The sequence below is a fragment of the Flavobacterium sp. FG68 genome (assembly GCF_057808895.1).
This window is the reverse complement of the sequence record NZ_JBMDIY010000026.1, coordinates 1-57,671: the sequence shown is the minus strand read 5'-3', so window position 1 is coordinate 57,671 and position 57,671 is coordinate 1. Positions and strand designations below refer to the sequence as shown.

45 protein-coding genes (1 of these 45 running past the window's edge) are annotated in these 57,671 nt (G+C 33.2%); 12 read left to right on the top strand and 33 right to left on the bottom strand.

What is annotated here, in order from left to right; genetic code table 11:
* The 6 genes from ACODSB_RS16470 to ACODSB_RS16445 form a co-directional block, all read right to left on the bottom strand.
* Nucleotides 1-1,808 carry the 5' portion of a beta-mannosidase gene (locus tag ACODSB_RS16470; protein ID WP_488937844.1) on the bottom strand. The gene continues 181 nt to the left of window position 1, outside the view, so the window shows 1,808 of its 1,989 coding nt (coding positions 1-1,808); it begins with the start codon at nucleotides 1,806-1,808; its stop codon lies off the left edge, out of view.
* Between the two features lie 447 nt (nucleotides 1,809-2,255).
* Nucleotides 2,256-3,770, bottom strand: a complete 1,515-nt coding sequence (locus tag ACODSB_RS16465) for a SusD/RagB family nutrient-binding outer membrane lipoprotein (protein WP_256635033.1) — start codon at nucleotides 3,768-3,770, stop codon at nucleotides 2,256-2,258.
* 11 nt (nucleotides 3,771-3,781) lie between these two features.
* Nucleotides 3,782-6,874: a SusC/RagA family TonB-linked outer membrane protein gene (locus ACODSB_RS16460; protein WP_488937843.1), complete on the bottom strand. Its 3,093-nt coding sequence runs from the start codon at nucleotides 6,872-6,874 to the stop codon at nucleotides 3,782-3,784.
* 284 nt (nucleotides 6,875-7,158) lie between these two features.
* Nucleotides 7,159-8,169, bottom strand: a complete 1,011-nt coding sequence (locus ACODSB_RS16455) for a LacI family DNA-binding transcriptional regulator (RefSeq protein WP_180860568.1) — start codon at nucleotides 8,167-8,169, stop codon at nucleotides 7,159-7,161.
* Between the two features lie 516 nt (nucleotides 8,170-8,685).
* Complete coding sequence (locus ACODSB_RS16450; RefSeq protein WP_488937842.1) at nucleotides 8,686-10,458, bottom strand: MutS-related protein; 1,773 nt, start codon at nucleotides 10,456-10,458, stop codon at nucleotides 8,686-8,688.
* A gap of 70 nt (nucleotides 10,459-10,528) precedes the next feature.
* Nucleotides 10,529-11,362 (bottom strand): universal stress protein, encoded by an 834-nt coding sequence (locus ACODSB_RS16445; RefSeq protein WP_053472669.1) that lies wholly within the window; start codon nucleotides 11,360-11,362, stop codon nucleotides 10,529-10,531.
* Nucleotides 11,363-11,545: 183 nt separating this feature from the next.
* Here ACODSB_RS16445 and mnmE point away from each other — a divergent pair, with 183 nt between their 5' ends.
* On the top strand, nucleotides 11,546-12,946 hold the full coding sequence (gene mnmE / locus ACODSB_RS16440) for a tRNA uridine-5-carboxymethylaminomethyl(34) synthesis GTPase MnmE (RefSeq protein ID WP_488937841.1): 1,401 nt from the start codon (nucleotides 11,546-11,548) through the stop codon (nucleotides 12,944-12,946).
* Nucleotides 12,947-13,114: 168 nt separating this feature from the next.
* Here the strand turns inward: mnmE and ACODSB_RS16435 are convergent, their stop codons facing one another.
* Nucleotides 13,115-13,507: a hypothetical protein gene (locus ACODSB_RS16435; RefSeq protein WP_488937840.1), complete on the bottom strand. Its 393-nt coding sequence runs from the start codon at nucleotides 13,505-13,507 to the stop codon at nucleotides 13,115-13,117.
* Nucleotides 13,449-14,009 (bottom strand): hypothetical protein, encoded by a 561-nt coding sequence (locus ACODSB_RS16430; RefSeq protein ID WP_488937839.1) that lies wholly within the window; start codon nucleotides 14,007-14,009, stop codon nucleotides 13,449-13,451. Before ACODSB_RS16430 ends, ACODSB_RS16435 begins: the two co-directional genes overlap by 59 nt.
* A 705-nt stretch (nucleotides 14,010-14,714) precedes the next feature.
* On the opposite strand from ACODSB_RS16430, the gene ACODSB_RS16425 reads away from it, so the two are divergent.
* The 4 genes from ACODSB_RS16425 (at nucleotide 14,715) to ACODSB_RS16410 (ending at nucleotide 18,731) form a co-directional block, all read left to right on the top strand.
* Nucleotides 14,715-16,400 carry a PAS domain-containing sensor histidine kinase gene (locus ACODSB_RS16425; RefSeq protein WP_488937838.1) on the top strand — a complete coding sequence of 562 codons (1,686 nt, stop codon included), beginning with the start codon at nucleotides 14,715-14,717 and terminating at the stop codon, nucleotides 16,398-16,400.
* 17 nt (nucleotides 16,401-16,417) lie between these two features.
* Nucleotides 16,418-16,858 (top strand): response regulator, encoded by a 441-nt coding sequence (locus tag ACODSB_RS16420; protein ID WP_488937837.1) that lies wholly within the window; start codon nucleotides 16,418-16,420, stop codon nucleotides 16,856-16,858.
* Between the two features lie 36 nt (nucleotides 16,859-16,894).
* The gene (locus tag ACODSB_RS16415; RefSeq protein ID WP_488937836.1) at nucleotides 16,895-18,142 is read left to right on the top strand and encodes an ATP-binding protein; all 1,248 of its coding nucleotides are present in this window, start codon (nucleotides 16,895-16,897) and stop codon (nucleotides 18,140-18,142) included.
* Between the two features lie 106 nt (nucleotides 18,143-18,248).
* The gene (locus ACODSB_RS16410; RefSeq protein ID WP_488937835.1) at nucleotides 18,249-18,731 is read left to right on the top strand and encodes a hypothetical protein; all 483 of its coding nucleotides are present in this window, start codon (nucleotides 18,249-18,251) and stop codon (nucleotides 18,729-18,731) included.
* 11 nt (nucleotides 18,732-18,742) lie between these two features.
* On the opposite strand, the gene ACODSB_RS16405 is transcribed toward ACODSB_RS16410, so the two are convergent.
* The 9 genes from ACODSB_RS16405 to ACODSB_RS16365 all read right to left on the bottom strand — a co-directional run bounded on the left by ACODSB_RS16405 (nucleotide 18,743) and on the right by ACODSB_RS16365 (nucleotide 32,824).
* Nucleotides 18,743-20,131 (bottom strand): MATE family efflux transporter, encoded by a 1,389-nt coding sequence (locus ACODSB_RS16405; protein WP_488937834.1) that lies wholly within the window; start codon nucleotides 20,129-20,131, stop codon nucleotides 18,743-18,745.
* Between the two features lie 242 nt (nucleotides 20,132-20,373).
* Entirely contained in the window at nucleotides 20,374-22,176 is a 1,803-nt protein-coding gene (locus ACODSB_RS16400; protein WP_488937833.1) for an IucA/IucC family protein, read from the bottom strand.
* A 10-nt stretch (nucleotides 22,177-22,186) separates the two neighbouring features.
* The gene (locus tag ACODSB_RS16395) at nucleotides 22,187-22,783 is read right to left on the bottom strand and encodes a GNAT family N-acetyltransferase (protein ID WP_488937832.1); all 597 of its coding nucleotides are present in this window, start codon (nucleotides 22,781-22,783) and stop codon (nucleotides 22,187-22,189) included.
* Nucleotides 22,784-22,793: 10 nt separating this feature from the next.
* Nucleotides 22,794-25,181 carry a GNAT family N-acetyltransferase gene (locus ACODSB_RS16390; RefSeq protein WP_488937831.1) on the bottom strand — a complete coding sequence of 796 codons (2,388 nt, stop codon included), beginning with the start codon at nucleotides 25,179-25,181 and terminating at the stop codon, nucleotides 22,794-22,796.
* 279 nt (nucleotides 25,182-25,460) lie between these two features.
* On the bottom strand, nucleotides 25,461-26,576 hold the full coding sequence (locus tag ACODSB_RS16385) for a heparan-alpha-glucosaminide N-acetyltransferase domain-containing protein (protein WP_488937830.1): 1,116 nt from the start codon (nucleotides 26,574-26,576) through the stop codon (nucleotides 25,461-25,463).
* A 2-nt stretch (nucleotides 26,577-26,578) separates the two neighbouring features.
* Nucleotides 26,579-27,910: a lysine N(6)-hydroxylase/L-ornithine N(5)-oxygenase family protein gene (locus ACODSB_RS16380; protein WP_488937829.1), complete on the bottom strand. Its 1,332-nt coding sequence runs from the start codon at nucleotides 27,908-27,910 to the stop codon at nucleotides 26,579-26,581.
* A gap of 6 nt (nucleotides 27,911-27,916) precedes the next feature.
* A complete protein-coding gene (locus ACODSB_RS16375; protein ID WP_488937828.1) occupies nucleotides 27,917-29,449 on the bottom strand; it encodes a pyridoxal phosphate-dependent decarboxylase family protein in 1,533 nt (510 codons plus the stop codon).
* Between the two features lie 171 nt (nucleotides 29,450-29,620).
* Nucleotides 29,621-30,247 carry a response regulator transcription factor gene (locus tag ACODSB_RS16370; protein WP_488937827.1) on the bottom strand — a complete coding sequence of 209 codons (627 nt, stop codon included), beginning with the start codon at nucleotides 30,245-30,247 and terminating at the stop codon, nucleotides 29,621-29,623.
* Between the two features lie 189 nt (nucleotides 30,248-30,436).
* On the bottom strand, nucleotides 30,437-32,824 hold the full coding sequence (locus ACODSB_RS16365) for a TonB-dependent siderophore receptor (protein WP_488937826.1): 2,388 nt from the start codon (nucleotides 32,822-32,824) through the stop codon (nucleotides 30,437-30,439).
* A gap of 561 nt (nucleotides 32,825-33,385) precedes the next feature.
* Between ACODSB_RS16365 and ACODSB_RS16360 the strand changes: the two genes are divergently transcribed.
* Complete coding sequence (locus ACODSB_RS16360; RefSeq protein ID WP_488937825.1) at nucleotides 33,386-34,171, top strand: hypothetical protein; 786 nt, start codon at nucleotides 33,386-33,388, stop codon at nucleotides 34,169-34,171.
* A gap of 26 nt (nucleotides 34,172-34,197) precedes the next feature.
* Entirely contained in the window at nucleotides 34,198-37,677 is a 3,480-nt protein-coding gene (locus tag ACODSB_RS16355; RefSeq protein ID WP_488937824.1) for an MFS transporter, read from the top strand.
* Between the two features lie 117 nt (nucleotides 37,678-37,794).
* Here ACODSB_RS16355 and ACODSB_RS16350 read toward each other — a convergent pair whose 3' ends face one another.
* A complete protein-coding gene (locus ACODSB_RS16350) occupies nucleotides 37,795-38,091 on the bottom strand; it encodes a hypothetical protein (RefSeq protein ID WP_053472685.1) in 297 nt (98 codons plus the stop codon).
* Nucleotides 38,092-38,337: 246 nt separating this feature from the next.
* On the opposite strand from ACODSB_RS16350, the gene ACODSB_RS16345 reads away from it, so the two are divergent.
* The 4 genes from ACODSB_RS16345 to ACODSB_RS16330 all read left to right on the top strand — a co-directional run bounded on the left by ACODSB_RS16345 (nucleotide 38,338) and on the right by ACODSB_RS16330 (nucleotide 40,088).
* Nucleotides 38,338-38,466, top strand: a complete 129-nt coding sequence (locus ACODSB_RS16345) for a hypothetical protein (RefSeq protein WP_256379806.1) — start codon at nucleotides 38,338-38,340, stop codon at nucleotides 38,464-38,466.
* Nucleotides 38,467-38,484: 18 nt separating this feature from the next.
* Nucleotides 38,485-38,877 carry a hypothetical protein gene (locus ACODSB_RS16340; protein WP_180860512.1) on the top strand — a complete coding sequence of 131 codons (393 nt, stop codon included), beginning with the start codon at nucleotides 38,485-38,487 and terminating at the stop codon, nucleotides 38,875-38,877.
* Nucleotides 38,878-39,008: 131 nt separating this feature from the next.
* Entirely contained in the window at nucleotides 39,009-39,629 is a 621-nt protein-coding gene (locus ACODSB_RS16335; RefSeq protein ID WP_488937823.1) for a DNA-3-methyladenine glycosylase, read from the top strand.
* Between the two features lie 99 nt (nucleotides 39,630-39,728).
* Nucleotides 39,729-40,088, top strand: a complete 360-nt coding sequence (locus tag ACODSB_RS16330) for a hypothetical protein (protein WP_488937822.1) — start codon at nucleotides 39,729-39,731, stop codon at nucleotides 40,086-40,088.
* On the opposite strand, the gene ACODSB_RS16325 is transcribed toward ACODSB_RS16330, so the two are convergent.
* From ACODSB_RS16325 to ACODSB_RS16295, 7 genes are all read right to left on the bottom strand, one after another.
* Nucleotides 40,069-41,121: an adenylate/guanylate cyclase domain-containing protein gene (locus ACODSB_RS16325; RefSeq protein ID WP_488937821.1), complete on the bottom strand. Its 1,053-nt coding sequence runs from the start codon at nucleotides 41,119-41,121 to the stop codon at nucleotides 40,069-40,071. The two genes, ACODSB_RS16330 and ACODSB_RS16325, sit on opposite strands and share 20 nt — an antisense overlap.
* 125 nt (nucleotides 41,122-41,246) lie before the next feature.
* Nucleotides 41,247-42,356: an alkene reductase gene (locus ACODSB_RS16320; protein ID WP_488937820.1), complete on the bottom strand. Its 1,110-nt coding sequence runs from the start codon at nucleotides 42,354-42,356 to the stop codon at nucleotides 41,247-41,249.
* Nucleotides 42,357-42,370: 14 nt separating this feature from the next.
* Nucleotides 42,371-43,195 (bottom strand): DJ-1/PfpI/YhbO family deglycase/protease, encoded by an 825-nt coding sequence (locus ACODSB_RS16315; RefSeq protein ID WP_488937819.1) that lies wholly within the window; start codon nucleotides 43,193-43,195, stop codon nucleotides 42,371-42,373.
* Nucleotides 43,196-43,247: 52 nt separating this feature from the next.
* A complete protein-coding gene (locus tag ACODSB_RS16310; RefSeq protein ID WP_488937818.1) occupies nucleotides 43,248-43,976 on the bottom strand; it encodes a putative quinol monooxygenase in 729 nt (242 codons plus the stop codon).
* 20 nt (nucleotides 43,977-43,996) lie between these two features.
* Nucleotides 43,997-44,218: a 2TM domain-containing protein gene (locus ACODSB_RS16305; RefSeq protein ID WP_256635060.1), complete on the bottom strand. Its 222-nt coding sequence runs from the start codon at nucleotides 44,216-44,218 to the stop codon at nucleotides 43,997-43,999.
* Nucleotides 44,219-44,245: 27 nt separating this feature from the next.
* Nucleotides 44,246-44,833, bottom strand: coding sequence for an NAD(P)H-dependent oxidoreductase (locus ACODSB_RS16300; RefSeq protein ID WP_488937817.1), 588 nt, complete (start codon nucleotides 44,831-44,833; stop codon nucleotides 44,246-44,248).
* Between the two features lie 75 nt (nucleotides 44,834-44,908).
* The gene (locus tag ACODSB_RS16295; protein ID WP_488937816.1) at nucleotides 44,909-45,502 is read right to left on the bottom strand and encodes a Crp/Fnr family transcriptional regulator; all 594 of its coding nucleotides are present in this window, start codon (nucleotides 45,500-45,502) and stop codon (nucleotides 44,909-44,911) included.
* Nucleotides 45,503-45,678: 176 nt separating this feature from the next.
* Here ACODSB_RS16295 and ACODSB_RS16290 point away from each other — a divergent pair, with 176 nt between their 5' ends.
* Nucleotides 45,679-46,293 (top strand): hypothetical protein, encoded by a 615-nt coding sequence (locus ACODSB_RS16290; RefSeq protein ID WP_488937815.1) that lies wholly within the window; start codon nucleotides 45,679-45,681, stop codon nucleotides 46,291-46,293.
* Nucleotides 46,294-46,302: 9 nt separating this feature from the next.
* Here the strand turns inward: ACODSB_RS16290 and ACODSB_RS16285 are convergent, their stop codons facing one another.
* The 8 genes from ACODSB_RS16285 to ACODSB_RS16250 all read right to left on the bottom strand — a co-directional run bounded on the left by ACODSB_RS16285 (nucleotide 46,303) and on the right by ACODSB_RS16250 (nucleotide 56,724).
* A complete protein-coding gene (locus ACODSB_RS16285; protein ID WP_488937814.1) occupies nucleotides 46,303-46,575 on the bottom strand; it encodes a hypothetical protein in 273 nt (90 codons plus the stop codon).
* A gap of 27 nt (nucleotides 46,576-46,602) precedes the next feature.
* The gene (locus ACODSB_RS16280) at nucleotides 46,603-47,958 is read right to left on the bottom strand and encodes a S41 family peptidase (protein WP_488937813.1); all 1,356 of its coding nucleotides are present in this window, start codon (nucleotides 47,956-47,958) and stop codon (nucleotides 46,603-46,605) included.
* Between the two features lie 25 nt (nucleotides 47,959-47,983).
* The gene (locus ACODSB_RS16275; protein ID WP_488937812.1) at nucleotides 47,984-48,766 is read right to left on the bottom strand and encodes a hypothetical protein; all 783 of its coding nucleotides are present in this window, start codon (nucleotides 48,764-48,766) and stop codon (nucleotides 47,984-47,986) included.
* A 46-nt stretch (nucleotides 48,767-48,812) separates the two neighbouring features.
* Nucleotides 48,813-49,661, bottom strand: a complete 849-nt coding sequence (locus ACODSB_RS16270; protein WP_488937811.1) for a T9SS type A sorting domain-containing protein — start codon at nucleotides 49,659-49,661, stop codon at nucleotides 48,813-48,815.
* 69 nt (nucleotides 49,662-49,730) lie between these two features.
* The gene (locus tag ACODSB_RS16265; RefSeq protein ID WP_053472699.1) at nucleotides 49,731-51,047 is read right to left on the bottom strand and encodes a hypothetical protein; all 1,317 of its coding nucleotides are present in this window, start codon (nucleotides 51,045-51,047) and stop codon (nucleotides 49,731-49,733) included.
* 523 nt (nucleotides 51,048-51,570) lie between these two features.
* Nucleotides 51,571-54,813 carry a TonB-dependent receptor gene (locus ACODSB_RS16260; RefSeq protein WP_488937810.1) on the bottom strand — a complete coding sequence of 1,081 codons (3,243 nt, stop codon included), beginning with the start codon at nucleotides 54,811-54,813 and terminating at the stop codon, nucleotides 51,571-51,573.
* Nucleotides 54,814-54,912: 99 nt separating this feature from the next.
* Complete coding sequence (locus tag ACODSB_RS16255) at nucleotides 54,913-55,764, bottom strand: FecR family protein (protein ID WP_488937809.1); 852 nt, start codon at nucleotides 55,762-55,764, stop codon at nucleotides 54,913-54,915.
* Between the two features lie 378 nt (nucleotides 55,765-56,142).
* Nucleotides 56,143-56,724, bottom strand: coding sequence for an RNA polymerase sigma factor (locus ACODSB_RS16250; RefSeq protein ID WP_053472702.1), 582 nt, complete (start codon nucleotides 56,722-56,724; stop codon nucleotides 56,143-56,145).
* Nucleotides 56,725-57,671 lie beyond the last annotated feature (947 nt).

Sequence of the window (57,671 nt, the reverse complement as noted above, 5' to 3'; positions counted from 1 at the left end):
ATAACTTTATTTCCTTTTATCTGCCAGCTTATTTTCGGGTCTTCTAATTTTAAATCTATTGGGCGTGTAAGATCGATTTCTGGCGTTTTATCATCTCTGTACGCTTCCCGAATGGCATACCAGGCCGCTCTTGGCTGTCGGTTATCATAATCCGTTATGCTCCAGCTTGCAACGGGCCAGCAGTCGTTTAACTGCCAGACTAAAGTTCCCATATTATAGGGCGCTTTAGACCGATGAATACCTACGATATTTTTTATTGTATAATACTGTAAACATTGTGTCAGGTACGTATAATCTTCCACATTCATCTTTTTTATTTTGGTTGAATCGATAAAATATCGGTTCAAATACGAATTCAGTTTTATAAATCCTTTGCCAGATTTTTGATGCGCTTTTATTACATCTGAATATAAACGTCGGTCTTCCGGCAATGTGAATTTTTCTGTAGAAGAATAATTCGGCATAGACAACATTCCGTATTCACTCACAAATCGTCCTGTTTTTTTCTGTGTCGCTTCAATATCTTCTAATCCCCACCATAAGCCCCAATAATGACTGTCGCCTTCGGTAATACTTTTTTGTTTCGACCAATGATGTAAAGGTGAAGAACTTAAGTACGGACGTTTATCATCGACTTCTTTGACCCATTTTGGAATACTATCATGAAATAAACGAACGTAATCGTGCCACAAACGGGTTGAATCTTGTTTTGACAATTTCATACTTCTCATCCATCCCCAGTTTTTAAAGGCTTCGTCAGATTCGTTATTGCCGCACCACAAAACGATACTTGGATGATGACGCAGACGTTTTACCTGATACTGCACTTCTTCTTTCACATTATCAAAAAATGCTTTATCGCCGGGAACCATTGTGCCGGCAAACATAAAATCCTGCCAGACATTAATACCGTATTTATCGCATAAATCATAAAAATAATCCTCTTCATAAATTCCGCCGCCCCAAACACGAAGCATATTCATATTGGCATCTTTGGCAGATAAAATTACTTTTTCGTATTCTTTTTTGGTTACGCGAGAAAGAAATGCATCTGACGGAATATAATTAGCACCTTTTATATAAACCGGTTTTCCGTCTATTTTAAAATAAAAAGATCGGCCAAGACTATCCGGTTCTTGTATTAATTCTATTTTACGATTAAGAACGTATGGTTTCTCTGGAGTTTTTTCGTCGTAAGCTTCAAGTCTTGGCGTTTTCCAAATTCCGGAAGTTGTAAATTTTGGTCCCCAATCCCATCCAAAATGGTACTGCGCTTTGCGAACATAAGCACGCGGACTGTCCGGAATTTTAAAAGGCAGATCTTTTTTAGCGAGTGAATCAACAACATTTTGTGCCGATTGAAATACTATAACTAAATTATTATCACCAGATTTGAGTACTTTTTTAACATCAACACGCCATTGACGAAACATATTATCGGCTTTTAAAACCAGCTGATTATTTAAATATACAGATGCATACGTATCTAATCCGTCAAAAACCAATTCTGTATTTTTCTTTTTCAGCATTGCTGCTGTTGCCTTAAATGTGGTTTTATATTCCCAGTTTTTACGTTCTATCCACAATAACTTTTTTTCGTTGTCCCTGTAAAATGGGTCCGGAATTAATTTATTGTTGAGTAAATCGGTATGGATTTCTCCCGGAACTGTCGCTGGAAACCACTTTTGTGTTTTTTCTTCCCGATAACTCCAATTGTTCTTCAAATCAACATTTTGAGCGAAAGCTGCCAATGAAAAATTTGAAAGACAAACGAAGATTATCCAAAGAAGTTTTGTTTGAAAATTCATTTTATTCTAATACTATTTATACCTTTTAAAAGTACTAAAAAAGGTATAACAATTTAATCATTTGGCAGCTTAGAGAAGGAATTGAACGTACTAAAGTTATTCCTTCTCCTCAGAATTTATTTTTCGTTATTAACTCAAAAAAACAACTGGAAATATTTTCTTTTACTACTGCCTTATGTATGCTTTTAATTTGATTTATGTTGTTTTTAATTCTGATTATCAATGAACTTTAAACATCTGTATTGTTGTGAGATTTTTTTATTTTTTGAAGATAATCCCATCTTTTTCAGCAGAGCACTCTTTGCTTTTGCGAAAAAAAAGGTATTTAAATCAATAAATCAAACTCATTTAATACGGATTGTTATGGGCACATTTATAAAGAGATTTAAAAATAAGCCGGGCATGCTCAGTACCCGACTTATTTTAACTAACCAACCAATTTAAAAATTATTTATCCCACCAGATTCTAGTGGTCATTAAATCTAAACCTTGACGTTGAATTGCTTCTCTATAATTAGCCGCGTTTGTTACAAGCTCTGACTGATCATAAATTAATCTTCTTGGAATAGTTCCCTTAGTATCTCCTGTTGGATCATTAACCGGAACTAATACTGGGTAACCAGTTCTTCTGTATTCTGAAAAAGCTTCAAAACCATTGAATAATAAAACAATCCATTTTTGTGTAATAATCTGCTCGATTTTTTGTGCATCTGTTCCAGCAGTTTTAAAAGGATACGTTGTGATATAAGTGTTGTATTCTGCTGGTGTAACTGCAGGTACTTTATCTCCAAAAATCGTTAAAATATTCATGGCAGCTCTTACTCCGTTTTCATAATAAGTCTGTGCAGATCCGCCAACATTCCATCCTTTTACTGAAGCTTCTGCCAATATAAATTGAACTTCTGCATAAGACATAATTAATGTAGGTGCGTCTAAACGTAATACTGTTGATGTATTAGGATCTGAGAAAAGTTTTTTGTCTCCTCCAGGAAATTCTTTTGCATCATTAGCCAAACCTTGCTGATTTGCAGGATTGTTATCTCCTGTTGCTTCAAGTTTTGCATAAATTCTTAAACGCGGATCGTTTGTATTTTTCAACAAATCGATGAATGTTTTACTGAATTTGATGTTTGATTCTCCTCCGTTTAAGTCATTTCTAACCCATGAAGAAGTTATTGGATTTGTTTTAACCCCTGCAGGACCTGCATCATGTTTCAAAACTAAACTATCATCATTTGAAGTAAAAACTCCTTTTGAGTATGCTTTTTCTACATATTCTTTTGCTTTCGCAGGATTTACTTTAGACAAACGCATTGCAACTCTCAGCATTAAAGAGTTTGCTAATTTTTTCCATCTTGCAACATCACTTTGGTAATACAAATCTGCATTGCCCACAAAAGGTTTTGTTGCATCAAGTGCAGTTCCGGCTTCATCTAATTCTTTTAAAAGATCATTGTAGATAGCTTCCTGCGTGTCGTATTTTGGAGAAAAAACGTTTCCGTTATATCCTTTTCCAGCTTCGAAATAAGGAACTTCACCATACGTATCTGTCAATTTTTGGAACAAGAAAACTTTCATGATTCTACAAGCCTGAATCATGTTTGAATTTTCAGGAGTATTATCTATTACAGATAATAACTGGAAAATCTGATTTAATCCTTTTCCGTATGTTTCTCCAAAAAGAGCCGCTGAATATTCCGAAGAATACGTGTATTTAGAACCTGGTCCTCCAAGGGAAGAAAACTGCTGTACAATTTGTGCTGCGTATAAGTTATTTCCTCTGGTATTAGAAAAATCCTGTCCGTCAACATAAATCTCTGCAAGTGTAAACATTGATTTTACAGCCGGATCTGTTAAAGCATTTGGATTCTTATTCATTTCTTCGAATCCTTTATCGCACGAAGCTAATGTCAATGCACTAACAATTGCGACACAAAATATTTTTATATATCTATTTTTCATTTTTATTAGTATTAGAATTTGACATTAAGAGAAAAACCATAATTTCTTGTCAATGGCATTGAAGCTCTCTCCATACCTTGTGCATTACTATTAGAATAGTTTGACTCTGGATCAATATTTGGCACTTTGTCATAAATTGTCCATAAATTATGAGCAGAAAATGCTAAACTAACAGACTGGAATGGTGTTTTTTGTAAAAACATTTTTGGGAAATTGTAAGCAAAAGAAATCGCTCTTAGTTTCACAAAGTCAGCATCGTATACAAAGTTTGATGTTACATCACTATAACTTCTCCAGTAATCGTATGCAGAAACCGTTGTGTTAACCGCATTTCCGTTTACGTCTCTTCCGCTTACTGCTACACCGCCTTCACGACCTGGAAGTGTGATTTCAGATAATCCGTAACGAGCTCCTAACTGGTTTGTAGCAGAATAGATTTCTCCACCAAATTTAGCATCAACAAAAACCGAAAGTGTAAAGTTTTTATAAGAGAAATCATTTGAAAGTCCCATGGAAGTTGGCGCAACACCTTGTCCGGCAATGATCAAATCTCCTCTCATAAATTTACCGTTTGTATCAAGTACAATATTTCCGCTTGCATCTCTTAAATAATCATACGCTTTAATAACTCCAAAAGGCTGTCCTTTTTCTAAAACTACGTTAGCTCTACCGTCTCTGTTTCCTTCTAATGATTTTGTTGTAATTTTATCAGAAAGGCTGATAACTTCACTATCATTATAAGCAAAATTATAACCTACACTCCAGGCAAAACTTGGTGTTTTTACTGCTTTTACATTAATAGCAAACTCCACCCCTTTGTTCAGGATTTCTCCAACGTTGATTTTAGTAGTTCTGTAACCAGAAGCCTGAGAAACGTCAGCATCTGTAATATCATTTGTTGTTTTCTTGTGGTAGAAAGTCAAATCTGTACTTACTCTGTTATTGAAGAATGTATTTTCAAAACCAAATTCGATTGTACTTACATTGTAAGGTTTCAAAGTTCTGTTTGGAATTGTTTCTCCGTTAACACCTAAAATTGGCTGTCCTAAAGAATCTGTTTGTCCATCTGGCGTAGTATAAGTCAATGCTAAAGCATAAGCTTCTGGCAATGCACCTCCAACGTTACCCCAGCCTGCTCTGAACTTACCATAAGAAATCCATTCAGGAAGACCTATAACTTCTGAGTAAATAAAACTTGAACTTACAGAAGGATAAAATGTACTGTTGTTTTTAGGATCTAAAGTTGAGAACCAATCCTCACGACCTGTTAAACTTACATATAAGAAATCTTTGTATCCAATATCAGCAGAGTAAAAAAGAGAGTTTACTTCACTTTCAGAGAATAATTTTTCAGTTTTGTCCGGCTGTGTATTTCCGTAGAAATATTCGAATGGAACAATAAAGTTGTTTCCTTTCATTTTAATACCGCTGTATCTGTTGTGTTGACGGTTTGCACCAATGAAAGCATCTAAAGAAAGGTTTTTAACAATATTACCTTTGTATCCTAAGAAACCTGAAGCATTTACCTCAGAACGGGTTTCGATTCTGTTTTCGATAGATCCGCCTGGACTGTAGTTAATTCCAGTTGGTTCAATTTCAGTGTATTCGTAGTTGATATCATCAATTCCAAGTACACCTTTCGCATAAATCTTATCCGTAATATTGTACGTTACTTTTGCAGAACCAATAAAACGTTTTCTAAGGTCATCATTTAATGGTGATTTTGTTGCAAAATAAGGGTTTGTATGGTATACGTTAGCTCCTAAGAAATCTTCTTCACCTCCGTTTGCATCATATGGATTGCTTAACCATCTAATATCAGAACCTGGGGTCATGAAAGTAGTTGGGAAAGACGGGTTTCTTGGTGAGTCATTCAAATAAGGTCTGTTATGACTTTTCTCAGAAATATATTGTGCATTGCTTTCAATGCTGATACTTTTATTTGGAGAAGAATTTAAACTCAAAGCCACGTTGTTTCTGCCAAAAGTAGTTCCCGGCATGATAGATTCATCTTTAGTATTTCCGAAAGACAATCTGAAATTAGTTGTTTCATTTCCTCCAGAAAGTGCTAAAGTATTACTGAAAGAATACCCGGTTCTGTAGAAATTTTCAACATTATCTTTCCCGTATGCCTGGTATGGTCTGGTTTTACCGTCTAAACCAAGAGAAGGTGTTCCGTCATATTTATCACCCCATGCAAAATAGTATGAGTCTCTAAGTTCCTGCAGATTTGTAAATCTTGTTGGAACGCCGCTTGCATTTGGAGCTCCAGCACCATATTGATCCTGCCAGTTTAAAAGACTTGCTGGTGTATTAAAAGTTGAGTTTGTATTGAAATCAACTCCAATTCCAGTTCCGTTTTTACCTTTTTTAGTAGTAATTAAGATAACACCATTTGATCCTCTGTACCCATAAAGAGCAGAAGCGGCACTACCTTTTAATACTGACATCGAAGCAATATCATCTGGATTGAAAGAAGACATACCATCACCCTTGTCGGCACCTCCCCACATTCCTGCATTTCCTTGCTGCGTATTGTCAATTGGAATTCCGTCTACAACATACAACGGCTGGTTAAGCCCAGATGCAGAAGTTGCTCCACGAATAACAACACGGCTTGAACCAGAAGGTCCTGTAACCGGAGCAGAAACGTTTACCCCTGCAATTTTACCTTGCAAAGCATTTCCTAAGTTAATTTCTTTATTTTTTGTCAGGTCTTCGCCTTTAAGTTCCCCTACGGCGTAACCCAGACTTTTCTTTTGTTTTTTCACTCCAAAAGAAGTAACTACAACATCCTTAAGTTCTTGTGTAGTTTCTGTTAAGGTAACAGCAGCTCTTGTTTCATTTTCCTGAAGTACTACTGACTTTGACTCAAATCCTATTGAAGATATGTTTAGGGTAACTTTACCTTCAGGAACATTCATTCTAAATCGCCCTTCGGCGTCTGTAATTGCACTAAATGGTTTTCCTTGAACCTCGATTGATGCGGCAACAATTCCTTTGTTCTCTGCATCTGTTACTATGCCTGTTATTAATCGGTTTTGAGCCGCAGCACTTAAGCTGCCCAACAATACGATTGCCAACACTGCTAATATTCGTTTCATAAGCATTTTTTTTGGTTTGGGTTTTGGATTTTGTTTTGTTCGTTTGTGTTTGTTTGTTTTGTGTTTGTTTAAATAATTAATAAAATTTTGAACTTAATTGTGGATATATAATCTTTCAGACAATACGGTGAATATTCAAAAAACGCGTTATCTTATGGTTTTTTCTTTAAAAAACAACTTCTTAAATATGGCGTTAATACCAGTAAATTCAAGGGATGTTTTAACTAAATCGATTTAGTGAAATGACTAAAAAAATAGTCTTCTTCTTATTTTTACTTTTTCTCTTAAACTGATTCCCTAATAATCAATTTTCCTTTTTTGAGAACTTTTTCTATTTTAAAATCTTCATAATTTGTCATTTGGCTCATCAGCAATTGTATTGATTTTACGGCTATTTCTTCAATAGGCTGAGCAATTACTGAAATCATTGGCGTATGGAGTTCGAAACTGTCATGATCATCAAAACTTATTACAGCAATATCTTCCGGAATTTTATAATTTAAAATTCTGCAGGCCTGAAGCCCGGCAAGTCCCAAATAGTTAGATAAAAACAATACAGCATCAATCTCAGGATTTTCTTTAAAAAATTTTGTAATAGAATCAATCCTGCTTTTTTCACTTACCTGATACTCTAAATGCAGCGTAAAATTTTCATTATAAATTCCTTCTTCTTTTAGAGCTTCTATATATCCTTTTTCGCGTAATTTCATCTGGATCATTCCAGTTTTAATATTTACAACGGCTATGTTTTTTCGGCCTTTTTCAATTAAATACTTAACAGCAGAATAAGAACCTTCATAATTATCCATTGCGACGTGACTTACTTTTTGATTGGCAAAATATCTGTCAATTAATACCACCGGTTTTTGCATTTTTAAAAGCATACCAATGGTTCGCTCTAAATTTTTTGTTGGTGTAATAATAAATCCTTCAACATTTGCCTGCAATAAACTCTGTACTAATTCTTCAGATCGATCATTATCATCACCTGTACTGCAATAAAAAACCCTGTAGTCTATATTTTTTGCTTCATCTTCAATTACTCTTGCTAAATCTGCAAAAAACTGGTTGGCTATATCTTCAACAATAAGTCCAATTGATCTTGTTTTTCCAGTTCGCAAACTGCTCGCAATCATGCTTGGTTTATACTGAAGTTTTTGAGCAACCTCCTGAACTTTTTTTATTACCGGCGGACTTATCGCCATTTTCTCTCCTTTACCATTGATAACAAAAGATACTGTAGAAATAGATACCTCTGCCTGTTTAGCAATATCTTTAATTGTAATCTTTTTCATCAGGTATTATTTATATTCTTGACTATTTTAGTACATGGCAAATATAGCAAACGAAACCAACAAAATCGTTTTAGTAAAATTTATTTTCAAAAAAATGATTTTTTTCTCCCAAAATAAAACAGAATTATCAGTAATCACGGTATTTTACTCACTTATTTCCATTTTGACTATAATAACATTTTTAATAGTAAATGTGATAATTTGATAAGCTTTTGATGTGTTTCTAAGTTATTTTTTGATCCTATTTTGAAAAAAAATCATCTTGGATTTATGTTAATTTAACTATTATTTCAAAATTTGAAACAAAAATTTAATGTCTAGTTTTAACGCAAAGCACGCTAAGTTTTTTGCATATAAAATTTTATAAAAAAAGTTCGCAAAGCTTGGTGAGTACAAACCTTTGCGAACTTTTCATATTGTAAATACAAACTATTGCAAAAAAAACTTAGCGTGCTTTGCGTTAAAAAACATTCAGCTCGAATCTAAAATCTAAAATCTATATTCTAAAATCTAAAATCATATAACTCCCATCTTCTGCATTAAAAAAGTCGCGCTTTTATTTTTACAGATTCCGCTGCGGAGTTTATAATCAAAATGAAGTTCATTATTTTGAATTTCGACTTCAAAACATTGATTCGTTAAAGTTTGAGGATATTCGTTAGTTGTTAAGCAGACTTCGATATCGTGTGTTGCTATGGCTCCAATTGCTTTTTTTGCAATTACTTTTTTAACCACTTCAATAGTTCCGTTACGTTTATCATCAGAGTTTGTTCCTCTTAAAATCTCATCTAATAAAACAAAAGCAGGGCCTTCTTCCAGGGCATCCATAATTTGTTTTAAACGCTTAATTTCTGCAAAGAAATATGATTCACTGTCCGCCAAAGAATCAGATAATCGCATTGAAACTAAAACTGGAAGTGGGTGAATGTTAGCTTTTGAGGCACAAACAACTGAACCAATTCCGCCAAGAACCATATTGATTCCTAAACTTCTTAAAAAAGTACTTTTTCCGGACATATTAGATCCGGTTAAAATCATAAAAGATTCCGGATAAAAATGAGTATCATTCCCTACTCTGGTCGCTGGATTTAATAACGGATGACCTAAATTTTCAAATCCAATTTTATATTCAGAATTGATTTCCGGAAAAACAAAATCTGCATTGTTGAACGCTAAATTTGCAAAACTATTTAAGGCTTCAAATTCTCCAATAATATTAATCCAGTTCTCCAGTTCATGCGCATAATCTTCTTTCCATTTTAAAAGCGCTTTTAAAACATGCAGATTAAATAAAAATGATCCGTTAAAAACAATCGCCGTAACAAAATTGCTTATCGTATCCATTCTCGAGAACAACTCTGATAATTGTTTTAAATGAGAACTCGCTGATGCATTTTTAGAAACCAATTGTTTTTGTAATGCAATTAGTTTTTTAGATTCAAATTTTTCTAATTCTATTTTTTGAACTAATAAACTATAATGTTTAATTGTTTTATCAATATTATCTGCTTTGGCAATTTCAGATTGAATTCGTTTTAATGATCTTCCTAAAACAATCAAATTGAAAATAAAAATATAAGTCGCGTAAGATAAAAGTATTGCTTTTGAAGTAATAAAATAAGCAATTACAAAACCAAAAAATAATGCCGGAAGGATAATTGAAAGTGAAATTAAAACTTTAGATAAAGAATTATTTTTAAATGAAATCCAATGAATTAATGAGTCATAAGCACTTTTACTGTCAGTACTGACAATGGCAAGAGCTTCAAAATCCTGACGCCAGTCTATCTTCGTTTTTAATTCATTTATTGCTTCCTGATTTTCAAGAATTATTTCATTCGATGATAAGCTTAACAACTTCTCTGCTAATGTCTTTTTACCAATAAAAACAGCCGTTCTGTTTAAATTTTGAAATAAGGAATGTTCTCCAAAAATATCCAGATCATAAGCATAAGGATGATGAAAATCGATGAATTCAATTCCGTTTTCAAAGGGAAGTTTTTCTCTTTTTAAATACGATATTTCATCTTCATTAATTTTTAAAATAGCTTTTGTCAATTCTCTTTTAAAAGACAATTTCGAATGAATTCGCATTAAAAAAAGAAAACCGGCAAAAGATAAAAAAGCAGTTACGGCATACCCTATTTCATTAGTTTTGATGTAATAAAATAACATAAACAAACAAAAAAATATGCTTAAAAGTCGCAGAAGACTTATGCTGTTGTACCTTTTGCTGGTTTGATTAAAGACTTTTGAATAATGTTCGACCTTGCTTAAATATATTTCCATTTTTAAAATTTAATGAAATACAAATATAGGTTTTACACTTACAAAAAAGCTATTCATTTAAAGTAGAATTTTAATTCTCATGCATTATCAATACTGGAATAGAAACTTCTTTTGTGATTTTCTGACTAAAACCTGAATCAAAAATAGATTCAAGGAAAGATCGTTTATGCTTAATTGTAGTTAGGATATCGATGTCTTTAAAAAGTACAAAATCAAGAATTGTTTCTTTTACTTCGTCGCTTGGCAACACCAGGAACTCTACATTTTCATTAGCAAATTCAGTCTGCCATTCTTTAATAGTCATATCAGTCACATCTGTACTTGAAGATCTAACATAAAGGCTTTTTACTTTTGCATCTGTTTTTTTAGCTATTTTAAGTACTTTTCTAAGTTCAGCTTTATCTTTTTCACGATATTTTGTCGTAAAACCAATAGTTTTAATTTTCTTGAATTTTGCATCAATAGGAACACATAAAACCGGAACTTTTACTTCCGAAATTACCGAATTTGTATTTGATCCGGTAAAGAATTTTGTCCAGTCAGAAACGCCTGTGGTTCCCATTATTACAAAATCAATTTCATCTTCTTCAACCGCATTTTTCAGGTTATAAACCAAGTCACCGTCCATCAGTCGGTGTTTAATTACAATGTTATCAAGATTACGTTCGGCTGCAATTGCACGAAGTTTTGGAATTTCATCCTTAAACATTTCAAATTTTGCCAATTCTATTGAACTGTATATCGATGCATAATTTTCTGGAAAAAACTGGCTGTCATAAACCGGAATCTCAAATGTATGCAATAAAATAAGTTCGGCTTTTACAACTTTTGCAAATTCTAAAGCATGTACAAACGCATTTGTAGCTGCTTCAGAAAAATCGGTAGGGAATAATATCTTTTTCATTTTATTTCAGATTATAGGTTTGTTACTCAAATTTAATCATTCTAAATCCAAAACAACCTGATAATTATCAGGAATTTAACAGTTAATGATTTCTTAAATAATTACCGTTTTCAACGTTTAAACAGGATAACTAACCTGTGATTAAGGCTTTAGAATTTTCTGCTTTTTTCTTACCTTTGTACCATGATAAATCAAGATTCTATAGTAGCATTAGCAACTCCATCCGGAGCCGGAGCTATTGCTATCATTCGTATTTCGGGCGCTGAAGCTATTTCAATAGGAAATTCTGTTTTTAAATCCATAAAAAACAAAGACTTAACAAAGCAAAAAACACATACGCTGCATTTGGGTCATATTATGGACAATGAAAAAACACTTGATGAAGTTTTAGTTTCTGTTTTTAAAGGACCAAACTCGTATACAGGCGAAGATACGATTGAAATTTCATGTCACGGATCTACTTATATTCAACAGCAAATTATTCAGTTATTATTGCGAAAAGGCTGCAGAATGGCTGATGCCGGAGAATTTACGTTAAGAGCTTTCTTAAACGGAAAACTGGATTTATCGCAGGCAGAAGCTGTTGCCGATTTAATTTCGTCTGATAATGAAGCTTCTCACCAAATTGCCATGCAGCAAATGCGCGGCGGTTTCAGCAATGAAATTGCCAAATTACGTGAAGAACTTTTGAATTTTGCTTCTTTAATTGAATTGGAATTAGACTTTGCTGAAGAAGATGTAGAATTTGCAGACAGAACGCAGTTTCATGAGTTATTAAATCGTATTGAATTTGTTTTAAAACGTTTAATTGATTCGTTTGCTGTTGGAAATGTTATTAAAAACGGAATCCCTGTTGCCATTGTGGGTGAACCAAATGTGGGTAAATCGACTTTATTGAATGCTTTATTAAACGAAGAACGCGCCATTGTTTCTGACATTGCCGGAACAACACGTGATACTATTGAAGATGAATTAGTTATTGGCGGAGTTGGTTTTAGATTTATCGATACGGCCGGAATCCGTGAAACTAAAGATGTTGTAGAAAGCATTGGAATCAAAAAAACTTTTGAAAAAATTGAACAGGCACAAGTTGTAATCTTCTTGTTTGATGGTTTCAAATTTCAGGTTTCAGGTTCTGACTATATTGTCGAAATTGAAAAAGTTAAAAATAAATATCCTCTAAAACCAATTTTGGTTGTTATAAATAAAGTTGACTTATTGACTGAAAATGAAATTGATTTGATCAATAAAAAACTGGAAACTCTGGAATTAACACTTTTAAAAATCTCTGCCAAAGAAAAAATTGGCGTTGAGGAATTGAAAGACAAATTACTATCTTTTGTAAATACCGGAGCTTTAAGAAACAACGAAACTATTGTCACAAATACAAGACATTACGATTCTTTATTAAAAGCTTTAGATGAAATCCAAAAAGTAAAATTTGGTCTTGAAACCAATCTTTCAAGTGACTTAATTGCGCTTGATATTCGTGAGGCTTTATATCAATTCGGGCTTATTACAGGTCAGGTTTCAAATGATGAATTGCTCGGGAATATTTTTGCTAATTTCTGCATCGGCAAATAGAGAAGCAAAATATCACAATATAAAAACAAAAAAAACGAGTTAAGTATTATTTATCAATAACTTAACTCGTTTTTTTTAATTCAATTTCCAGACTATTCTTTGAATAAATTTGTATCTCTTTTTCGTTATATTTATCGAGGAAATACTATATTTAATCACAGCTTTACATCAACTTTCAGCAATTCTTGAACTATAAAAATAGGATTTTAAATCATCTAAAATTTCTGTTCTGGATTTTGAAGCGTCTATCAATTTTAAGTTTGTGGTATCGTCAAAAAAAGAGATACAATCATGCAGGTATTTATTAGATAAAAAAAGCATCACATTTATTCCTTCTTTTTCCAATTTGAAAAAATCCATTAACTCTGTCTGGTTATAAACAACAAATATACATCGTTGATAATCGGTCAATTTACTTTCATTGCATAATGAAAAAGAGTCCTGATAAAATTCAAAATTATCTTTGAACTTTCTCTTAAACATTTTTAAAAATTCTTTTTTATTATCTTTTTCCTGGCGCTCCATTTCCTCCACTAATACCATCTTTACCGCTTTTACCATTAATTGGCGTCCATGTTCCAGTTGATGTCTGAACATACACAATTCCCGATGTTGTATCAGTATAAATATTGATATCATCACCAGGATATGTTGGTGTTCCTTTTACACCTGGAGGCACAGTACCTTCCTTAACACCAACTTTTCCATCTTTGCCAGTTCCTGAACCAGCTTCACCAGAAACTGCTAATCGCATCCATCTGTCAACATACCAGTAGTAATAACCTGGTGTAACATCATTCTGTTCCTTAATATTAAAAACCAGTAAACTATTACTTTTAGTTGGATCACCTTCTATCGGACCAAATTCCGTTGTTTTAACTAAAGTAACCCTAGGAATCAAAATACCTTTGGTACTTTTACCATATTTATCCTCATAGCTGCCATCTTTAGTCGTGACCTCTAATTGGGCTGATGTACTTGGTGTTTTAGTTCCAATACCAACCTGAGAACGGGCCGAAAAGGTAGCCAAAACAACAAATAAAGGGAGTAATCTATTTTTCATAACCTTTTAATTATTATATGTTTAATTATTTTCTTAAGTCTTTAAAATTCAAACATCTAGATTTGAAGGTGCAAAGTTCTCTTGAAAATCAATTTATTTTTGCCCGTAAAAGTTTTTAAACTTATAGATTAGGGTATATATGAAAAAGGCTGTTAAATTTTAAAGGAAGAATTCCTATATAGCGAAAGGCTGCTAGTAAAAAATGAATCTGATAAAAATAAATCAAATTCCTGAATATCAGAATATTAATACAAAAATACTAAAAAGAATTGGTCTTTTAAAAAAAAATGAAACACGAGGATTAATCCCGCAATCATTAAAATTCTTTAATTTAAATCATCTAATTTTAGAAAATTTGAATTTACTATTTATCCAAAATAGTCACGGCTCATTTATCAAAAGTATTGTTAACCTGCTGTAATTTTCTTTAGTATATATACTGACTAATTTATTATAAATGCTTATTTAATTTTTTTGTAAACTGAAGAAGTCAATGATTCTCAAAGTATTTCTACATTTTAATAACACCTTTTTATAGCTGTATATTAAGATAATTAATTGTATAACCGTTTTATTTACTTACATTCGTTTAATATCAAATTACTTCATTTATAATTCAAGACCACTAATCCAGATAATTATTAAAATATAGGTGCTTTTCCAGCAAATTACTGCCATTATTTTTCAAACAAAACATCGCTTTATATGAGCATTAAAGAAAAAAATGGTAATAAGGAAATTGTCCTTTCCCATAAAGAAGTCCTTCAAAAAGGAAACCATCCAGACAATAAAGACCATTTTACAGAAGAAAACCCGTTTCAGAAAATCAGGAAGTCAAAAAAAACAATCCATACTGCTATTGACAGGGGGGAAACTGCATTTCAAAAAAAACAAATAGAAACTCAAATCTTTGAGCTTAAAGAACAGCTTCATGCAAAAGAGCAGTATTTACTAAATTTAACCAATGCTATTAACACCACAAATGCAGCTGTAGAATTTGATATGGAGGGCAATATTTTGACTGCCAATAAAAATTTCCTGAAAATTATGGGATACACTGCAAAAGATTTACTGGGAAAACACCACAGTCTTTTAGTTGATTCCTCCTATTCAAAATCAAATGCATATCAGTTTTTCTGGAACGATCTAAAAAAGGGTATTTACCAAAAGGACGAATTTATCCTGACGGCGAAAAATGGCCGGCTAATATGGTTTTTAGGCAGTTATAATCCTATTTTTAATACAGAGTCAAAACCGTATAAAATCCTTAAAATAGCGACCGATATAACACTTGCAAAAACGCAGTTTTTACAATTGGCCGTTCAGGCAGAGGAAAAAGAAAAAAGATCATCTGAATTAATTATTGCTAATAAAGAACTTGCTTTTCAAAATAAAGAGAAAGAAAATCGGGCTGCAGAATTAATTATCGCAAATAAAGAATTAAAATTTCAGAATGAACAAAAAGAAAAACGGGCAAATGAGTTAATTGATGCTAATAAAGAACTGGCTATTCAAAGCAGAGAAAAAGAAAAACGTGCTGCTGAACTTATAATAGCCAATCAGAAACTTGCTTCTGAAAAGATTCTGAAAGAAAAAAGAAAATTGGAAAAGTTAAAAAGGGCGGCAGAATTGATTGTTAAAAACAAGGAACTTGCTTATCAGGAAAAACGAAGCAGTGAACTTACACTGGCTAATGACGAGCTAAGAAAAGCTCAGGAAGAACTGGGATCATTCTCTTATTCTGTTTCGCATGATTTACGTGCTCCAATCCGGGCGATAAATGGTTATACACAAATCCTGATAGAGGATCATGCTGATTCAATAGATGATGATGGAAAAAAAATCATACAAGCTATAATTAATAATTCTAATAAGATGGGAATATTAATAGACGATTTACTTGCTTTTAGCAAATTAGGCCGTAAAGAAGTGTCTTCTGCCAATATAAATATGCTGGCACTTGTAAACGCAGTTATAAGTGAAATAACTGTTGAAAAAGGTGAAAATATCCCCATATTTGAAATTGAAGAGCTTGCTCATTCAAATGGAGATCCGTCGTTAATTAAACAAGTTTGGATCAACTTAATCTCTAATGCCATTAAATATTCCAAATATAAACCAGAAATCAGGATTAAAATTACATCAACCTTTGAAAAGGATAAAATTATTTACAGTGTAAAAGACTGGGGCGCAGGATTCGACATGGCCTATTACGATAAATTGTTTGGCGTTTTCCAGCGTCTGCATTCACAAGATGAATTTGCAGGAACGGGTATTGGACTGGCTATCGTACAAAAAATAGTCAACCGCCATTCGGGAACAGTGTGGGCAGAATCAAAACTTGATGCAGGTGCCAATTTTTACTTTAGCCTGCCAAATATTAAATATTAAACATTAAAAATATAAAAATGGATTACGAAGATATTGAAATTTTATTTGCCGAAGATAGTATAGAAGATGCCTTGCTGACAGTACGTGCCCTTAATAAAAGCGGCTTTACCAACAAACTCCTGCATGTTAAAGATGGTGCTGAAGCACTTGATTTTTTATACTGCAGAGGAATTTATTCTGAAAGGAATCCAAAATTGCATCCAAAACTTCTTCTTTTGGATTTAAAAATGCCAAAGATGTCCGGAATGCAGGTGCTTGAAAAGGTTAAAACCGATGATATGCTTAAATCTATACCGGTTGTCATTCTTACCTCTTCTCAAGAAGATCCTGATATTGCAAAATGCTACAGTCTTGGTGCCAACAGCTACATTGTAAAACCGGTAGACAGTAATAATTTCTTTAATGCAATAAAAGAACTTGGAATGTATTGGATGATATTGAGCCAGCCAGCCAATTAGGGATTTAAGTACTATACCCAGCAACGATTCTCACAAATGAAAAAAGATATTAGAGCATTGATATTAGAAGACAATACATCTGATGCAGATTTATTAGTCCGCCACCTGACAAAATCAGGACTCACATTTGTTTCAAAAATCGTTGATTCAAAAAAAGTTTTTGAAGAATCTCTTGGCACATTTTTACCGGATATTATATTATCAGATTATTCACTTCCTTCATTTGATGCTGTTTCTGCATTTAAAATGATAAAAAACAATAACCTTAATATACCTTTTATAATAATTTCGGGCACAATTGGGGAAGAGAATGCAGTCATGCTTATAAAACAAGGTGTAACGGATTATGTTTCTAAAAGTAATTTTTCATCCCTGATTCAAAAAATAATTCGTGCCTTGAAAGAAGCCGAAGAATTAATTCAGAAAGAAGAGCTTGTTGAAAAACTAAAAATACAGACTGCAGCATTGCTTAAAGCAAATAAGGAACTGGAACTTCAAAATGCGGAAAAGGAAAAAAGAGCAGTTGAGTTATTGAATGTAAATAAAGAGCTGCTTGCCTTTAATTTTATATCCAGTCATGATTTGCAGGAACCACTGCGAAAAATTCAGACCTTCATTTCTATTATTATGGAAAAAGAGATGGAAACGATGACTGAAGCGGGAAAAAACAATTTAAAACGAATACATGTCTCCGCAACAAGAATGAGGCAGCTTATAGAAGATTTACTGAATTTTTCAAGAGTAAGTATTGTGGAACATCCCTATGAAATGAGTGATCTGAGTACTATTATAGAAGATGTAAAATCAGAACTTTCAGATACCTTATATCAAAAAAATGCTGTTTTTAATGTAAAGCAATTAATACCTGTATGTATAAGACCATTTCAATTTAGACAGCTTCTTTTTAATTTAATCAGCAACTCATTAAAATTCGCGATCCCAAATAGTGAACTACATATAACTATAGAATCCACTATTCTTAAATATAAGGAATTCAGCCTGCTTAATCTGCCCAATAGTCCACAAGTATGTGATTATTGGAATTTCACTTTTAAAGATAACGGAATTGGCTTTGAACCACAATACAACCAGATTGTCTTTATTATATTTCAAAGACTCCATCATATTGAAGAATATTCAGGAACAGGAATTGGTCTTGCTATTGTAAAGAAAATTGTAGATAACCATAATGGAATTATTACAGCAGACGGTAATTTAAATGAGGGAGTTACATTTAATATCTATATTCCCATAATTAAGCAAAATCTTCAGTATCTTAATTAATTATTCCAATTATGATATCAAGATTTTATAAAATTACAAATGCTATTATGTAATATCCCAACTTTAAAATAAACTAAATTTGAGAGGAATATTAAAAGATAAACTAATGAAAAATATATCCATACTCTTATTATCCATTCTCTTTTTTTCATGTCAGAAAAAAGAAACTAAAATCGATTCTGTCCAAACCTCAGATTCAATTGCTGCAAAAGATACCGTTGTTGTAAAGCAAAACAAAGAAGAGAATAAACAAATTGGTGATACTATTTTCATGAATTTAAAGAATGACCAAAATCTTTATATTGCTGAAGGCACTTTAGATTCCATTCATTCGAGAGTATATGTGAAGTTTAAAAATGAAGATTTAGGCGAATTGAATGGAAAGATTACTCCAGCCGGGGGAAAAGGAAATATTCGTTTCAACCAAATTATTTCTCCTGATAAAAGCTCAGATGGGCCTTTTGGAATTGATTTAAAAACCAGCCTTGAACAAAAAGGAAATTATGTTTTAGTAATTGGACATTCGCAAATGGCTGATAATCCGTTTTATGGTAAATTCACGGTGCAACTTGAGAATAAAAAGAAATAAATTAAATTTTCTTAAACCAAAATTCTCTTCCATTTTCCTTGTCTATAAACAAGTACACTCAAAATCGTAATCAATGTTTCGGCAGTTGGAATCGCGATAAAAACGCCTGTTGGTCCCATATCATAATAATGTACCAAAAGATAAGCAAACGGAACCTGAAAAATCCAAAATCCTAAAATATTGATCCAGGTTGGTGTCCAGGTATCCCCTGCTCCATTAAACGTATTGTTTAAAACCATTCCGAGACCGTAAAAAATAAAACCTACGCTCATAATCTGCAAAGCATTTACTGCGATCCTGATAATAATTGGGTCATTCGTAAAAAAGGAAATCAAAAAATGTGCGCTGAAAAAGCAAACCAGCATAATAGATCCCATAAAAATCATATTGTATTTGGCGGTTTTATAAACGGCTTTTTCTGCCCTTTCAATTTCATCTGCACCCAAATTTTGTCCAACCAAAGTCGCAACGGCATTACTTAATCCCCAAGCGGGAAGAATGAAAAACATCATGATTCGAATTGCCGTTTGATAACCGGATGACGCATAATCGCCGCCCGTTACAGCAACTAAATTAGCCAGGAAAATCCAGCTGCAGGAAGCGATAACGTATTGCAAAACGCCGGGAGTTGCGAGTTTTATAATGCCCTGAATTAATTTGTAATTCGGCAGGAAATAATTCCATTTGATTTTTAAAATTCCCTGTCCGTAAAAAAGGAAATAACATTGATACAAAACTCCTATTCCTCTTCCAATAGTTGTGGCAACGGCAGCGCCTGTAACACCCATTGCGGGAATAAACCAAAATCCGTTAATGAGAATCGGACACAAAATAATATTCGAAATATTAGCAATCCACAAGCTTTTCATGGCGATGATGGCATTTCCTGCGCCCCTGAAAATTCCGTTTATCAGGAAAATCAACATTACAAAAACACTTCCTGCCATCATGATTTTGGTATAATTTACACCATAAATTACCGCAGGTGCAGAAGCGCCCATTAACATGAGAATTTCTTTTGCAAAAATAAATCCTCCCAAACTAATGAATACATTTATCGCAATTGCAATTATAATGGCTTGTACACCAAATTTTGCGGCTTCTTGGGTTTGCTTTTCGCCAATACGCCTTGCGACAATTGCTGTTGTTGCAATACTGATTCCGATGGCAATCGAATAAATAATCGCAAAAACAGATTCTGTTAAACCAACAACCTGAATCGCATAATTGCTTTCTTTTAAATGTCCCACAAAATACAAATCGACTAAAGCAAAAACGGATTCCATTGCCATTTCCAAAACCATTGGAATGGATAAAATCAGGATTCCTTTTTTGATGCTTCCTTTGGTGAAATCAAATGATTCTGCAGTATGTAATATTTTTTTTAAACGTTTGAACATAGTTTTTTTTATTGCCACAAAGGCGCTAGGGCGCAAAGTTTTATTTTTAATCTTTGTGATGTTATAATCTCGCGAAGTCGCGAAGCCGCAAAATTTTTTAGCGCAATCTTGTCATTTCGACGAAGGAGAAATCTTCGCGAGAAGCTCTACAAAGATTGGATTCTCTCTGCTGAGTTACTTGCGGAGATTTCTCCTTCGTCGAAATGACAAAAACAACTTCGCTACTTTGCCAGAAATGACTTTTATAATGCTGGAACTGACTTTAGTTTTTGACTAAACACTGCCACAGGATTCTTCAGTTTACCAACAAACTGAAGGCTGTCAATAGGATCTGCTAAATCTAGCATTTGTTTATTATTTCGCAATTGCAAACGGTTCAAACAGCAAGAATCAAATTCAGGAACAAACAAATTGTATTTTTTAAATTGTTCCTGCAAATGCGGATGAGCTGACTGATATTCGTAAATACAATCGGCAACGGCAGACCAGAAATCTTCTTCGGAAAGTGTTTTGGTTTCGGATAAAATGGCGGAAAGAAAACGGAAATAAAACTGAAAAACATCATTAAAAATGCATAGAATTTTCAATGGTTCTTTCATGTTGATATGAATACGTTTTACTTTTTCGGGCAGCGGAATTTCTCCATTAAAAAGCATCACTTCTTCGGTAATATCTTTCATAATTGCTTTTACCGGAATATGATTTTCTAAGACTAAAATCAGGTTTTCACCGTGTGGCATAAAAACCATTTCGTGTTCGTAAAAACAATGCAGTAATGGCGAAAGATAAGCATCTAAATAATGACCGATCCAAGCTTTTGGGCTGATTCCTGACTTTTGAATTAATTCTGATACAAAGGCATTTCCAGATTGATCGAAGTGCAATAAAGCCGCCATTGTCATGATATGTTGTCCTTTTTCTAATTTCGGAATCGGGCTTTCGCGCCATAAAGTGGCTAACATTTTATTATGCGGAATACTTCGGCCTAAAGGTTCGTACAAGAAATTGCGATAGCCAATTGTGGCAACTTCACCTAAAAGAGTAAAACCTTTTTGCTGTAAATACGCATCTTTTTCAACCAAGTCTGCAACCCATTGAGTAATTGCCGGCGTACTTTCCATATAATATGGAGAAAGTCCGCGCATGAATCCCATATTAATTACAGAAAGCGCCGTTTTCGCATAAAATTTCTCAGGTGACGAAGTATTAAAAAATGTACGAATCGATTGTTGTGCCGAATATTCGTCATCGCTATAACCCAGACAAACCAAATGGTTTTCTGCAATATCGGGTGCAAAAATCAAAGCGAGTTTATTAAACCATTGCCACGGATGTACGGGAAAAAAATAATAATCGTCTATATTCAAATCCTGAGATTTTAATACATTTTCGAACGCAGTAATGTTTTCTAGAGACAATTCCTGCTCCAACACTTTTTGATAATCCAGTTCTTCAATGGCTGTAAAAGTGGCTTTGCTCCTATGTCCGGCAATCCATAATAATTTTACGGGTGCATTCGCTTCTGGAGAAAAAGTGGCAAAATCATCGATATTAAAACCATTCTTACCGCTGTTGGCTACAAAACACGGATGTCCTTCGGTCATGGCATGTTCGATTTTTTGATAATCTAATTCCAGTAAATCTTTCGACGTATATTTTTCGTTCGCAATTTTATATGCCGTGCTGTATAAGGTACTTGTGATTTCTTCTAAATACGTTGGCAGTAAACTCTCGCTAATTCCTAAAGTATCTTTAAATTCAATAATTAATTCTAACAAACGTAAAGGAAAATTTTTTCCTTCTATTGTTTTTTGAATAGAATCTACAGCAATCGACCAATGATTTAAAGCTAAAATATTGGCTTCAAAAGTATATTCGACTTTTTTATCGGGCGAAGAAATACTGTATGAATTTGAGGCATTTTTTATCGGAACAATTAATAATTCGTGTGCAAATTCACTTAATGTTTTCTTTAGCAAAATGGCATTCGCTTTATCCCAATTTTCCTTCGTTAAATGCTGTATATTTTGAGTTGGTATTTTCATTTGTATCAAATTAAACCTGTTGTAAAGCTTTGTAATAATCCTCGCGCGTACAAAATTCGAGATGTGCTTGTTTGTGCGGTAAATCGAGAACACGCTGAAAAACAAATCCAGCCCTTTTATTCAGCAAATGAATTTTATGATTTCTTGCATCGGGTTCAACCACAATACGTTGATTTTTTCCATCACTGAAAATAAAATCAAGAATCACGGTAAAAATATTCCAGGTAAAATTGGGAATTGGTTTTTCTGACGGTGCGACCAAGATATGCATGCCTTTATCGCCTTTTTGCGATTCGTAATATTTGCCTACAATATCATCTTCCGGATTATAACATTCGAGTAAAAAAGCGACATTGTTATTGAATTTCCCAATATAAACCTGCGCTTTTTCCTGAATATTATAGTAAGTGTTTTTTACTTCTTCTACAGAAAATCCGTTCATTTCCCAATAAACAGCGTATTCACGGTTTACCCAATTGTGAATCAACGGAATATCGAGTTCCATATCAATCGGACGCAGCTCAAAAACGCCTAAATCTGGAATTGTTTTTACAAAAACGACATCAGCAACGACATCATTATTAGGATGAGTTATTATACTATTCATCTTTAAGGAATTAGGCTATTATTTTTTTATACGGAGCAATTGGGTTTTGCAGTTTTCCCTGAAATTGTAACAACGCCACAGGATCATCAAGATCGATCATGGTTTTGTTATTATTCAACTGTAAACGGTTCAGGCAAGACAGCTGAAATTCATTGGCAAATAAATCGTATTGCTCGAATTTTGCTTCCAGATGCGGGTTTTGTTCCTGATAATCAGAGATACATTCTGCCACTAATTCCCAATAACGATCTTCTGAATAATTATCACTTGAAACCAAAATAGCCGACATGAAACGGAAAAATCCATCAAAAACATCAATAAAAATGGAAAGTAATTTTACATCTTCGGGAACTTCAGCATAAATTCTGTCAATGTTTTTTGGAACTACAACATCAGGATTTAGGATCACAGCTTCTTCGGTGATATCTTTCATGAAAGAACGAACCGGAACGTGGTTTTCTAATCCTAAAATAAGGTTTTCGCCGTGTGGCATAAAAACCAAATCGTATTGATAAAAACAATGCAATAACGGACTCAAATAAACCTTAAAATATTCGGCAAGCCAATTGTCTATTGATAATCCAGAAGCTTTTATAATTTCAGATAATAATGAATTTCCGTCTTTATCCAAATGTAAAAATGCCGCCATTGTCATTAATTGTTCGTCATTTTTAAGTTTTGCTACAGGACTTTCTCTCCATAATGAAGCAATCATTTTGTTGTACGGATTATGTTTTCCGAAGCTTTCAAAATACGGATTTATGTAACTCACAGAAGCAACTTCGCCCAACATTCCGAAACCTACTTTTTGCAAATATTGATCGTCGCTTAATAATTGATCCAGCCATTCTGCCATTTCAGGCGCTGTTCCTAAATAAAAAACCGGTAAACCACGCATAAAGCCCATATTCAGGATCGAAAGCGATGTTTTTGTATATAATTTTTTAGGATTACTTAAGTTGAATAACGTTCTGATCGATTGCTGTGCCTGATATAAATCAGGTCCGTAACCTACGCAAATCAGTTTTTGTTTGGCAATTTCCGGCGAAAACAAATTAGCTAGTTTATTGAACCATTGCCACGGATGCACGGGAATAAAGAAATAATCGTTTGGATTTTGTCCTTTTTCTGAAATTGTAGCATTGAACTTTGCAATTGTTTCTGCTCCTAATTCTTGTTGAATTAATGTATCGTAATCCAGTTTTTTAGTTCCGGCATAAACCGTTCTGTCGCGGTGTCCGGCAAGCCATAAAATCCTAAATGGGTTTCCAGCTTCGGGCGCGTAGGCTTTATAATCCATGCTGTTGTAACCAATTCTTCCATTATTGGCAACAAAACCCGGATGACCTTCCATCATGGCTTGTTCAATGGTTTGGAAATCAGAATTGGCAAGGGATTTTGAAGTCGAATTTTCCTTTAATAATTTATAACAGCTTCCGTAAAGTGTGCTTATAATTTCTTCTAAATAAGAAGGAATTAATTGTTCTGAAATTCCTAAACTGGTTTTGAATTCCTGAATAAAATCAACGGCATCTAAAGCTATTAATTTCTCATTTTTATATTTTGAAATAGAATTGACTTCAATATTCAAATGATTCATTGCCAATAATTCTGCTTTAAAAGTATATTTAACCAAGTTGTCATCAGAAAGCAACGAATATTTATTTCCAGATTCTAAAATTGGTTTAATTAAAAGTTCGTGCGAAAACTCACAAATGGCTTTTTTTACTAATAAACGATTGGCTTTTTCCCAAACTTCGGGCTGAATATGGGTTATCGCTTTTTCCGGAAATTCTAATTGATTTTCGTTATTCATTTCGGTATAATTGAGGTTAAATGAATCTATTTTTTTAATGAATTGCTCTCTTGTACAAAAGGCTAGTAATGCTGTTTTGTGTGGTAAATTGACCACATCGGCATCTTCAAAACCTACGCGGTGGCAGATATCGAACATTTTTTTGTTGCGAATGTCGGGCTCGACCAATATTCTTTCGATGGTAAGATCTCTGAATATAAATTTCATAATGCTTGAAAAAATATGCCATGTAAACTGATGCACCGGTTTTGTTGACGGCGCTACAATAATATGAATGCCACAATCGTAATCCTGAACGGTATAATAGTTTCCGATAATATCTTGTTTTGGATTATAACGTTCTAATAAAAACGAAATTTCTCCATTAACAAGTCCGATAAAAACATCAGATTCCTGAATTATTTTTTCATATTCTAAACGAACTTCTTCGAGATTTTTTCCCTGCATTCCCCAATATTGTGCATAATCACGATTGACCCAATTATGAATTACTAGAGCATCGTTTTCCAGCTCCAAAGGGCGAAAATCTATCACTCCAAAATCCGGAATTGTGGTTGAATATATAGGTTTATATGTGCTCATTATTATACTATTTAAATTAATTTTTATCTCATTTATAAATGAAATAATACGTAGTGTCGAAAATTTAGCCACTCCCGATAGCTATCGGGATAAACGATTAAAAAGATTAGAATAAAAATCTGCTCAAATCTGTGAAAATCTGTGTGAAAAAAAATTAAACAATTCTTGGTGGAAATACTTTGCGAAGACGCACTGCTGTGCGCCTCTACGATAAAACCTTTGTAGAGATTAAAATCTATGTTTTTATGTGTTTAAATAAATTACGTCCAATTTTTGATTCTAACTATTTACAATTAATTCATTGCTGTCTTTATTGCTCCATTTGGAATTCCAAAGTCTTTTGATTCCATTATAAACCAACTGAATACTTATACTTGTGGCAATTACAACTGGGAATAAACTTAAAACAAACCATTGATCGTGTTCCCAAAAACCTAAAACATACATGCCCCAATTGATCAAAACCCATTGAATTACGTATAAACTTGTTACGTGTTTACTGCAGAAAGTCAATAAATTAAACACTGGATTGTTTTCGTTAAACAGCTTTACAATGATGTTCACAAACCAATATAAAACAAGGTTTGTTCCAAGTAATAAAATACTTCCGCCCGGTCCTAAATGGTAATAATCTCCAAAATGATATTCGGGATTTGAAAAGTTTAAAATTCCTCCAACAGCAATAAAAGCCAAACCAACAAACAACATTTTCTTGAAAAATACTTCTTGATTTTCGTTTAGTTCTTTGTACCATCTTCCTAAAAACATGCCTATTAAAATGAAAGCGCTCCATGGGAAAACCGGGAAATAAACGTTAAACTGATTGCTGAAAAGTAAATCGCAGATATAATCCAAGCCCACAATTCCGACTCTGAAACCGCTTAATTCTTTAGAAATCGAAATAATCAATAAAGCCACAATTAACGGAACATATTTACTTTTACTAAAGTGATTAATAAGCCCCATAATAAACAAAGTGATTCCGGCCAATTGCAAAATATCGCCCAAAAGCAAAAAGAAGATTCCTGTTTGTAATGTGCCTGATTCTAAACCATAAGCCGAAATAAAAGCTTCGGGAAGTCCGCCAAAAATAAATTCAGGAACAAGAAATTTTAAAATATTCATTCCGTAACCAACAGCCAGAATGTATAAAGTCCTTTTGCAAACGGCCAGAAAACTTTGTCTTCTTGATAAAACAAAAGAAATCCCCATACTTACTAAAAACATGGTTGTTCCGCGACCTAACCATAAAATAATTTCTCCTAAAACGGTATTAGTTTGTGTAGCAATTGTGCCATAAATAAGCATGGTGTGTACCATCATCATTAAAATCACACTTGTTCCTCTGGCAAAATCTATTGCCAAAACTCTCTTTTTTTGTTGTACTGCTTCCATAATTATGCGATGGTTTCAAATGCCGGAGATTCAATTACTTCTGCTGCGGGAACACCAAATTCCTGAAAAGCAATTTTGGTTTCTACAGCATAATGCTCCACTCCTGTTATTTCTTTAATGATGTATGAGTTTCTATAACAAGCCATTCCTAAATCTGGCGTAACAAAACCGTGTGTGTGTAATTCAGCGTTTTGCACAAAAACTTCGTTTCCGTTATTATCAATTGAGTAATTTCTGTTTGTGGCAAAACGACCTTTTTCGTCCCATTGAATTCGGTTTACAATTCCTTCTAAAAATTGAGGCAATTTATATCCGTAACCTGTTGCCAAAACCAATGCATCGGTTTTGTGACGGTATCTTGTATCTTGCTCCACCTGATGTAATTCTAATTCAAAAGATTGATTCGTCTCATCGTAAGTTCCTTTGGTACAAGCCGCATTGGTTCTTAAATTCACATCAATCTCCGTAATTACTTTTTTACTGTAAATCGTATCAAAAATTGTGGCGATCAAGTCTTTATTAATTCCTTTGTATAATAATTTCTGGTTCTTCAGCAAATGATCTCTTTTGTCGGATGGAAGATTGTAGAAATAATCTACGTATTCCGGAGAAGTCATTTCGAGCGTTAACTTGCTGTAATCCATTGGAAAAAATCTTGACGATCTTGTAATCCAGTTTAACTGATATCCGTAAACATCAATTTCCTGCAATAAATCATTAAAAACTTCGGCTGCGCTTTGCCCGCTTCCTAAAACCGTAATCGATTTTTGTTTTTGAAGTGAAGCTTTATTCTGAATATAAGCTGACGAATGAATCGCTTTTCCTTTTAAAGACTGACAAGATTTTGGAATATGCGGTGCTGTTCCGGTTCCTAAAACTATCTTTTTGGTTTTGTAAATTGTAGTCTCATTTGTTTTTGTTGAAAGTGTACTTACAATGTAAAGCTGCTGATTTTCATCGTATTCAATTCTTGTAACTTCGGTATTAAAATGAATATTGGGTAACTTTTTAATCGCCCATTGACAATATTGGTTGTATTCATTTCTCAGCAATAAGAAATTTTCGCGAATGTAAAAGGAATACATTTTTCCTTGTTCTTTGATGTAATTCAAAAAACTAAACGGACTTGTTGGGTCTGCTAAAGTCACTAAATCTGCCAGAAACGGAATTTGTAACGTTGTATCTTGCAGCAACATTCCCGGATGCCAGTTGAAGGATTCATTTTTATCGAAAAATAATCCGTCCAAATTTTCAATTGGTGCGGTTAAACAAGCCAGACTTAAATTGAAAGGCCCTACTCCAACGGCGATGAAATCGTATATTTTGTTTTGCATTTTATTTTAATTTTTTAATGAATATTCATTTCCGTGATATACAATCAAATCGATGATTTCTTCAATGTCTTTTGGGGTTGTTAACGGGTTTAATAAAGTGAATTTGAGGAATACTTCGTTGTAGACTTTTGTACTGGTAATAATGGCTTTACCTTCGTTAAAAATGGCTTTACGAATGTAACTGTTGATGCCGCAGTATGAATTTTCATTTCCGGTAAAAGGCGTATAACGAAATACAATGGCACTGATTTCAGGTTTATGGATTATTTCGAAATCTTCTCTGTTTCTCAGTAAATCTGCTGTGAATTGAGCGTTGGCAATGGCTTTTTCCATGTAAGAACTCAAACCTTCCGTTCCGATCATTCTCAATGTAAACCACAATTTTAAGGCATCAAAACGACGTGTGGTCTGGATTGATTTTTTTACCATGTTTGGAATTCCTTCGTCTTCCTGTTCTTTAGAGTTCAGATAATCAGCGTGGTATTTGATGTAATCTACAAATGATTTATCTCTCATAAAAAAACCGCTTGAACTTACGGGCTGATAAAAAGTTTTGTGATAATCGATTGTCACAGAATCTGATAATTCGATTCCGCTTAATTTTTCTTTATGAAGATTGCTGATTAATAAACCGCCGCCGTAAGCTGCATCTACGTGAAACCAGATATCATTTTCACTGGCAACTGAAGCAATTTCTGCCAATGGATCTATAGAACCAAAATCTGTTGTTCCGGCTGTTCCCACAATCGCAATTGGAATATTTCCTAAATCTTTTTGCTGTTGAATTACCTTTTTTAAGGCGCTGACATTCATTTTAAAATCAGGATCTACAGCCACAGGAATTACGGCATTTTGTCCCAAACCTAAAAGACTTAAGTTTTTCTTTAAGCTAAAGTGGCTTACTTCTGAACATAAAACCCTGAATTTTGAAGCTTCAGGAGGAAGTCCGTCCATTTTTGGATCAATTCCGAAGTGTTTTTTGATGTAATGATCTCTTGCTAAAAGCAATCCCATCATGTTAGATTGGGTTCCGCCACTAGTAAAAATTCCGTCGGCATTTTCAGGATAACCCAGTTTATCAAGCGTCCACTCCACTAATTTTAATTCGATGAAAGTTGCTCCCGTACTTTGATCGTACGTATCCATCGAAGAATTTAAAGATGATACAAAAGCTTCTGCCACAAGTGTTGGCGTTAGAATGGGGCAATTAAGATGTGCTATGTATTTGGGATTATGAAAGTGAATACAATCATCTAAATAAATATCTTTTAATTCATCCAGAACATAATCCAGGCTTTTTCCTCTCTTATTTTCTTCAAGATAAATGTTGTCGATTTTTTGCTTAATTGTCGAAATACTGGTTCCGGTAAATGGTGTATCTCTTTCTTTTAAATGATTTCCAATTGTTTTAATGGCCTTTTTCATGCTTTTCTTATAAATCCCTATTGATTTATTGTTGTTAGAAAAAACATGTTTATCGTGCGCATTTTCAATTATGACTTCTTGCAGTATTGTTTCTAATTTTTCTTGTGCCTCCATTGTGGTATTTATTTAGATTGATTCTAAAGAATAATTTTCACAAATGTAGATTTGTACGAAAATTAAATCAATACCATAAAAAAGGGAAAATTATTTCTATAATTGAGGTAGTCAAAATACCTCAATTATAGTAGGAAACAAAGCATAATATATTTTTAAATAATACGAAAATTACTTTATTTTTTTCTCTAATGCATAAAGTATTAGTTCAGGAGTTGTATGCCTGCCTGTTTTTTTCATGATGTTTTTTCGATGTGTCCTGAAGGTATGAATGCTGATAAAAAGCTGCGAAGCGATACTTTTTCCGTTGTTTCCCTGCGCTATTTGTTTTAGGATTTCAAACTCTCTTAGTGTCAGTTTTTCATCACTTTGGGAAGTTGGCAGAGCAAAAACATCAATAAATGTATTTAAGGTTTTGTGACATATATAACGCTCTCCGTGCTGAATTTTATATAAGGCATCATAAATGGTCTGCTCTTCACAATCTTTTGATATGAAGCCGTTTATATTTTCTTTTAAGAAACTGTCAATGGTTTGTTTGTTCTTAAAATACGAAAGGATTATGATTTTGCATTTGGGATAATTTGTTTTAATAATCTTAAGATCATCATCATAAAACAAAAAAATATTGTTGGGATCAATAATCAAACATTCTATATTATTTTTATCCAAACACTTAAACAATTCTTCTCTTGAATTTGCCACTTTTAAACTGGGTGTTTTTACCAGCTTTTTAAGTGTGTGCCTCAGTCCAATTATGTGTAGGTTTTCGGAATCGGCCAAAAGGAAATTTTTCATTTTTACTATTTAGATTTAGTCTAAACAAAAGTAATATAAAAATGAATATTATGCATCTATTAAATGTAAAAAAATAGTTTTTTTCTTATAATCATAATAGTTTTTTGTGATAAGCTGCATGTAGTAAAACAAAAAAAGCCCGGACAATGTCCGAGCCTTTTTTCTATTCTATATTGCTTTTAAATTCGCTTAGAATTTATACGCTATGCTTCCCATTAATGTACGTGGAGCCTGAACGTTTATTGTTGAATAACCGTTAAAGTATAATTCGTCTGTAAGGTTATTTACTTTTAATGATACTCTGTATTTAGGCTGATCGTAATACAATGCAGCATTTACTACAGAATATGAAGGAAGTTCAAAAGTTTCACCTGGTCCAGCATTGTACACGTATGTAGCATCTCCATAGTTACCACCAAATCCTAAACCTAATCCTTTTAGTTTTGTTGTTTGAAGGTTGTAGCTAAACCAGTAGTTAATTAAATTTTCCGGTCCTGCAGTTATAGGTCTTAGATCATTTAACTCAGAATCATTTTTTGCATAACCCACAAGTAAGTTTAATCCAGGGATTGGGTTTGCTGTAACTTCTAATTCAAAACCTTTACTAAATTGTGTACCGTTTTGTATGCTTGCATTTGGCAGGCTTGGGTCAGAAGTTACGATATCTTTTACTTTGATATTATAGTAACTAATTGTAGCACTTAGTTTATTTTGGAAAGCATTTGCTTTAACACCAAACTCAAACTGGTTTGCTCTTTCAGGGTCAAATTGTTTCAATACAAGAGAACCTCCTTCATTTGCACTTGCAAATCCAACGTTTTTAAAACTATTTTGGTAGTTACCAAATACTGATAACTGATCTTTTAAGATTTGAAAAACGGCACCAAATTTTGGCGAAAATGCATTTTGAGAAAATTTGCCAGCTTCTGTACCTGAAAGCGGGTCAAATGATCCTTGATTTTCAAAATGATCAAAACGTACTCCTGCCGAAAGAATTAATCTTTCTGTAATGTTAATGGCATCTGCAACATACGCACTGTAAGTTGTTACCGCGCTGTTACTGGTATATGGATCATTATCATTTCCAGAAATCCTATTTCTTACATTTGTTGGATTAAAGTCATAATAATTAGCTGCAGTTCCTGTATAATTGATTACATCATACGCAGCATAATTTTTGATATTTTTGAATACTAAATTATTTGAACCGTAATAAATATCACCACCTACTAAAAAGCGGTTTCTCATTGATCCAATGTTGAAATCACCATTAAAGTTTTGTTGGAATTCGATAGCATTATCTCTACCATTTGCATCCCATGCATTTCTTGATAATTGTTGGTTTGGTAAAAGGTAAAACCATGTTTGCAAACCAGTTGCTTTATTAGAACTGCTGCTAAATACAGTTTGTGAAGTCCATTTTTCAGACATTTGGTATAAAGCCTGTGCAAAAACATTTAATGTTTTAGTATTCATCACAAATTCGTCTCCTAAAAATGATCTTTTAAAGTTGATGTCAAGATCTTTAGCATTGGTTACTCCTAATCCAGATGGAGCTGCACCAAAATAAATTAGAGGCATACCTGAGTTATCCTGGTTTCCTATTTCTGCATCAATAGAAATGGTAAGTTTATCATTTACTTTATAAGAGAAAGATGGCGCTACGAAAAAGCTTTTTGAGTAACCGAAATCCTGAAAAGTATTGGCATTTCCAAAAGCAGCATTTAATCTGAATAATGCTGTATTGTCATCGTTGATTGGAGTATTAACATCAGCCGTTAAACGGTTAAAACCGTAACTTCCGTTTTGGTATGAAACTTCTCCTGCAAAGGTTTCAAAAGGTTTTTTAGTCACACGGTTGATTAATCCTCCGTATGAAGAAACTACGTTTCCAAAAAGTGTAGCCGATGGCCCTTTTATAACTTCAATTCTTTCAAGGTTTACCGCATCAGTATTACTGTTTACTTTTCCTGCAAGACCGTTTCTTACTAAACTTTGTGTTGTAAATCCACGAAGTGAATACCAAGAAGCTCCGTCACCGGCACGGTTAGTAGCTGCCCATAATTGGTATAAACCCGGAACGTTTTTTAAAGCTTCGTCCTGGTTTGTTACTAACTGGTCTTTAATTAATTCTTTAGTTACAACATTGTAAACTTGTGAGTTTTCAAGGTTTTTAACAGACATTCTAGATACATATTGACTTTCTGCTTTAGTATACTTGTTTGCATTTCCTTTAACAAATACTTCTGTCAAGGCTTCAGATGTAGTTATCAATGTAAAGTTTACCAAAAGTTCTTTTCCTGCTGTAACAGTAATGATTTCTTCTTTAGGTGAAAACCCTACTACAGAAGCCTTTAGTGTATAATTACCCGGTCTAATGTTTTTGATTTCGTAATTTCCCTGAGCATCAGTAACGGTTCCAATCTTTGTTCCTTTTAAAGTTACAGAGATATTATCGGCAATTTCATCATTCGATAATGAAACCGTACCTCTAATTGTACCTGTCTGTGCAAATGAAGCAGCGCCCATAAGCAGCATAAAACAGCTCAATAGCGGAAGTAGTATTTTTACTTTCATGTTATTTAGAATTATTTTTAATAGCGCAAATTTATGTGTTGTGTTAAAACAAACCAAATTATTTGTATTTATTCCAAATAATAATAACGTAAATAGATTTTACTGTTTATTTGTCAATTTTTTAAACATAAAAAAGAAGAATCTCTTTTTTTTAACGAAAACCGGCCAATTAATTAATGTATAAAAAACACGTTTGCGAAAGATTATGCCACTATTTTGAAGTATTTAAGTCGTTATTTTATCCTAAATCATTCAGTGAAATAATCTGTGGGATTTTTGGTTAAAAAAAGGGTGTTTATACCCTTTTTTCATTTCTTATATTGTGATAAATTTGATCCATATTTACATAATACACTTACAATCAGTAAATTATTTATTCTCATACGCACCTACAAAGAGAATATTCTACATGCCTTCTTTTTACTATATGCTTAATTATTTCGTATGCCTTTGCATGAATCAGGCAGCATAACGTATTCATTGCCCTGCCCTTTTATTTATAAAACTTTTGAAATTAAAATAACGATATCAAATGAATTAATAAATTAAAAACCAACGATTATGAGTTCAATAGTACCACCAGACAAGAAGGCTAATTATGAAAAATTATTTGCTTCCTGCATTATCAGAGAGGCTAAATATCCTGAAATTGATAAACTAGTTGAGAAAATGGCTTTGAATAAAGCGAGATATCAAGCTGTGGGAGATCCGTTAAACATTCCCTGGTATGTCATTGCAATAATACATTGTATGGAAGCTAGTTTAAGGTTTGATACTCATTTACATAATGGCGATCCGCTTACCAAACGTACCGTTCAGGTTCCTGCTGGGCGTCCAAAAACAGGAAATCCTCCTTTTACGTGGGAATACAGTGCCAATGATGCTTTAGTTTTTGATAAACTAAACTTATGGACGAATTGGGAAATTGCCGGAATCCTCTATAAACTGGAATTATTTAATGGCTTAGGTTATTATAGACAAGGTATTAATTCGCCTTATTTATGGAGTTATTCGAATCATTATACAAAAGGAAAATATGTTAAAGACGGAAAATATGATCCGAATGCAGTTTCTAAACAATGCGGTGCTGCGGTATTGCTGCGACGTTTGAGTGAGCAAAAACTCATAACACTTCCAAATGGTCATATTGTAGAACAAATACTGGCGCAGGGCAATAAAACATTGTATTACACTGGAACTGTTACCAACGAAGCTAAAGAACTGCAAATACTGCTTAATAAAGCCGGAAGTATATTAAGAGTCGACGGAAAAGCAGGTGAAAGAACCTCATCTGAGTATTTTAAATTCAGTAAAACGTATTTAAAAGGAGATCCTAGAAGAGCGTGATATTTTAACCGTTTGAAATAAATACAATGGGACTGACTTCTAACGTAAACGAATCATTTAAGAAACATATTTATTCCATCGTAACAGCTGCGGTTATTGCGCTGCTAACGTTTGGTTATCTCTCTTATGTGCTTCCTAATAATGAACGTAAAGAAGACGCAAAAAATATATCTATTCTGGAAGGCATCGAAAAACATTTAGTTGGATACATTGATGATCAGGTAAAATATATTAGTGAAGAAAAAATGAAGAGTCTTAAGCTTTTACAATATAAAGGCTCTGCTGATGTTTATATTGATACTATTTTAATTGATAAAAAAGGGTTTCAGCAATTACAAGACGGAACTATCAAGCTCTCAAGAACAATTAAGTTATCAGGAAAAAATAATTTTTTTAAAAACCGCAAGTTAGAGGATAGTATTATTAAGGATAAAATTAGTATTGATTTGGCTAAATTTCTCAATAAAATTAATTCTACCACGCATTTTACTTCCTTTTATATTTGTCCTATTGAGAAAGGAAAATGTCGGGTTGAGAAATCATTTCTTTCCCAAAATGTCAGTCTTATTGATCAGGATAGTTTAATTAAATACAATAGAAAAAATGGTCCTTTTAGTTTCAAAAAATCTTCAAAACATTATTATACGGATCAAATCAATATTCCTCATACCAATCACACTTTATTTTTAGCCGCAGGAATTGATAAATCTGCTTTTGACCTCAACGTTCGGCAGATAAACTCTAATCTTTTGATTTTTAGTCTTATTTCAATTATTGTTCTAATATTAGGCATTAATTTCATAAAACCCATTATAAGCAGTTACAAAGAAAGACTCAGTCAAATTGATCTGGTTGGTGTTGTGTTTTCCATAGGATTACTAGTCGCTGTTATTGTGGTTTTTGCAGCATTATCGCATTGGAACAATACCATAAAAACCAGAAATATAAATGACTTAGAACTGTTGGTAAATAAAATCGATACTTCATTCAAAGAACAAATTACGGCTTATCAAAGCTGGAAAAAAAGGGATTTATTATTTGGGAAAGAATGGAAAAACCAAAAAAATTCATTTGCAAAAATATTTCTGGTAACCGGTTCAAAAAAAACGGCTTTAAATGGAGAGCTTCTTACTAAAAAAGATTCTTTGCCTGATGATCAAAAATGTTTTATAAATGGAAATACTGATTTTAAAAAGGGTACAAAAAACTCAAAACTGATTAAGTATTTAGATGGTTATTTCCGAATGGACAATAAAGCATTAATTACAAAAAATTTGAGTAATAATGCTCCGGATATATCGAGAAAATATGCGGATAGAATGTATTTTAAAGCGCTTCAGCAAAAAAATATAGAAAATAAAAAAACAGAGCCTGTACTTACTGCAGTTTTTTCAAGAGAAAATAATCGATATCAATTAATATATGCTGAAAAAGATACTCTTAAAGAAATCAATCAGGAATCTGAAAGTAATGGCATTAAAGGAATTGCGTTTAGGGAATATTTTTCTAATGAATTAGAATTACCGCCCGGAACCGGTTATATGCTTATCGATAAAGATGGAGATGTATTAATGCAGAATGATCCCAAAAAAAACATCTATCAAAACCTGCTTTATGTATCTCAAAACAATCCTGCATTTATAAGTCTGTTAGCTGGCGTAGATATACCGTCATTTGAGATGGAATATATGGGAATACCTTATCAGATCTGTGCAAAAAAATTAAATATTAAAACTGAATCTCCAGTTTATATTCTGGCAATCCGTGACTTGTCACACACCAATCGTTTATCCATATTCACGTTTACAAACGGATTCCTGATTTCATTTTTATATGGCTTTTTCATATTATTAATTAATTACATCTATTCAACAATCTTTTACAATGGTCGAATAGGTACATTATCAAAACATCATTTCTATTATCTTTTCCCGGACAGCAGCCGAACTACTGAATATAAAAAGTTATTAATTGTCAATTGTGTTTCTATTGTATTGGCCCTAATAGTTGCTTTTAAGTCTTCTCCTTCATTGGCATTTATCTTTTGTATCGTACTGGGTGTTAATGTTGCATTTATTAATTTAATTACTTTAAATATCCGCACATTAAATCCTAAAAAAGAACTTATTAAACTAGTATTGATTTTGTTTCTTCCGGCAATTTGCCTGCCTATGGTTTTGTTCTTTTATTATAATGTTTTTATTGCTGCTCTTGCGCTTTTTGGCACACATATTCTTTTAATAATCTTGTATTATAAAAACTGGCGAAAAAGAGAAAAAGCAGAACTTAGTGTATTTGCAAAGAAAAACAAAGGAGTAAACAGAAAAGCTTATACCAGATTCCTGACAGCAAGATTATTATATCAATTTGTTGTATTTCCGTTTGTTCTTGTTAGTGCTTTTTATGTAAATGAATTGAATGATTTTGCGCGCTATTACTGCTCGTCACTTGACGCGAAAGAACAAAAAATAAAAGATAAAAATGATTTTATTATAAATGACAGAATAACCAATGCTTACAACTGTAATTGTAAGGAGCAAACTAGAGACCAAACGAATGATCAAATTATGCAAAAGGCTAATCTTGGCTTTTTTGATCGTCCTTCGAGTTACGAAATTAAAAATTTCACATTCAACGAACTTAGCCGCAAATATTATTTAAACCTGCTGGCAATTCTACATAATGAAAACAATAATTTTTCGTTTCTAACACTTTTTTTCTTGTTGGTTACTTTCTTCTTTCTAGCCAGTTTAGCCTATAAATTATTAAACTATTATAGTAATCGTTTCTTCTTTTATGATTTAATGCAGGCATATTATGAAAAGTATTATCCCTGTACAAAAAATGAATTAGCAAACGATCATATTTTTATACCTATGGTAAATAATTATGATATTAAAAAACTAATTCAAATTGATCATAATAGCTGCGAAATACAACCCGACAAAAGATATACCGGTAATGAAGACTGCCCTGAACGTGAAATTAGTATCGATCAGGTTTTTTATAAAGATAAAAAAAATGAAATAAGCCCTTATTTAAGAATGGATTTTATACTGAATATCAATCACAAGCAATTTTGTGAGCAGTATGAAGATATCTGGGAATCCCTGCCTGAAGAAACGCAGTATGTGCTTTTTGATTTTGCCCAGGATCACTTTGTAAATTACAAAAATAAAGATACTCTTATAAACCTTATGGAAAGAGGAATTATTGACTGCCATCAATTAACGGGAAGACTAAAAATGATGAGTCTGAGTTTTAGGATTTTTATTTTATCTAAGAGTAAACGTGATGAATTATTTGTACAGAAATTTAAAGATGAAAGCAAAAATGGAACTTACAGTAAATTGAAATTTCCAATAATAATTATTGCAGTCAGCGCATTAGTTTTATTAATGTATCTTAACAAAGATAGTTATGATCAGGTAACTTTAATGGGAGGCAGCGTTGTAACGGTACTGGCTTTGATTAATAAAATCCTTGATGCAAACAAGAGTCTGTAAATTAAAAAAACTAAATTTTCCGAATTTTAGAATTCGGGATGTTATATCTGTATTTTTAAAGATCTTTTTCTTAGAAATGAAATCAAAAAAAGCGGAAAATCTATTTTCCGCTTTTTATTAATTACTTCCGCTATTGGTCGATTCACTTCCGGTGCTTCCAGCCCCGCCGCTGTTATCGTTTCCAAGGTTTTCATCGGTTTCTTCGTTTTCTTCAAAATCACTTTCGTCTCCCCAATCACCAGTATTCGGTTTTTGAGCAGGATCGTTGGCGTGTGTGTTTCCGTACTCTTTATCTTCATCTGGGTTTCTGTCCTGAGAATGTAAACGTGAATCTACAGTCGGGCTCCAAATTTTATTTTCGTGGCGATCATTTTCATCATGAAAAAAATCGCTATTGCTGTTTCTCGTTTCCATATTTACTTTTTTAAAATTGAACTAAAGAACTCTTTTTTATCAATTCTTAAAATTCAGCAAAAAACAATGATTCTTATTATACTTTTTTAGGAGAATATTACAGCTTTTCTATAATTGATTTTAGATAACATATTGTGTTTAGAGTTAGTAACCGTAAATTATATAATTGACAAGCCTCTTAATTGTAAGATTCTGATTTTCAGACGTCGTACATTTGACTTATAACAATCTAAAAAATTAGAAACCATGAATACTTCAAAAAGCAAAGCAAGCACAGCGAGTGCTAAAGCATCAGATAAAAAAACTGATAAAAAAGAGGAAACATCAAAAAGCGGTTCTAAAACTGCTGCGGATAAAAAAACTACTAAAAAATAACTTTAAAAAAAATATAGTATGAGCTTAGATGAAAGAGAAAATTACCGTCAGGACGACCAGAATTTTCAAGAAAATGAAAAAGGATATCAAGATAATGCAATCGATGCGCCGCCAGTAGATCATTCTATCAGCAATTCGGCAGAACCGGATTATGGAAATGATTTGGTAACCGAAGAAGTTGACAATCAGGAATTATCAGGAGAAAATCTTGGTAATGAATCTTTCGATAATGAAAGACTTGGGAATAATGAGTTTGAGCAAAACGAATTCGCAAGTGACAATGACAACAATAAAGAATTTGAAGAAGACGATGATTACGGAGATGAAGGTCTTGGTGATATAGATGATGACGATGAAGAAGAAGTTGACGATGACGATGAAGAAGGTACAAATCCTGATAGAAATTTATAATACTAAAAATAAACCGCCTGTACTGCAGGCGGTTTTTTAGTTATAATCACAAATAATAATTAATCAATAAATTAGAATTATAAATTGCTTCGAAATTTCGACCTTAGTATCCAAATTATAATTGAACAGCAATGACCGAATCTCCTATTAAAATTCCGTTTTCATATTATCTTAATTCAGATGTTATTTTCCTTGCCAAAGATCTTTTGGGAAAAGTACTTTGTACACAAATTGACGGCGAAATTACTTCTGGCATAATTGTAGAAACAGAGGCTTATTTCGGGATACAAGATAAAGCTTCTCACGCTTACGGCGGACGAAGAACGGATCGAACGGAAACTTTATACAGTCAGGGCGGCGTTTCCTATGTTTATTTATGCTACGGAATTCATCATCTTTTTAATATCGTAAGTTCTGTTGAAGGTGAACCTCATGCAGTTTTGATTCGGGGAATTGAACCTTTGACCGGAAAAGATATTATGGAAACGAGACGAAATATGCCGGCATCAAAAGGGGCTGTTTCTGCTGGCCCGGGTTCTGCGGCAAAGGCTTTGGGTATTGACCGTTCTTTTAACAAAAAAGATTTAGGCGGAGAAGAAATCTGGCTGGAAGATCACGGCATTCGTTATACTGAAGATCAAATTGCAGCTTCACCTCGTGTGGGCGTTGCTTATGCGCAGGAAGATGCGCTTTTACCTTGGCGATTTTTTATTAAAGGAAATAAATATGTCAGCAAACCTAATAAGGTATAAAACGGTAATTTTTCGAAACTTTAAAATTTTATAAATTTGCAGCAATTATTGAGGTGATTTATACCTCAGCATCTATTCAATTTCTCCATCAAAAAATAAATGACAATACAAGATTTAATTGGTGATTATTCCATTTCCGGAAGCAATCAGGAAGAGAGCAATCAGATTACTTACAAAGGTATTTTGAGTTTATCCTTAGATGATAACAATAGAATTATTGCAAAATGGTTCATCAATAATGCACAGGTTCAAAAAGGTCATGGTTTCTTTAAAGATAATATCCTGGTTATTAATTTTAGTTATAAAGGCGACGACAATAAAACGTATAAAGGCGTTGTGGTTTACAGATGCATTACTAAAGATATACTCGATGGTTTTTGGTCAGAAAAACATGGAAATCCGTTGTTTTTAGGTACAGAGCATTGTTTGAGATTGGAAACTACAGAACGGCTGAATTAAAATCAACAGTATATAATTTCATTGGTTTTGCTTTGCCCCGCAAAAGTATTTCTCCCTTTTGAATATAGGTTATCGAATGATCTTCGGGAAGTGCATTTTTCATGGTTTCAGAAATAACAAAATCGTGATTAAAATTATTGCATTCACATTGAATTCTTGAAGTTGTATTTAAGAGATCTCCGTGATAAACAATTTCTTTTTTTACTTTTCCTACCCAGGTAGTTACGGCGGTTCCTATATGCATTCCGGCTTTAAACTTTGGAACCAGATTATATTTTCCTAAATAATATTCCCGTTTATTTTCTATACATTGTTTAAGAAGATAAAAACAATACACACAGCGTTTTTCTTTTAATCCGACAGATGATTTCCAAGTCAGAATAATTTCATCTCCCACGTATTGATAAATTTCTGCACGCGAAGCTTGAATCGCATCGGTAAAATCATTGAATAAATCCTGCAATAAATTGCTGTATAGAATATCCCCTAATTGTTCGGCAAGTGTGGTGGATGATTTTACGTCGACAAACATAAAAATTCGCTCTTCCTGAATTGGTCTGTGGTATTGTCCTGTAAAATAATTATAGAAAAAACGAGAACTTAATAAACTGCTGATTTCTAAAAAGAGAATTAAAAATATAGATGCTCCCACAGAAAACATATAATCTTCGAACAAACGTTCTTTAGCATATTTAATAAAAACTTCCTGATAAGAAAGATGTCCTAACATTTCTGAAAATATCAGCACAAAGAATAGTAAAAACAACAATATGCTTATGCTGTAAATTAGCGCTTTTAAAAGCATCGCTCCTAAAAAGGAATATCGGTTTAAATTGATAAGACGCTTCTCAAAAATTATAATAATAAAACCAATAAAAACGCCTATAACTATGCCGGGCAAAAGCTTTAAATAATCAAAGTTGGATTCTGCATCTGTAATTGAGGCATATAGTAAACCTAAGATTCCGCCAACAATAGCGGCTTTTATAACAAGACCGTATTTTTTATAAAAAGGTAACTTAGGCAATTCCATATTTAAGATGCTTTCGTTCCTTATAAAAATAGATAAAATCTTAATATAAACTACCACAGAAGTTTTGCTGTTCAAAAAAAATCCCTGAATGAAATTCATTCAGGGAAAACTTTATTCTTATAATATTAAATTTCTACGGGCTGCTTATAAACTTCCCAGTCTGTATAACCGTGAGTTCCTAAACCGTAATGCAAGTCGCGATTGGGCTGCGTCAATTCCCAATTATTTTGTAAACGTTCTACTAAATCAGGATTCGAGATAAACGGTTCGCCAAATCCGGCAATGTCAATGGTTCCGGCATTAATGAGTTGTTCTGATTTTTCTCTGTCCATACTTCCGGCAAGAATAATAACGCCATCATACCAAGAACGGAAACGCTCTATAAAACCATCCGGTAAAGCATGACTTCCTTTTGACTGCTGATCCATGATATGGATATAAGCAATGTTTCTTTTCTTTAATTCTACGGCTAAATATTGATATGTTGCTTCTATTTCATCATAATGCGGCAAGTCTCCTAAACCTCCGTATGGCGTTAACCGAATCCCAACTTTTTCATTGGTTAGAGCATCAACAGAAGCATCAATAATTTCCAGTAAAAATCTTGAACGATTTTCGATACTTCCTCCGTATTCATCTTTACGATTGTTTACAAAAGGGTTTAAAAACTGTTCGATCAAATAACCATTGGCTCCATGAATTTCTACACCGTCAAAACCTGCTTTAATGGCATTTTTAGCCGCATTGGCAAAATCAGTTACAACATTTTTAATTTCATTTACAGAAAGTGCTTTAGGCTTTGATGCCGGAACAAAACCTTCTACTCCATTTTCATTATACCCCCAAGCTGATGTATTTTGCGCCTGAATATCGGATGGACCAACCGGAGCAATTCCGTTAGGCTGATTTGAAGTATGTGATACCCTGCCTACATGCCATAATTGAGAAAATATTTTACTTTCTTGTTCATGTACTGCTTTTGTAACTTTCTTCCAGCCTTCAATTTGCTCTGCTGTATATAATCCGGGAATATAAAGTACGCCTTTTGCTGTTTCAGAAATGGCTGTTCCTTCTGTAATAATTAAACCGGCGCCAGAACGCTGTTCATAATAAACCGCATTATTTTCGTTTGGAATACCATCTTCATTTCTTGCTCTTGTCATTGGTGCCATCGAGATACGGTTTTTTAATTGTAATGAACCAATCTGTACCGGTTTAAAAATATCTATTTTCATAATAATCTGCTTTCTTATTTTTTAATTAACCAGCTTTCAACAGCTCTTGAAAAATCTGCTACATCAATTGGGTGACGGCTTGTAATAATGTTTCCATCAGTTACAACGGGTTGTTCAAGAATAGTTCCGCCGGCATTTTTTAAATCTACCTGAATGTTCCAGTATCCTGTCAGTTTTCTTCCTTTTAAAATATCGGCAGAAGCCAATACAACCGGAGCGTGACAAATAGCAGCAATTAGCTTTCCGGATTTATTAAAATCCTGAATAAATTTGATTACATCTTTATCATAACGAAGGTTATCAGGATTCCAGGCTCCTCCGGGAATAAATACCGCATCGTAATCACTAACTTTTATTTGGTCTGCAGTACGGTCAAATTTTATCCACCCAACTGGCTGTAAGTATTGAATTGCCATAACGTGTGTATTTGCCATCTCAGGAAATACTAAACCGTATCTTTCTGGAGCGGGATTAAATTTTGGTGACACTATTTCAACTTGAGCTCCTAATTCTTTAAAATACCATACTGGTCCGGTCAATTCAATTTCTTCAAAACCATCGGCAACGATTACGGCAATTTTTTTTCCTTTTAGGACTGTTTTGTTTTTTACAGGTGTAAAGAAAAAATCTTTTAATGCTTCGTTCCCTGGTGCGTTTAATAATTTTGTCACCGGCATATTTACAACGGCTGACTGAGTAGACAATTGATTTACAACTTCTAATTCATGACTGTAGTTTGTTTTCATTTCGTTTGTTTTTACGGTTACTTGTGCTTCTACATTTACTACAGCAAGTACGCTTGTTATACCTGCTGCAATGATTTTACTAATTGTTTTCATTTTTTTAGGTTTTAAATATTAATAATTTGTGTTGATTTTTTTCTGCTGAATATTACTCCCGAGTAAGCGGTGCAAATTCGATTAGGTTATGGATTCCGTCCTGAAACGGCTGTTTTTTTATACTCGTATTTAGGTAATCTATTACGGGCTGAATTGGCGGAAAATTTAAATGATATTGAAAGGCATCGTTGCTTCTGAATTTTTCGAAAGTGACAAATTGGGTTTTATCATTTTCCAATTGTGACAATTGATACGTTACTACGCCGGGTTCACTTCTAAACTGCGGCATTGCAGTATGATAAACCTCCATGAAGTTTTTCTCTGTTCCGGCTTTTGCATCTACAAAAAGCATAATGGTTAACTGATTGTCTTCTTTTTTACTTGTTCTTCTCCATTGCTCTTTAGTGAGAGGCTCTAAATCTTTTACATAGATTATTTTCTCCGGTTTTACTAGGGCTGTTTTGGCAAGTTCTTTTACAGATTTTGAATTGTTTTTATTTAATTCTGTTTTACTCGTCCAGCGTTCAAATAACCAGATAACGGATTTGTTGTTTTGCTCAAAATAAGCTTCAGACATAATGTTGCTTTCGTTTGAAAGTGATTTTTGAACGTACTCGCTTATGGCTTTTTGAAATTTTTCCAGATATTGTTCTTTTACTTCGTAGCGTGTAAGTTTAGCTGTTTCATTTTGTGCAGTCGCTAATGCGCTTTGCAATGAAAACAGAACGGTAAAAATCCCTAAGACTTTTTTAGAAACTGTGAGTTTTGCTTTTGTGATCATAACTTCTAAATTTTTAAAGATTATTTATTTCTATTTTTAAAGATGAAAACGCCCAGATAATGAAATAATAAACCTACTGCCCATGCACCAGTTTGCCAAAGCGGCCATAGATACGTTCTGTCTGTTAAAAACCAAATGGTCCAAATGGCAGGAATTGATAATACAAATACTAGTAAGTGAATTCTGAAACCTTTTTTAGGGTCAATGTGAGCAATTGTATGCTCGTTTGCTAGATGTCTCATGATATTAAAATTTATTAATTGATTGTTTTATATAAGTTGTGTTCCTAATTTTTCTGTTTTTTTCAGCCATTTAGTACGCTGTTCTTCTGTTGATTTTCTCATAAAACCAAAAGTGGAGAATTTGATAGGATCAAATCCTACGTAACCGAATACGATGTCTTTAAGGATTTGATATTGAGAAGCACGATAGATGAGATAGAACCACCATTTTGGAGTGTCCATCGTAATTAACAGCCTTAGGCTTTTTCCTTTTAAAAGTTTTTCGGGGAAGATTTTTCCTGAGTGATGTTTGAATGCAAAATCAGGCATAAAGATTCTGTCTATAAATCCTTTGGTAATGGCAGGCATAAAACCCCACCAGTTAGGATAAGACAATACAATGTGATCTGCCCAGGAAATGAGTTCCTGAGCCTGAATTAGATCTTTTTCAAGCGGTACTGTTTTTCCGGTTTTATATCCGTCAGCAAGATTTACGTCGAAATCTAGTTCAGAAATATAAATGGTTTTACAAATTGCTCCTGTACGCTCTACTCCTTTTTTGTAAGCATTAAGTAAGGCATTACAAAATGAGTTTTGAGAAGGATGACCAAGTATTAATAAGATATTCGTTTTCATTGCGCATCATTTTAATTTGACACTGCAAAGATTTTAAATAATGGAAAGTACTTCCTGACACAAATGTGTCAAAAACTATTGGTGCGCTAATTTTTGACGAATTCTGGTAAGTGTTTGTCTTTCAATACCCAGATAACTGCAAAGATGCGAAATTGAAATTCTGTTAAACAGCTCTGAGTGACACTTTATAAAATCGAGATAACGTTCCTCGGCGGTTTGAAATATAAAGCTTTCGATACGGGCCTGCTGACGTTTTAAAATTTCTTCGGCAACTAATCGTCCGTATCGTTCAAAGCTCGGTAAATGCTCATAAATCCACTGTATGTTTTCATACGAAAGACAAACCATAATTACTGGTTCTAAACACTGAATTGAATATTTACTGGGCTGCTGTGTTATAAAAGCGGGATAATGTGTGGCATATTCACCTTCGGCATAAAAACCTACGGTAATTTCATTGCCTTCGTTATCTATAAAAGAAGAACGCACTAATCCGCTAGCTATAAAACCTATAGCTTTTTGTACTTTACCGTATTGAAGAAAGAAGTCTTTTTTGTTGAATTCTTCAATAGTAATTTTTAAAGCAAATTGAGAAAGTTCAGCATCAGTAACATTAGGACAAATTTCCTTTACTGATTTTAGAAATATTTCTTTGGCCGAATTCATCATGGTTTATTGCTTTGAAGCCTCTAATTTAAAAAGAATATTTTTTTAAAATGTAAAAACCAAACCATTATTTTCTACAAATAAAAACTTATAATGTGCTGTGTATTAATTTTTTATTAACTTTAACGTCCCATCAAAATTTAGCCAGCTGAATATTGTAACTTCCTAAATTTAAAATTATGAAATGGTTCGTGACTTTAAAAACAACATTTAAGGACAAATTTTTTAAATCAAACCTTAAAAAAAGTTTTGTGGATTTAGAGAAAGGAAAACAGCTTTATTCCACCAGCCACTTTCAGGAGGCTATAATTCATTTAGATAATGTTGTCAATTATGAATTTGATTCGACGGCTTATGAATTAAGGGCGAGTTGTTTTCAAAAACTGGAACATCATTATAAAGCCATTGAAGATTTTGATAAGGTAATTGAATTTAATCCGCTAGAGTTTTCTTATTACTACCACAGGGCCGTTTCTAAAAAAGCCGTTTTTGATTTTACGGGACAAATTCAGGATCTTCATAACTGTATTCATTATTACAAAAAGAATAAAAATATAGAAGTTGGTTTATTAAAAATATTTGAAACTGATTTAATAAACGCTGGAAACCATATCGAAAAACTGAAATATAATATCAGCTCTTTTCATAATAATTCTTATTTAGAGATAAAGGCATTACTAGCTGATTGTCTGCATCAAATAAAGAAAATAAGGCTTAAAAGAAAAAAAATCAGAACGCCTTTTCGCCAGATCAAAAAAGAAGGAATACCTTCTATAATAAATCCTGAAATATAGATCTTCTTGTTATGATTTCTTTTCTGTTTCAGATTTCATTTTCCTTAAGTTTTTATGAATAATACTGCGGGTTGATTTTTTCTTTAGTTCATAATCTTTGGTACATTTTTGTAATTCTGCCAATAAGATTTTAAAACAATTATACAAAACATCGAGTTCTTCCATGTTTTGATAAATCTTAAGATCATCTTCTGATGTTGTTTGTACCGCAATAGATTCATCTTTGTATTTCTCAAAAATTTGCAGCAATTTTCGATGTTCTATGTTATCAATTCCCTGCATAACAATCGATCAGTATATTTATAATTTTCATGGTGTAATTTGCAAAAGCGGGTCAATATCTATACTTATTTTGCTGAGTGGCAATGTTTGTACAGTTTCTGTTTTTATTTTATTTGTGTTTCCTGATATTCTATTTAAGGCAGCTTGTAATAAAGTTTCAGAGCGGTTTCCTAAAGCAAATACTTCCGGCTGTTGTAATTCATTTAAATTTATTTCAGGGTTTATACCTTTTGAATAATTCCCTTCGTGTCTGGCATTAAATAATTTATATATGGAAGGATATAATATCCAGCCTCTTTTATCCGGATTGCGATCGTCTACAATTGGAAATCCTGCTACATCTTTACCAAATGTTTTTTCGCCAATTGTAATAACTTCCATATACGGTTTTAGGTTATTTATAATAAGTTCTGATGCCGATGCCGTCCTTTTTCCGCATAAAATATAAACTTTATTAATTCCAGGATGTGCATTGCGTAAAGCATCAAAACTTACCGAAGATTCATTGCTTTTTAAAGCCGTAGCAAAAGACTGGTCAACATTTCCTCCGTTTTGATTTCCTTCAAATTTTATAAAAAGATCGTCTGCTTTAATATTGGGTGCTAAAATTATACTTAATGCTGTCGCAGATGAGACATCTCCTCCTCCATTATATCTTAAGTCTAAAACCAATTCTGTTATGGATTTGCTTTTTAATTCCTGAAACATTTGCAAATACAATTGTGCTTGTCCAACATCAAAATGCGGAATGCTTACATAACCAATTTTAGTATTGTTATTTTCGATTACTTGATATGGAATGGGCTGTAAAAAGGTAAAACCCTGCAAAACAGAAACTGTTTTTGAATTAGAAAAACCTGATTGAGCAGAATAAGAAACGACTTTTAAATTGAGCTGCGTATCGGCAAGCATATTATTATACAGATTATCGTAGTTATCCAATTTCAATTCTGTTCCGTCAATATGAGTTATAAGCTGTCCTCTTTGCAAACCATTATTTTTTGCCGGAGAATCTTCTAAAACATATAATATTACGCCATAATATTTTCCTTCAAAAGCTATAAAACTTACGTCAAACCCGAATTTACTTCTAAGGCTTTTAGGTGAAGTTTCTGGTTTTTCAGGATGTATAGCGTAGGAATAAATATCTTCTGACTGCAGTAATATTTTAAAATATTCTTTTGGATCTAATGCTAAATTACCTTGGCTTTTTATTGCATTATTCCATAAATAGTATCTTTTCATTTGATTGTACATCCAATCGTTTACATATTCATTTGTGTTTTCTTCATACGTTATTGGCTCATCTGTGTTTTCACACGAAATAAGAAACAGGACAAAAAATAAAAAAGAAAACAACTTAATGTGTAAACAGTTTTTCATTGGATAATAATCTTAATTAATTATTTTAATGAGCTGTAAAATCAAAAAAATCTACCAGATTTAAACTTGCATCAACACTTTGAAATTTCCCATTTCCATCTTTTCTTTCATCCAAAACGATTAATCCTGATTTGTTCGGCAGCATCAGCATAACTGTAATAACTTGTCTGCCGTTTACATAAGATTCTGTTGTATTGTGTTTCACCAATTCCATTCTGATAATTGGAGGCAGACTTGACGGAAATTCTATAAAATCGCTAAAGTTATCTTTGCCAATGTTTTTTACTACTCCTACTACTTCTCCATTTACTTTGCGCATGATTCCGTCTAGTTTACCGCTATAACCGCTGGCAGAATATTTATTAAGGGTTGGAAAAATAAATTTGAAACCGGCATTACCTCTCTGTGTTATTTTTCCGGGTTTCGTTGCCAAAACATTATTTATCCATAAATCTTCTTTAGTATAAAAAGAGATCGTATCAATAGGTTTTGCAGTGGTTAGTTTATAAGAATAAAGAAGCTGCTTACTTACTTTATTCGTAATTTCAACCAGTTTCGTTTTATTTGAATAAAATACAAATTCATGATTTTTAGTAACTTTTTTTATGTAAGCATTTGTTTTTCCTTCAACAAGGATTTTTCCATCTACTGCTATCTGTATAGAATCTTTTTGTGCATTGTAACCTTGTATTACTACTTTTCCGGGCTGCTGCTCTTCATAATAAGGAACCATATCTTCATTGATGCAAGCCTGACAAAGGAGAAGTACAATTGAAAATAAAAGTATTGGAACAATTTTAGTTTTCATATTTTATATTTTGTCTTTATAATTATTTCTGAAAATAATTATCTGTTTACTTTTTGATAAATTTTATTTTTTTGGAAGTTGTATTATTTGATAGTACCAGAAAATAAATTCCCTGCGGAAGATTTGCTACTGAAATATTTTCTTTTAAATCTGCATTACTTTTAACTAATAATCCTGTAGAACTGTAAATTTTTGCTGCAAAATCTTCGTTTAGAAATTGTTCGCTTATTTCTAATTCTAAATTTTCGGCAACAGGATTTTGTTTAAGGTGAATTGTATCATTTTTATCGAAATCATCAACACCTAAAAGTGCTTCGGCTGTGATCCATACTTTATCAATTTCATATCCAACAAAATTGCTATTTTCATTTAATAAAGAAATATAAACATTTTGATTGCCCACAAACTGCGAAATATCTACCACATAATCTTTAAATTCAGGATCTAATTGTGATATTCTTTCCATGTAAACGGTTCCTAAAAGTGTCGCTGAAGCAGGATCTGGAGATGTTCCTCCATAAATTAAAATGTTTTTGCTTCCGCCAAAAATTGCCATTTGTGCTGTAAAATTCAATTCAATTTTTCCGCTGTAATACGATAAATCTATTGCTGGCAGCATGGCCCAGTTTTGTTCTATTATATCAAGCGGTGCACCTGAATTTAAATCAATATTATAAGTACCTAATACATTAAAATTACCATCTTTGATACCGCCTGTACTTTCATCAAATTGAATATTTTTTCGGGCACTCCAGTTACTGCTGTTGCCATCTTTGTCTAATAAAGTCCAATCTGAAACGTCACCATCCTCAAAATCATCTTCCCAAATTGTAAACTGGGCAGATGATACAGTTGTAATCATTAGTAATAAAAATAATAGTATAATTTTTTTCATATTTTATTTGTAAAAAGCATGGGCAGAAATGCTGCCCATGCTGAATTAAATATTGCTTAACCTAACGAATTAAAAACTTGAAAACTTAGTCCAGGTAGCTGTCCAAAGTGCTTCAGTTTTGAATGCACCTGTAGCACCTGTAAAGTCTAATGCTCCATCATTAAAGAATGGCTGAGTTAAAGACCATTTAGTTCCTGGAGCAACAGTAGATGTAGCGTTTCCAAAACCTAAAGCAACTGTTGTTGGCAATACTGGATTAACATATCCGTGGATAGATATTGCAGACCAAGTAGACCCAGTTGATACTGAAGGAGATTCCCAGTTGATTCCTCTGTTGTATCCTGTTACAGTAGCATCAGTAAGGCTGATTTGCCCTAATCTACGTACGTGAATTCCATTTTCGTATGAGTTAGCAGCTGTTGCAGAACTAACACCAATAATAGATAATTGAGAAATAACAGGACGTGTGATAATTGTTGTAGAAGTTCCACCAGCATTGTTATCTAACTCGATACCATTAGAATCTGGTACTAAGTTTGGTGCAGTACCACTTGTACTGTGAGTAGAATTAATATCAGCAAGTGCAATTGCTTTTGTGATTGATCCTGTGTATCCTAAATCAAAATCAAAGTTGTCATCATCCGGAGCAAAAGAAACTAAATGAGTAGCATTAACTCTACCTCCAAAAAATTCAAATGAATCGTCTCTACCGTAAGAAACCTGAACGTGATTAACTGTAGTAAGAGCACCAACTCCACCAAAAGTTACACCGTTGATTTCAACACCAGTTGCAGCATCTAAGATTCTACCAGCAAATTCAACACGAACATAAGAAATTGTTCCTGCATTGTGAGAAGCGTTAGATCCACCATAGTAAAAATCAGAAACATTTGGCTGATCACCTAATCCTTCGATAATATTAGTAGTTGACCCGTTATTTACCTGATCATCACCTAAAATTACAAGACCACCAAAATCTCCAGGAGCTCCTTTTGTAGAAGCGTTACCATCTAAAAGATTGTAACTTGTAAAGATAATTGGAGCATTTACAGTTCCTTGTGCATTAATTTTACCAGTTTTAGTAATTACAAGAACTCCTGTAGCAACACCAGCAGCAAGAGGTTTTGCTTTAATGTAAGTTCCAGCCTGAATTGTTAATGTAGCTCCTGATTTTACACGAACTACTCCGTTAATTTCCCAAACTTTGTCACTTGTCCAAGTTGTGTTAGTTGTAATATCTCCACTTACAGTTTGTACTGTTGCAGGATATCCGCTGTAGTCAGCCCCAGCAGCTTTCATAGAAAAAGAAGAATCAGCAGAAGAATCATCATTTTGGCAAGAACTCACAAGTAGAGCTACAATTGCGAACATAAAAAATTTTTTCATAATAATTTAATTATTGCTATATTTGCCGCTATTAAACTAGGCCTTTGGAGAGAGCAGCAAAATTTCTTTCCTCAGGTCTTTCTCGTTTTTGGTAAATTTGTTTTTTCAAACGCATCCGTTTTACCGTCCGGGGGAGCTTACCTAACTTCCATCTTTCACTATTAGGATTTTTTTCATTTCAATGAAAGGATCAACTTCGATTCCCTTTAAAATTTAAATACACAAAAAGATAAATGTCTTTGGATATGATAAACCTAATGCCTTTGTCTTCTTTTATTGTTTTGGCTTAAATTGAAGATTCCGTATATCTGCAGGTTTCATTCTTTTATCTATTTAAATTTTTCGAAGAACATTTTAAATACTCTCAGCAAAAAGAGTTTTTATTTTTACCCAACTTCTTTATTTATTAGTATTAGCTTTTGAAATAACAGAATATCATGGGTATTTTTTATTGTTAACTTTTTCTTAATATTCAGCAGGAAAATACTTATGATTATGAATTTAGTATTAACAATAGCTAATTTTAAAAATCATAGTTTAAAGAAATACTAATTGTTCTTCCGGCAAATGATTTAAAAACTACCTGATCAATATCCGGGTCATATTTATTGGTTGCATTGGCTCCAAGGCTAAATCTTGATCTTGGGTTAGATCCTGTAGGAACATCTTCTATTTTACTGTAGCTGTTTGTATTGTTGTAGGTTTGCACGCCTGTATCAAACATGTTTTTGATACTGAATTTAAACTGCAAATCTTTTTTCTTGAAGAATTTATAACTCAGCTGCGCATCTGTTTGTGAGTAAGGCATGCGGATTTCTTCTGCCGAATAATCGAATCCAACTAAAATATACTGATCTCCAACGGCATTATGTCTAAGGCTGAACCCAAAACGGTCGCCTACATAATCCATTCCTAAGTTATAAGTATAAGGCGACTGCCCGTAAAGCGGTCTGTTTGCTTCATAAAGTCCTCCGGTGCCATCCAGATTAACGTATGAAGTAACTTTGGTATCATTTACAGAAGCATTTCCGTAAACAAACAAATGTTTTAAAAGATCACCTTCTCCTAAAAAAGAAAGATTTTTGTAGAACTCTAATTCAACTCCCCAAAGTTTGGCTTTGTTTGAATTAATATTGTAGATATCCCTAACGCCAGACGGATTTAAATAACCCACGGCTTCAATTGGGTTATCTATGTCTTTATGGTATAAACCAAAGGACAAAATCTCGCCTCCAGAAGGAAACCATTCTAACTTTAAATCATAATTATTAGCAACACTTGAAACTATCCCGTTTGTATAATTATAAATTTTAGCGGCGCGAAGCGGGTCATAATATGGAATGCTTAATCGCTCTGCAAACTGCGGACGTAAAACTGATTTATTGTAACCCAATCTTACATTCATTTTATTTGTTGGACTGATAATTAAACTGGCAGATGGTAAAAATTGCCACACTTTATCATCTCCCTGCGCTTCTGAGAAACCATCTGGAGTTTCAGACTGACTTTCTATTTGAGTATATAAATAACTTTCTGCTCTTACTCCCCAAACCAATCTTACGTATTGACCAATTTTATCATCGAGCATTAAATAAGGTGAATGTATTTTTACGTCTCCCACATATTTGTTACCGTAGATGCCATATTTCTGCCAGCCAAAACCACCATAATAATAGTTTGATCCGTCTAGAAATTCCGAAAGCGGCTCATAAATTGTTGCAAAAGCAGTAGGTTGACCAACTGTAATTAATTTAGCCGATTCCTGCTGATTGGTTGCTTTTTTGTAAGTACCAAAATATCCTGCTTTGATATCGTTTGTAAAAGATTCTCCAAAATTAAAAGTGTATTTAAAATTGACAGCCCAATTGTAATCTACTTCATCATTTGTAAAATAACTTCGGCTAAACGGAAACCTGTTTCCATTGTTATCGACACTATAATTTGTTATAATATCATGACCTACTTTTCCTTTTCCTATGGCTACAAATGTGGCGTCTTTAGTATCTTTTGTAACATTTCCGTATGCTCCGTACCAATTCACTTCGAGTTTGTCGAATTTGTGATTTCCTTCCACTTTGTTTTGAATAAAAGTGGTGTAAACAGGATAATTAGATTCTGATGTAGTTGGTAAAATGCTTCCGCTTAGTATTTCCGGAATAGAATAAGCTCCATCTGCCCAGCCGCTAATTTGTGTTAGCTGATTATTGTAAATATGCATAACCGTGTTACGCACTGTAATTTTATGGTTATCCAACTGAATTGCAGCATTAAACATTCCGCCTAATGTTGAATTATAATTATAATTGTTTCCTGAATTTCTAAATCCGTATTTTGTAAAAGTCGAATAACTTGAATTGTCTTTCTCTGGAGTAAATTCAGAATTCATTTGGTAACTTCCTCTTTGAGTGTGTTCAATTTCTAAGGTTTCCTGCGTGTTTTTAAAAATAAAAGAACCTACAAACCCCCATTTGTTATTGTCTTTTAATTTATAAACACGCCCTAAACCAAACTGAAGCGTAGTTCCCGGTGCTCCATATGTTTTATAAGTACTAAAATTATCTTGGGTAAATTGTTTAGAATAATCAATAAAAGGTCCTGATGTCGCTAAGCTTGTTGGCGGATCTATTGTTGTGTGATTAGTAGGATAATCACGTCTTCCGTCATCAAATCCCCAATAATCATAATCACCTTCTTGTCTTGTTAGTCTGTCTTTAAAAGTACTTTTACTGTTATAAGAATTACTAATAGAAAAATTGGTGAAGTTTTCTTTTGGGATATCTTTTGTTTTTACTTCTACATATCCTCCGGCAAAATTAGCATACATATCTGGCGTTGCTGATTTGCTTACAACGATACTTTCTACCATTGCTGTTGGAATTATATCAAACGAAAAGTTTTGCTGATAAGCGTCTGTACTTGGTAAAGCGATTCCATCCATAACGGCCTGGTTCCATCTTTCTCCCATGGAGCGTACTACAACATATTTATCATTTACAGTTGTAACTCCCGTGATACGTTTTAAGGAAGCTGCTACGTCTCTGTCCGGTGTTCTTGCGATTTGTTCTGCCGAAATACCATCAGAAAACTGTGCTGCCTTTTTTTGCTGAATTAACATTCCTTCAACCGAAGCTGTGGCTTGCTTATAATTTTGCACAATGATTACTTCGTTTAACGATTGTGCATCTTCTTTTAAAGAAACAACTAGTGGTGTCTCTTCACCTTCCTGTACATTTACATGAGTAATTTTCTGGGTTTGAAAAGAAATCACACTTATTTCAATAGTATACTCTCCGGCTTCAAGTTCTAAAGTATAACTACCATCAATATCTGATTGTGCGCCAAAACCTGTTTCAACCACTTTAATATTGGCTCCCGGAAGCGAAAGTCCGTTGTTGTCAACCACCTTTCCTACAATTTTCCCTCTCCTTTTTTTTTTAACTGCGTCGTTTCTTTTAACCGCAATATTATTGTCCGTTCTTCTAAAATCTAAATTGGTTAAGCTTTGTAAATCATTCAGTACTTCATCGATTGTTACATTATCTTTTTTTAAGGTAACAAGCGGAAAACTAAGGTCAAGGTCTTTTTGATAAACAAATTGATAAGGTGTTCGTGACTTTAAATTATCAATGATTTTTTGAGGCGAAGAGTTTTTAAAATCAACCGATACGGTTCCTGTTTGCGAATAAATAGTGTTTGTTCCGAGAAAAAATCCCAAAAGCAAAATCCAGATGGCAATAAAATAATGCCTGGAAAAATCATTGTTCATAGTTGAAATTGTTAGTTTGTGTAATTAATTTTAATGAGATATTTTGCGTTAATTATTTTGTAGTTTTAAAATAATGGCTGTAAGACAGCAAATTGCTGTTTATTTTTTACCGATTATATAAGTGCTGTTTCCCGCCGGACTTATATGTATTTCTAAAGCAAAAGCAATAGTTTGCAGTGTTTCATAAAAGCCTTGTCGCGTATCCAGAGTTCCCTGTATTTTTAGACTTTTTAAATCGTCATCCAGATAATTCACCGTAAACTTGTGATCACGTTGCAGCGTTATAATAACCTCATCGAGAGTTAAACCGTCAACATAGAGCAATACTTTTTTCCACTCTGGTTCAAAATTGTTTGTTTTCTCTTTATTAACTGTAGCCGTTTTTTCGGCATATATGGCTCTGTAACCTCTTTCAAGGAAAACCGTATTTTGTGTGCTTTCTACTTTTACTTTTCCTGTTCTAACACTTACCTGTGCATCATTGTCATTGTAAGCTTTAACGTTGAATGAAGTTCCTAAAACAGTTGTTTTTACAGCTCCTGAAGTAATAATAAACGGACGTGTAACATCTCGCTTTACTTCAAAAAAGGCTTCTCCTCTTAAAGTTACATTTCGTTCCTTTTTTGAAAATTTAGATGGATAATCAATTTCTGTATTTTGGTTCAGCCAGACTCTTGTACCATCTGGCAGCGTTATAAGACGTATATCATCTTTAAAAGTTATGGTTGAAGTAATTTTAGGCTTAGATAAATCTAATCGGTTTAAAGAATTATAACTTCCAATAGAAAGAACAATTACAGCACACGCCACAGCAGCCCAATTGTAAAGGTTTCTATGTTTATGAATTGTCGCCTTTCGAATATTATCCCACATTCGGGCTTCCGTATCATTTGGAAGAATACCTCTGTTGGGTATAGCATTCCATTCTTCTTTTAATTTTTTATTTCTCATTTAGATTTATTTAGAATCGAAAAATCATGCGCGAATCTCCTCGATTCAACTACATTAGATTTTCATTCTTTTAAATGTCACGGGGTATTGTTACTATTAACGTTTTCTTAATCTGCGAGAAGATTTGGCAGCATAAAACGTGTTTTTGTCATTTCGACCGAAGGGAGACCCGAGCGATAGCGAACAGACGAAGTAAATCGCACGCGGGAATCCGTGCAGAATGTCACCAATCTTTTGTCGAATTACACATGAGATTTCTCCCTTCGGTCGAAATGACAATATTGTCGCCAATCTTTGTAAACCGGATTAAAATCCGGCCCTACAATATAGGCCGAACCTTCGGCTCTTTTCAGTTAATCTGAATTTCGAAATGACAAACTAATACGCAATAAACTCAGTCTGGCTTATAAAGAAAAGCGCAAACCAATAAAGCTCATGGTTCTTTACCGAGTTTTTCTTTAAAAATTGTAACGTTTTAGATATTTGATTCGCTACGGCACTTGGAGACATATTCATTTCAACCGCAATTTCTTTATAACTGCGGTCTTCGAATTTATGAAGGCTAAAAATTTTTCTTCTTTTTTCTGGAATTTTATTAAGCAGATATTCGATTTTTTCCAGCTGCGAACTGATATCTTCATCAGGTTCAGCGGCACTGTCAAGCTCCTTGATCAACTGATCGTCTTCTACAGAAAAAATTCGGTTTTGCTTTTTATACCATTTTGAGATTTCCTGTTTGGAGCTTTTAAACAGAATGGCTTCCAATGTAACATTTGGATCTAATTTTGCCCGGTATTTCCAAAGATGAATAAATACATTTTGCGTCACATCTTCTGAATCTGCAAGCTGCGCTGTATATTTTTTGACGAAACAAAAAACTTTAAAATGGTACAATTCATATATTTCCTTAAAACAAGAATCATCTCCAGCACGCAACCTTAATATCAAATTAGAACTCATAATGCAATTTTAAATGTTAAAGAAGAGCCTTACAAAAGTATAATAAACATTTATTGGTATTTTTTACAATTTGGTCATTTAATAATTTATTAATATTGAAACCTGTTTCCTGTGTTTAAAGGGTTTTACGAAAGGCTTACGCATTTCTAAAAATCGCTGTATTAGCAAATCATTAAAAGATTTGTAATTTTGATGCACAAATCAGCAAGTAACTCCTCGTAATGAAAATTCATATTTTTGGCGCATCCGAGAGCGGTGTAACGACAGCTGGTGAAGCCTTATCCAAAAAACTATACATCCCTTACTTTGACAGTGATACCTATTTTTGGGAGAAAACCCAAACTTATCATTCCACAGGAATGTTTCGTAGGTAGAAAAAATAGGATCAGTCGTTTTTGCGTTCCATAGGAACGTTTGATAAGTCAGATTATTAAAAAACAATGTCGAAATCAAACGTTCCTACAGAACGTAAACCATTATAACAATATAATTTTCTACCAATGAAATGTTCCTACTGAACATGGAAATATATAAATAATCGAAGAGACTTTCTTAAAAGTCAATACAGTTTTTCACTATAATTATCTTGTTTGTTTAATGATTTAATGGAGCACTTTATAATATCCAACTTCTAATTCCATATAGGAATGTTTCGTTGGTAGAAAAAAATAAAGATCAGCAACATTTGCGTTCCGTAGGAACGTTTGATAGGTGAGATTATTAAAAAAGAATGTTAAAATCAAACGTTCCTACGGAACGTAAACCATTATATCAATATAATTTTCTACCAATGAAATGTTCCTACGGAACAAGGAAACATGTAAAATAAAAAAGAGGCTGTCTAGAATTTTGAGACAGTTTTTCACTATAATTATTTTGTTTGTTATTAGTGACTTAATTGACCACTTTTTGATATCCGACTTATCATTCCGTTAGGAATGTTTCGT

Excerpts from the sequence above, each read along its gene's own strand:
- ACODSB_RS16275 (WP_488937812.1), bottom strand. The coding sequence starts at position 48,766 with ATGAAAACTAAAATTGTTCCAATACTTTTATTTTCAATTGTACTTCTC.
- ACODSB_RS16265 (WP_053472699.1), bottom strand. The coding sequence starts at position 51,047 with ATGAAAAAATTTTTTATGTTCGCAATTGTAGCTCTACTTGTGAGTTCT.
- ACODSB_RS16280 (WP_488937813.1), bottom strand. The coding sequence starts at position 47,958 with ATGAAAAACTGTTTACACATTAAGTTGTTTTCTTTTTTATTTTTTGTC.
- ACODSB_RS16250 (WP_053472702.1), bottom strand. The coding sequence starts at position 56,724 with ATGAGTTCTAATTTGATATTAAGGTTGCGTGCTGGAGATGATTCTTGT.
- ACODSB_RS16455 (WP_180860568.1), bottom strand. The coding sequence starts at position 8,169 with ATGAAAAAGATTACAATTAAAGATATTGCTAAACAGGCAGAGGTATCT.
- ACODSB_RS16355 (WP_488937824.1), top strand. The coding sequence starts at position 34,198 with ATGGGACTGACTTCTAACGTAAACGAATCATTTAAGAAACATATTTAT.
- ACODSB_RS16320 (WP_488937820.1), bottom strand. The coding sequence starts at position 42,356 with ATGAAAATAGATATTTTTAAACCGGTACAGATTGGTTCATTACAATTA.
- ACODSB_RS16435 (WP_488937840.1), bottom strand. The coding sequence starts at position 13,507 with ATGGTAAAAGCGGTAAAGATGGTATTAGTGGAGGAAATGGAGCGCCAG.
- ACODSB_RS16405 (WP_488937834.1), bottom strand. The coding sequence starts at position 20,131 with ATGTTCAAACGTTTAAAAAAAATATTACATACTGCAGAATCATTTGAT.
- ACODSB_RS16260 (WP_488937810.1), bottom strand. The coding sequence starts at position 54,813 with ATGAACAATGATTTTTCCAGGCATTATTTTATTGCCATCTGGATTTTG.
- ACODSB_RS16390 (WP_488937831.1), bottom strand. The coding sequence starts at position 25,181 with ATGAGCACATATAAACCTATATATTCAACCACAATTCCGGATTTTGGA.
- mnmE (WP_488937841.1), top strand. The coding sequence starts at position 11,546 with ATGATAAATCAAGATTCTATAGTAGCATTAGCAACTCCATCCGGAGCC.
- ACODSB_RS16415 (WP_488937836.1), top strand. The coding sequence starts at position 16,895 with ATGAAAAAAGATATTAGAGCATTGATATTAGAAGACAATACATCTGAT.
- ACODSB_RS16360 (WP_488937825.1), top strand. The coding sequence starts at position 33,386 with ATGAGTTCAATAGTACCACCAGACAAGAAGGCTAATTATGAAAAATTA.
- ACODSB_RS16335 (WP_488937823.1), top strand. The coding sequence starts at position 39,009 with ATGACCGAATCTCCTATTAAAATTCCGTTTTCATATTATCTTAATTCA.
- ACODSB_RS16400 (WP_488937833.1), bottom strand. The coding sequence starts at position 22,176 with ATGAAAATACCAACTCAAAATATACAGCATTTAACGAAGGAAAATTGG.
- ACODSB_RS16295 (WP_488937816.1), bottom strand. The coding sequence starts at position 45,502 with ATGATGAATTCGGCCAAAGAAATATTTCTAAAATCAGTAAAGGAAATT.
- ACODSB_RS16270 (WP_488937811.1), bottom strand. The coding sequence starts at position 49,661 with ATGAAAAAAATTATACTATTATTTTTATTACTAATGATTACAACTGTA.
- ACODSB_RS16430 (WP_488937839.1), bottom strand. The coding sequence starts at position 14,009 with ATGAAAAATAGATTACTCCCTTTATTTGTTGTTTTGGCTACCTTTTCG.
- ACODSB_RS16370 (WP_488937827.1), bottom strand. The coding sequence starts at position 30,247 with ATGAAAAATTTCCTTTTGGCCGATTCCGAAAACCTACACATAATTGGA.
- ACODSB_RS16285 (WP_488937814.1), bottom strand. The coding sequence starts at position 46,575 with ATGCAGGGAATTGATAACATAGAACATCGAAAATTGCTGCAAATTTTT.
- ACODSB_RS16345 (WP_256379806.1), top strand. The coding sequence starts at position 38,338 with ATGAATACTTCAAAAAGCAAAGCAAGCACAGCGAGTGCTAAAGCATCA.
- ACODSB_RS16325 (WP_488937821.1), bottom strand. The coding sequence starts at position 41,121 with ATGGAATTGCCTAAGTTACCTTTTTATAAAAAATACGGTCTTGTTATA.
- ACODSB_RS16375 (WP_488937828.1), bottom strand. The coding sequence starts at position 29,449 with ATGGAGGCACAAGAAAAATTAGAAACAATACTGCAAGAAGTCATAATT.
- ACODSB_RS16460 (WP_488937843.1), bottom strand. The coding sequence starts at position 6,874 with ATGAAACGAATATTAGCAGTGTTGGCAATCGTATTGTTGGGCAGCTTA.
- ACODSB_RS16330 (WP_488937822.1), top strand. The coding sequence starts at position 39,729 with ATGACAATACAAGATTTAATTGGTGATTATTCCATTTCCGGAAGCAAT.
- ACODSB_RS16255 (WP_488937809.1), bottom strand. The coding sequence starts at position 55,764 with ATGAGAAATAAAAAATTAAAAGAAGAATGGAATGCTATACCCAACAGA.
- ACODSB_RS16385 (WP_488937830.1), bottom strand. The coding sequence starts at position 26,576 with ATGGAAGCAGTACAACAAAAAAAGAGAGTTTTGGCAATAGATTTTGCC.
- ACODSB_RS16300 (WP_488937817.1), bottom strand. The coding sequence starts at position 44,833 with ATGAAAACGAATATCTTATTAATACTTGGTCATCCTTCTCAAAACTCA.
- ACODSB_RS16380 (WP_488937829.1), bottom strand. The coding sequence starts at position 27,910 with ATGCAAAACAAAATATACGATTTCATCGCCGTTGGAGTAGGGCCTTTC.
- ACODSB_RS16315 (WP_488937819.1), bottom strand. The coding sequence starts at position 43,195 with ATGAAAACAATTAGTAAAATCATTGCAGCAGGTATAACAAGCGTACTT.
- ACODSB_RS16305 (WP_256635060.1), bottom strand. The coding sequence starts at position 44,218 with ATGAGACATCTAGCAAACGAGCATACAATTGCTCACATTGACCCTAAA.
- ACODSB_RS16350 (WP_053472685.1), bottom strand. The coding sequence starts at position 38,091 with ATGGAAACGAGAAACAGCAATAGCGATTTTTTTCATGATGAAAATGAT.
- ACODSB_RS16410 (WP_488937835.1), top strand. The coding sequence starts at position 18,249 with ATGAAAAATATATCCATACTCTTATTATCCATTCTCTTTTTTTCATGT.
- ACODSB_RS16450 (WP_488937842.1), bottom strand. The coding sequence starts at position 10,458 with ATGGAAATATATTTAAGCAAGGTCGAACATTATTCAAAAGTCTTTAAT.
- ACODSB_RS16290 (WP_488937815.1), top strand. The coding sequence starts at position 45,679 with ATGAAATGGTTCGTGACTTTAAAAACAACATTTAAGGACAAATTTTTT.
- ACODSB_RS16310 (WP_488937818.1), bottom strand. The coding sequence starts at position 43,976 with ATGATCACAAAAGCAAAACTCACAGTTTCTAAAAAAGTCTTAGGGATT.
- ACODSB_RS16340 (WP_180860512.1), top strand. The coding sequence starts at position 38,485 with ATGAGCTTAGATGAAAGAGAAAATTACCGTCAGGACGACCAGAATTTT.
- ACODSB_RS16445 (WP_053472669.1), bottom strand. The coding sequence starts at position 11,362 with ATGAAAAAGATATTATTCCCTACCGATTTTTCTGAAGCAGCTACAAAT.
- ACODSB_RS16395 (WP_488937832.1), bottom strand. The coding sequence starts at position 22,783 with ATGAATAGTATAATAACTCATCCTAATAATGATGTCGTTGCTGATGTC.
- ACODSB_RS16465 (WP_256635033.1), bottom strand. The coding sequence starts at position 3,770 with ATGAAAAATAGATATATAAAAATATTTTGTGTCGCAATTGTTAGTGCA.
- ACODSB_RS16420 (WP_488937837.1), top strand. The coding sequence starts at position 16,418 with ATGGATTACGAAGATATTGAAATTTTATTTGCCGAAGATAGTATAGAA.
- ACODSB_RS16425 (WP_488937838.1), top strand. The coding sequence starts at position 14,715 with ATGAGCATTAAAGAAAAAAATGGTAATAAGGAAATTGTCCTTTCCCAT.
- ACODSB_RS16365 (WP_488937826.1), bottom strand. The coding sequence starts at position 32,824 with ATGAAAGTAAAAATACTACTTCCGCTATTGAGCTGTTTTATGCTGCTT.